The organism is Streptomyces sp. NPDC052910 (assembly GCF_055585605.1).
The window spans coordinates 397,669-453,209 of record NZ_JBVJJR010000005.1; the positions used below are offsets into that span (position 1 = coordinate 397,669).

Consider the following 55,541-nt stretch of genomic DNA (forward strand, 5'->3'; position numbering starts at 1 on the left):
ATCATGGAGCGACGGGACCAGGTCTTGATGACGTTCTTGGTACCGGCTTCGTTCTGGGCGTCCACCTTCTTGATGAGGTGTCCGTCGACGAAGGGTCCCTTCTTGAGACTACGCGGCATCTAAACCCGCTCCCTAGCGCTTCTTGTTCGTCTTGCGGCGGCGGACGATGTACTTGTTGCTCGCCTTCTTGGGAGAACGAGTACGACCCTCCTTCTGACCCCACGGGGAGACCGGGTGGCGACCACCGGAGGTCTTGCCCTCACCACCACCGTGCGGGTGGTCGACCGGGTTCATCGCGACACCGCGGACGGTCGGGCGGACGCCCTTCCAGCGCATGCGGCCGGCCTTGCCCCAGTTGATGTTCGACTGCTCGGCGTTGCCGACCTCGCCGACGGTGGCGCGGCAGCGCACGTCGACCAGGCGGATCTCACCGGACGGCATACGAAGGTGGGCCATCGTGCCCTCCTTCGCCAGGAGCTGCACGGAGGAACCGGCGGAGCGGGCGATCTTCGCGCCGCCACCGGGACGCAGCTCGATGGCGTGGATGGTCGTACCGACCGGGATGTTGCGCAGCGGCAGGTTGTTGCCCGGCTTGATGTCGGCCCCGGGGCCATTCTCAATGCGGTCACCCTGGCCGAGGCCACGCGGCGCGATGATGTAGCGCTTCTCGCCGTCCACGTAGTGGAGCAGCGCGATGCGCGCGGTGCGGTTGGGGTCGTACTCGATGTGAGCGACCTTGGCCGGCACGCCGTCCTTGTCGTGACGACGGAAGTCGATCACGCGGTAGGCGCGCTTGTGGCCACCGCCCTGGTGGCGGACGGTCACACGACCGGCGTTGTTACGGCCGCCCTTGCTGTGCAGCGGGCGGACCAGCGACTTCTCCGGCGTGGACCGCGTGATCTCGACAAAGTCGGCGACGCTGGAGCCACGACGGCCCGGGGTCGTCGGCTTGTACTTGCGGATACCCATTTCTCAGTCCTCGTCCGATTCCGGACGACTCGGACTCCGTTAGGAGACCGGGCCGCCGAAGATGTCGATACGGTCGCCCTCGGCGAGGGTCACGATGGCGCGCTTGGTGTTGGCGCGCTTGCCGAAACCGGTCTTGGTGCGCTTGCGCTTACCCTGACGGTTGATCGTGTTGACCCCGGTGACCTTGACCGAGAAGACCGCCTCGACGGCCTGCTTGATCTGGGTCTTGTTGGCGCGCGGGTCGACGATGAACGTGTACTTGTTCTCGTCCAGCAGCGCGTAGCTCTTCTCGGAGACGACCGGCTTGACCAGGAGGTCGCGCGGGTCCGAGAACGTCTTGCTGGTGACGACGGCCTCAGTCATCAGGCTTCGCTCCCTTCAGCGGCCTTGGGGCCAGACACGAAGGACTCGAAAGCGGCCTGGGTGAAGACCACGTCGTCGGAGACGAGCACGTCATACGTGTTGAGCTGGCCCGGCTCCAGGATGTGCACCTGGGGCAGGTTGCGCGCGGAGAGCCACGCGGCCTCGTCGGAGCGCTCGGCGACCAGGAGCACGTTCTTGCGCTCGGAGATCTTGCCGAACAGGCTCTTGGCGGCCTTGGTGGACACCGCGCCGTCGACCACGCCGGAGACGACGTGGATACGGCTGTGGCGTGCCCGGTCGGAGAGGGCGCCACGCAGAGCGGCGACCTTCATCTTCTTCGGGGTCCGCTGCGAGTAGTCACGCGGCACGGGACCGTGCACGACGCCACCACCGGCGAACTGCGGCGCGCGGGTCGAACCCTGACGGGCGCGACCGGTGCCCTTCTGGCGGTACGGCTTCTTGCCACCGCCGCGGACCTCGCCACGAGTCTTGGTCTTGTGCGTGCCCTGGCGGGCAGCGGCCAGCTGCGCGACGACGACCTGGTGGATCAGCGGAACGCTGACCTTCGCGTCGAAGATCTCCGTGGGGAGCTCGACGGTCCCGGCCTTGTCGCCTGCCGGCGAAAGGATGTCAATGGTGCTCATCGGTTACCTCAGGCCCCCTTGGCCGCGGTACGGACCAGGACGAGGCCGCCGTTCGGACCAGGAACCGCGCCCTTGATGAGGAGCAGGCCCTTCTCCGCGTCAACGGCGTGGACGGTCAGGTTCTGGGTGGTGACCCGCTCGTTGCCCATGCGGCCCGCCATGCGGAGGCCCTTGAACACACGGCCCGGGGTGGCGCAGCCACCGATCGAACCGGGGGAGCGGTGCTTGCGCTGGGTGCCGTGCCCGGCGCCGAGGCCACGGAAGTTGTGGCGCTTCATGACACCGGCGAAGCCCTTGCCCTTGCTCTTGCCCGTGACGTCGACCTTGACGCCGGCCTCGAACACGTCCGCGGTGATCTCCTGGCCGAGCGTGTACTCGGCGGCGTCGGAGGTGCGGATCTCCACCATGTGGCGGCGGGGGGTCACGTCGGCCTTGGCGAAGTGGCCCTTGAGGGGCTTGTTCACCTTGCGCGGGTCGATCTCGCCGAAGGCGATCTGGACCGACTCGTAGCCGTCGGCGTCGTTGGTGCGGACCTGCGTGACAACGCAGGGACCGGCCTTGACAACGGTGACCGGGACGACACGGTTGTTCTCGTCCCAGACCTGCGTCATGCCGAGCTTCTCGCCCAGGACGCCCTTGATCTGCTTAGCCATCTCGCGCGTCACCTCAGAGCTTGATCTCGATGTCGACGCCCGCCGGCAGGTCGAGGCGCATGAGCGAGTCAACCGTCTTCGGCGTGGGGTCGAGGATGTCGATGAGGCGCTTGTGCGTGCGCATCTCGAAGTGCTCGCGCGAGTCCTTGTACTTGTGCGGCGACTTGATGACGCAGTACACGTTCTTCTCAGTGGGCAGCGGCACCGGGCCCGCGACCGACGCACCAGTGCGGGTCACCGTCTCGACGATCTTCTTCGCCGAGGAGTCGATGACCTCGTGGTCGTAGGCCTTGAGCCGGATGCGGATCTTCTGTCCCGCCATGGCTACTTCGTAGTCCTGTCTCTCGTAACGCTCTGGGACTCGGCGAGCTGTGCGATCACCTGCGGCGCAAGCCCGCGGGAAGACACGGCCCCTCCCCGCTCCACCTCCGACCCACGCGGTCGGGCGTGTCGCGCCCCTTCCAGCAGATCTCCCAAAGGGAGATCCCTGCTCAAGGGGTTCGTGGGGGAAGGACACCCACCGAGTGCCTGGCTGGCACCCCGCTGACACTTCCCGGAAGATTCCCGTACTTCCGCCCCTCATAAGGGGCGACGAGTACTGCGGGACTCGCTTCCAGTCCTCCCGGCGGGAGGCGCGCAGCATCGATACTCAACCGAGCAACCTGAACAGTGTGCCATACGGGACGGAAGCCGCGCCAATCGCAGCCGAAGAAGGTACCCCGACCGGCGCAGATGTCAAACCGCCCTGCCGCCCGAACGCGGGCATTCGGGGCAGAACGACCATCGACCCTCATGGCGTGATGGCGCAAAGGTGTCGTGCACGCCACAGTGACCGAAAACCGACGGCTTTCGTGAAGGGGAAATCAGGCTTTGTAGCAAGTTGGGCAACCCGCCGGGCCACTTCCCCGTCCCTTTTCACGCTGGGGGGCGCTGGACAACGAAGCGGAGTCAGGTAGTTGAACATCTCACAGCGCAGAACCGTTCCGTTCTCGAACGCCCGTCCGGTCGGGCGTCGGTCTGTGCTCGCCGGGATCGCGGCCGTCACGGCCGCCGTGGCGACGGGATGCAGCGACAGCGGTTCAGAGAAGTCCGCCCCCTCCGTCTCCCCCGTCCGCGCCGTGGACCCCCGCACCACCCAGTCCTTCGGCGACCCGCGCGGCCCCCTGCTGCTCCAGGTGCTCGCCCACCCGGACGACGACCTGTTCTTCATGAACCCGGACGCCCTGCACATGGTGCACGCCGGGGTGCCGGTGGTCTCCGTCTACGTGACGGCCGGCGAGGCCATAGGACAGAACTGGGTGGAGGGCATGCCGCGCAAGGAGCGGGAGCACCACGACAAGGCGGCCTACTCCTCCGCCCGTCACCAGGGCCTCCGCCAGGCGTACGCCCGCATGCTCGGCAAGCACCCGTTCGCCCCCTGGCAGAAGTCCGTCCTGCGGCTGCCCGGCGGAGTGCGGGCCGAGATCGACGAGCTCGTGGCCGGGGACCGGCGGGCCCGGCTGATCTTCCTCAACATCGCCATGCTCTCCGACCGCAACATCCGGATGCCGCAGTTGTGGGACGAGCCCGGGGCGGTCGCGCAGTCCCTGGTGGCCAAGGGCTCGCCCTGTACCGAGGTGAGCACCTACCGGCACAGCACACTGGTGGACGCCCTCGCAACGATCATGGACCGTTTCCGGCCGACCGTTGTCCACACCATGGACCCGGACCCCGACTACCAGGTCCACGACGCCACGCACCCCAAGGACAACGACTACGGCGCGTGCTCGGACCACCGCGACCACACCCCCACCGCCCTCTTCACCTGGAAGGCGCTCTCCCAGTGGTCCGCGGACGCGACGCGCCGCGACAAGCACCCGCCCCGCTTCCTCACGACCTCCTACCGCGGCTACTACAACCAGCGCTGGCCGCACAACCTCCCCCACGAGATCGTGGCCCAGAAGCACGAGCTGGTGGAGGCGTACGGCGGCGCCCCGGACTGGCAGTGCCACAACGACGGCGGCTGCGGCGACTACGGCCAGGGCGGCGACCGCCCCCTGAAGAACCGCAAGGGCTGGATCCGCTCCACCCACTACCGCCACCCGGGCGCCACACCCGCCGTGGACAGCGACCGCTCCGGCCGCCTGGAGGCGTACGGCGTCCTCGGCCTGCACGCCGTGCGCTGGCGCGAGACGTCGGCGGGCAGCGGCCGCTGGGGGGCGCCGCAGAACCTCGGCGGCGGCCCCCTGGCCCCCGCCCTGTCCACCGTCAAGGACGCCGAGGGCCGCCGCCTGGTCTTCGCGCTCCGGTTCTCCGCCCTGGAGGGCGAGGGCCGCGCCGACACCCGCGAGATCGTCGTCCTGGGCCAGCGCACCCCCGACGGCCCCTTCACCGGCTGGGCCGGCCTCGGCAACCCCGAGCACGACTCCGACCGGGGCCGCCGGGTCGGCATCCCGGCGGCGGTCACCGACGCCGACGGACGGGTCCACCTGTTCGTCCGCAACGCCGGCAAGGGCGTCTCCACCCGGGTGCGCGAGCGCAACGGCAAGTGGGGCAAGTGGCGCAACCTCGGCGGCCAGGACATCCAGGAAGGCCTGACCGTCGCGCTGGACGGGGAGCGCCGCATCCACGTCCTCGGCGTCGGCCGCGACACCGTCCACCACTGGAGCCAGGACGGCCCCGGCAAGCCGATGCGCTTCCTGCCCCTGGACGACCTGCCCAAGCCCGCGGGCGACCCGGTGGCCGCCCACCCGGGCGACGACGGCAAGCTCGTGATCGTCTACCGGCAACCGGCCCAGGGCCGCCCCCAGGCGTACCGCCTCACCGGCGGCGCGGGCACGGAGGAGCTCAAGGACTCCGCGGTCCGCGATCTCACCGGCTACGGCCCGCTCGCCGCCCACGCCCTGCCGCTGCGCGGCCACCGGGACGCCCTGATGGTCCTCGGCAAGGACCTCGAAGGCCGCGCCCAGGTCATCGACGCCGCCTCCGACGACACCCGCCCCACCGTCGCCGACCACCAGCCGATCCCCGTGGCCACCCCGGCCCTCCACACGGACGGCGCCCACCGCCTGTGCGTGGTGGGCCTCTCCCCGGACGCGAGCCCCTGGATCTGGCGCCCGGAAACGGGCTAGCCCGCCCGCCCCGGCCCCCTCCAGCCCGTCCGGCGCTTGAGGGCAGCGTGTGAAGCGCGCACCCCACCCACCCCCGCCCCCCTCCAGCCCGTCCGGCGCTTGAGGACGCGCACCGCAGGTGCGCTCGGGGGGTGCGGGGGCGCAGCCCCTGCGAGAAACGGCGAAAGGGAGGGACAGGGGCGGACTACACCGCGCGCGGCGCGGTGAGGGGGGACGCGGGGGCACCCCACCGCAGGAAACGGCGAAAGGGCGGGACAGGGGCACACCCCCACCCACCTTGCTATCGTGCTGCCCCGCCGTACCGGAGGCCGCCTCACCCGGGGGAAGGGCGCACCCAATGCTCGTCGACCGCGAAGCCGAACTGGCCACCCTCTCCGCGGCCCTGGCGGAAAGCGCCCGCGGCACCGGCGCCTTCGCGGTCGTCCACGGCGCCACGGCCCTCGGCAAGACGGAGCTGCTGCACGCTCTCCGCGTCCGGGCGGCCGAACACGGCTTCGCGGTCCGCACGGCCCTCGGCAGCCCCGCCGAACAGCCCTTCCCCTACGCGCTGATGGACCAGCTCCTCCCGGAACTCGACCTGCTCACATCGGAGTTGAGCCCGCCAGGAGCGGACGACCCTCCACTCCCCGTCCCCCCGCCCCTCCTCCGCCGTGTCCACCAAGCGGCCCTGGACCTGACGGCCGAGCAGCCCCTCCTCCTCTGTGTGGACGACCTCCACTACACGGATCACGCGTCCCAGCAGTGCCTCCTCTACCTCGTCCGAAGGCTGCGCACGGCCCGCGCCGCCCTCGTCGTCACCGAGGCGCCGCACGGCACGGCGCACCGCACCCTGCTGGGCGAACTCCAGTACCAGCCTCGAACGCGCCACCTGCACCTCGCACCACTCGGTCCGCGCGCCGTGGCCCGGATCGCCGCCCACCGCCTGGGCGAACCGGCGGCAGTCCGCCTCACCGCGCACCTCCACCGCCTGACGGGCGGCAACCCGCTCCTCCTCCACGCCCTGCTGGACGACACGGCCGCGGCCCCCGCCGCCGGATCCGCGCTCCCGGCCCCCGGCCCGGCGTACCGGGCCGCCGTCCTGGCCTGCGCCCACCGCAGCGGTGCCGACGCGCTGGCCGTGGCCCGGGCCATGGCGATCCTCGGCCCGCAAGCCACCGCAGGCACCACAGACGCCGCAATCACCACACGAACCACAAGCACTACCAGCACTCACCACACGACCACGCCTGCCGTCACCGACGCCCCCGTCACCGACACCCCCGCCGCCGGCCCCACCACTGGCACCCCCGAGACCACCACCCTCCTCGCCGGCACCGCGGCCCTCACCCCCCGCGCCGTCCGCCCCGCTCTGGAGGCCCTCACCGCGTCGGCCCTCTACGACGCCGGCTCCGGCCGCCCCCGCCACCCCGCCGTCGACGAGGCCCTGCTCGCCGACCTCTCCCCGGCCGCCCACACCGCCCTGCGCGCCCGTGCCGCCCGTGCGCTGCACGCCCAGGGCGCCCCGGCCGTCGCGGTCGCCGCCCAACTGCTGGCCGGTGCCCCGCTCGGCGAGAGCTGGGAGGCGCCGCTGTTGCGCGCGGCGGCGGAGGAACACCTGGCGGCCGGCGACGCCGACCTGGCCGCCCGCCACCTGCGCTGTGCCGTGCTCCGCGCGGACGACTCGCCGCAGGGCCTCGCGGACCGGCTGGCCGTGGTGGGGGTCGCCTGGCGGCTCGATCCGCAGGGGGTCGTCGCCCAGCTCCGGGCGCTCGTCGGACACGCCCGCACCGGCCTGCTGCCGCCCCGCGCGACCCTCCACCTGATCCAGGCCCTGCTCTGGCACGGCCGCGAGGACGAGGCGATCACGGCCGCGGAGGTCCTGCCGGCGGAGGACGACGACCCGCGGTACGCCACCGAACTGGCCGTGACCCGACTGCGGCTGGCCGTCACCTACCCGGGCGCCCTCCCCTGGCTGCCCGCGGTCCTCCACCTCGGCCCCGAGACCGCCCCGGCCCCGGACCCGACCCCCGAAGCCGACCACGGATCCGCCCCGTACCCGGACCCGACCCCCGAAACCGACCCGGCCCCCGGCCCCGCCCTCATATCGGCCCCCGCCTTCACTCCGACCACCGCGAACCACCCCACCCCGAGGTCCGGCGATCACCCCGCCCCCGCGCCCGGGGCACGCCCCCACCCCCCGGAAGTGATCGCGGCCCGGACTCTGCGCACCGCCCTGACCGGCGGCACCCCCGACGCCGTGGCCGCCGCCGCGGAACGCGTCCTGCGCTCCCCCGGCGTCTTCGAGCACCGGCCGGACGCCGTGGTCGTCGCCGTCCAGGCGCTGACGTTCGTCGACCGTCTCGACCCCGCGGACGCCTGGAGCGCCCGCTTCCTCGCCGGCCGCCCGAGCGCCCTGACCCCCGTCCGGGCCGCCTTGCTGCACCAGACCAGGGCGTTCGTCCTGCTGCGCAGGGGCGAGCTGGCCGCCGCCCGCGAGCACGGCGTCCGGGCTCTGGAGCTGATGCCCGAGCCGGGCTGGGGGACGGCGCTCGCCTTCCCGCTGGCCGTCCTCGCCGAGACGTACACCGCCCTCGGGGACCACGACACGGCCACGTCGGTCCTGGAGCGGCCGCTCCCCGACCCGACGCACCGGACGGTCTTCACCGTCCCCCACCAGTACGCCCGGGGGCTGAACCAGCTCGCCCTGGGCCGCCCGCGCGAGGCGCTGGCCTGCTTCGTCTCCTGTGGCGAGACGCTGCGCGGCTGGGGCCTGGACACTCCCGCCCTGGCACCCTGGCGGGCCGGTGCCGCCGAGGCCTGGCTGGCCCTGGGCCGCCCCGAACGGGCCGTCCGGCTGCTGGACGACCGCCACGCCGACCCCGTCCACCGCCGCCCCCGGGCCCGCGCCGGCGCGCTGCGCGTCCTGGCCGTCGCCGGGCCGCCGGAGCACCGCCCGGCGACGCTGGCTCGCGCCCTGGAGCTGTACCGGACCTGCGGCGACCGCTACGGCACGGCCCGCGTGCTCGCGGAGCTGGGCCGCGCCCACCGGGACCTGGGCGACGAGGCCACGGCGCGCCCCCTGCTGGACCAGGCCCGCGAGGCCGCCCTCGCCTGCGGCATAGAGGAACCCCCGGCGCCGCCTCCGCCCCCGGCCCCGGCCCCGGGCGACCGTGTCGTCCTCACCGGAGCCGAGCGGCGCGTGGCCACGCTCGCGGCCCGGGGCCTGTCCAACCGGGAGGTGGCGGCCGAGCTGTCCATCGCGGTGAGCACGGTCGAGCAGCACCTCACCCGCGTCTACCGCAAGTACCGCATCAAGCACCGCCGCGACCTGCGCACCCGCCTGACCGCGGGGACCTGAAGGCCTCCGGGCACAAAAAAGCGGGCCCGCACATCCGAAGATGTGCGGGCCCGCTCAGACCCGAAAGGTCTCAGACCTGCAAGTAAGAGGACTTACTTGACGATCTTGGTGACCTGGCCGGCGCCGACGGTGCGGCCGCCCTCACGGATGGTGAAGCGCAGGCCCTCCTCCATCGCGACGGGCTGGATCAGGGAGACGGACATCTCGGCGTTGTCGCCGGGCATGACCATCTCCGTGCCCTCCTTGAGGGTCACAACACCGGTCACGTCAGTCGTACGGAAGTAGAACTGCGGACGGTAGTTGTTGAAAAACGGGGTGTGACGGCCACCCTCGTCCTTCGACAGGATGTAGGCCGTGGCCTCGAACTCGGTGTGCGGGGTGACCGAACCCGGCTTGATGATGCACTGGCCGCGCTCGACGTCCTCGCGCTTGATGCCACGGAGGAGCAGACCGACGTTCTCACCGGCCTGGCCCTCGTCGAGCAGCTTGCGGAACATCTCGATACCGGTGACCGTGGTGGTGGTCTTCTCGGTCTTGATGCCGATGATGTCGACGGTCTCGTTGACCTTCAGGACACCGCGCTCGATACGACCGGTGACGACGGTGCCACGACCGGTGATCGTGAAGACGTCCTCGATCGGCATCAGGAACGGCTTGTCGACGTCACGCTCGGGCTGCGGGATGTGCTCGTCGACGGCGTTCATGAGGTTCATGACCGACTGGCCCCACTCGGCGTCGCCCTCGAGCGCCTTCAGCGCCGAGACCTTGACGACCGGAGCGTCGTCGCCCGGGAACTCGTACTCGTTGAGGAGCTCACGGACCTCGAGCTCGACGAGCTCCAGGATCTCCTCGTCGTCCACCATGTCGGCCTTGTTCAGGGCGACGACGATGTACGGAACGCCGGACTGGCGGGCCAGGAGCACGTGCTCCTTGGTCTGCGGCATCGGACCGTCGGTCGCGGCGACCACGAGGATCGCGCCGTCCATCTGGGCGGCACCGGTGATCATGTTCTTGATGTAGTCCGCGTGACCCGGGCAGTCGACGTGGGCGTAGTGACGCGACTCGGTCTGGTACTCGACGTGCGCGATGGAGATGGTGATACCGCGCTGCCGCTCCTCAGGCGCCTTGTCGATCTGGTCGAACGGCGTGAAGGGGTTCAGCTCCGGGTGCGCGTCGTGCAGCACCTTGGTGATCGCCGCGGTAAGAGTGGTCTTACCGTGGTCGACGTGACCGATGGTGCCGATGTTGACGTGCGGCTTAGTCCGCTCGAACTTCGCCTTCGCCACTGGGGTCCTCCTGGGAGTGGTTCTGTACGCCTTACGTTACGGCGCCAGGGATCTTTGCTGGGGTGCCGTCCGGCGGGGCACCCGCCGCGCGCCGAGAGGTACCGGTAGGACCGGGTTCCTCACGATTCGCGGCGGTATGCCCCGACGTTCGGTGTCAAGCCTAAGGCGTCAGCCCCGTCTGTGGAGACGGGAGCCGGTTACTCGCCCTTGGCCTTCGCGATGATCTCCTCGGCGACGTTCCGGGGAACCTCGGCGTAGGAGTCGAACTGCATCGAGTAGCTTGCGCGACCCGACGTCTTGCTGCGGAGGTCTCCGACGTAGCCGAACATCTCCGACAGCGGAACCAGGCCCTTGACGAGCTTGGCGCCGTGACGGTCCTCCATGGCCTGGATCTGGCCACGGCGGGAGTTGATGTCACCGATCACGTCACCCATGTAGTCCTCGGGGGTGGTGACCTCGACCGACATCATCGGCTCGAGCAGAGCCGGCGACGCCTTGCGGGCACCCTCCTTGAACGCCATGGAACCGGCGATCTTGAAGGCGAGCTCGGAGGAGTCGACATCGTGGTAGGCACCGTCGAGCAGCGTCACCTTGACGCCGGTCAGCGGGTAGCCGGCCAGCACGCCGAACTCCATGGCCTCCTGGCAGCCCGCGTCCACCGACGGGATGTACTCCCGCGGGATGCGGCCACCGGTGACCTTGTTCTCGAACTCGTAGCCGTCACCCTCAAGAGGCTCGATCGCGATCTGGACCTTCGCGAACTGACCGGAACCACCGGTCTGCTTCTTGTGGGTGTAGTCGATGCGCTCGACGGCCTTGCGGATCGTCTCGCGGTACGCGACCTGCGGCTTGCCGACGTTGGCCTCGACCTTGAACTCACGCTTCATACGGTCGACCAGCACGTCGAGGTGCAGCTCGCCCATACCCGCGATGATGGTCTGGCCCGTCTCCTCGTCCGTGTGGACCTGGAAGGACGGGTCCTCCTCGGCCAGGCGCTGGATGGCGACACCCAGCTTCTCCTGGTCGCCCTTGGACTTCGGCTCGATGGCGACCTGGATCACCGGAGCCGGGAAGTCCATGGACTCGAGGATGACCGGCTTCGCGGCGTCGCAGAGGGTCTCGCCGGTGGTGGTCTGCTTCAGACCCATGACGGCGACGATGTCGCCGGCACCCACCGAGTCGATCTCCTCACGCTTGTTCGCGTGCATCCGGTAGATCTTGCCGATGCGCTCCTTCTTGCCCTTCACGGAGTTCTGCACCTGAGTGCCGGCCTCCATGCGGCCCGAGTAAACCCGGACGAAGGTGAGCTTGCCGAGGTGCGGGTCGCTCATGATCTTGAAGGCAAGACCGGAGAACGGCTCGTCGTCGGAAGGCTTGCGCTTGACGACCTCGTCGGGGTCGTTGACCGCGTGGCCCTCGATCGCCTCGATGTCGAGCGGCGACGGCAGGTAGCGGACGACGGCGTCGAGCAGGGGCTGAACGCCCTTGTTCTTGAACGCGGTACCGCAGAACACCGGGGTGACGGTGGTGCTGCCACCCTTGCCGGAGTTGATGGTGATGCGGCGGATGGCCGCGTAAAGCTGCTCTTCGGTGGGCTCGGTGCCCTCCAGGAACAGCTCCATCATCTCTTCGTCGTTCTCGGCGACGGCCTCGAGGAGCTTGCCGCGCCACTCGTCGGCGGCCTCCACGTGGGTGTCCGGGATGTCGACGACGTCGTACATCTCGCCCTTGGCGGCTTCCGCGGACCAGACCAGGGCCTTCATGCGGACCAGGTCGATGACGCCCTTGAAGTCGGCCTCGGCACCGATCGGGAGCTGCATGACGATCGGGGTCGCGCCGAGGCGGTCCACGATCATGTCGACGCAGCGGTGGAACTCGGCACCGGTCCGGTCGAGCTTGTTGACGAAGCAGATGCGCGGCACGCCGTAACGGTCGGCCTGACGCCACACCGTCTCGGACTGCGGCTCGACACCGGCCACGCCGTCGAACACCGTCACGGCACCGTCGAGCACGCGCAGCGAGCGCTCCACCTCGACGGTGAAGTCGACGTGGCCCGGGGTGTCGATGATGTTGATCGTGTGATCGACGTTCTCGAGCGGCCAGTGGCAGGTCGTCGCGGCGGACGTGATGGTGATGCCGCGCTCCTGCTCCTGCTCCATCCAGTCCATCGTGGCAGCGCCGTCGTGGACCTCACCGATCTTGTACGAGACACCGGTGTAGAACAGGATCCGCTCGGTGGTGGTCGTCTTGCCCGCGTCGATGTGGGCCATGATCCCGATGTTGCGGACCTTGGCCAGGTCAAGCGAAGTGGTGGCCATATGGCTCAGTCTTCTCTCGGTTCTCGATGGGGGTAGCGACTACCAGCGGTAGTGCGCGAAGGCCTTGTTGGACTCGGCCATCTTGTGCGTGTCCTCACGCTTCTTGACCGAGGCGCCGAGACCGTTCGAAGCGTCCAGCAGCTCGTTCATGAGGCGCTCGGTCATGGTCTTCTCGCGACGGGCGCGGGAGTAACCGACCAGCCAGCGCAGCGCCAGGGTGGAGGCGCGGCCCGGACGGACCTCGACCGGAACCTGGTAGGTCGCGCCACCGACACGGCGGGACTTGACCTCGAGGGCGGGCTTGACGTTCTCAAGCGCGCGCTTCAGCGTGATGACCGGGTCGTTGCCGGTCTTCTCGCGGAGACCCTCCATGGCGCCGTACACAATGCGCTCGGCGGTGGAGCGCTTGCCGTGCAGCAGGATCTTGTTGATCAGGGACGTGACAAGAGGAGAACCGTAGACCGGGTCGATGATGACCGGGCGCTTCGGGGCGGGGCCCTTACGAGGCATTCTTACTTCTCCTTCTTGGCGCCGTAGCGGCTGCGAGCCTGCTTGCGGTTCTTGACGCCCTGGGTGTCGAGCGAGCCACGGATGATCTTGTAGCGAACGCCCGGCAGGTCCTTCACACGGCCGCCGCGCACGAGCACGATGGAGTGCTCCTGCAGGTTGTGGCCCTCACCCGGAATGTAAGCGGTGACCTCGATGCCGCTGGTCAGACGCACACGCGCGACCTTACGCAGGGCCGAGTTCGGCTTCTTCGGGGTGGTCGTGAAAACACGCGTGCAGACGCCACGACGCTGGGGCGAACCCTCGAGTGCGGGCGTCTTGTTCTTCTCGACCTTGTCCTGCCGGCCCTTTCGGACCAGCTGCTGGATCGTAGGCACCGTTTCTCCGGTTTCTGTGTGCCGATCACGATAAAACTAACCTGGGACTACCCCCGACCCACGCGGTCGGGTGTGTCGAGGCTGCATACCCCCGCCGATGGCGGTTCGGCGCAGATTTCGATGTCTTTGAACCGTCCGGGACCACGGAGGACCGTCCGGACCCGGCCTCTTGTGCGGTTCGAAGGCACGCACAAGAGCCCAGGGACACCCCAGGCACAAGGTCAGAGCGTACCTACCGCATGGGCTGCGGTCAAAACAAATGCACACGCGGAGGACGTACCGATGTGCGGCGTATGTCCAGTATGAACGATGTCCCGGTCCACCACGACCGGCGGGTGGGGGGTGCTCGGCGGGCGGTCGCGGCGCGACTGACAGGCGATCGGCAGACGATCGACAGGCGGTCGGCGGGTGGTCGGCAGGCAGTCGAGAGCGGCACGGGGGCGGCCCGAAACGGCCCGAGACGACCAGAGGCGACCCGAGACGACCCGAGGGGGCGGCGACCGGCCGCGGCGGCCGAGGTGACCGGCGACACCCCCGGCGGCCCGCCATCCCGGTCGCCCGGGATCCCGGCCGACCGCGCATCGGCCGGACGCGTCCCGGCCGGACGCGTCTCAGCCGGAAGCGTCCCGGTCAGCCACGCCCGGACGCCCCGGTGCCGCGCCGCCGCTGATCGCCCTCGGCCGCTCCGCTGACCGTGAGGATCATCTCCGTCATCTCCACGAACTGCCGCCGGTGACTGCCGGGGATGCCGAGCAGCGCGGCTGCCTCCTCGGGCGTCACCCGCCCTCGCCCGCCGGCCGTCGGCTCCTCCGGCCCGGAGCCCGGTAGCGGCAGCTCCGACTCGGAGGCCCGGCCGGACCGGATCAGCATGTCGCGCAGTCCGACACCGAGCACCCGGGCCAGGCCGCGCATCGTCTCCAGGTCCGGCATGCTCTGCCGCTGCAACAGCCGGGTGACCGCGGCGCGGTGCACTCCGGCGTCCTCGGCCAGCCGCGTACGGCCGCCGCCACGTGGGCTGTCGATGTCGTAACCGCGTTCCCGCATCAGGTCCTCGACCCAGGACGCGAACCGTTCGATCTCTGTACCCCTGTTGGCCATTCCACACACTCCCTCCGCGCTTCCGACCCTACCGGTCGTTCGCGCACGCAAGGACAGGGTGCGTAAGACGTCTCAAACTTTGGCGAACAACATGCGCAGGCAGCGCGAAGAAGATGTGTGTTGCGCGCTCGCACGCACGGTCGCTACGGTGGCGGTACGCGGAACACCTCAGGGGTGCGCTACAGCCCCTGGGGACTCGCCTTGCTCTTCCGTCCCTCACATTTCCTCCACATCTCGCGCTTCCCCACTTCCCCACTTCCCCGTTTCCCCTTCCCCGCTTCCCCCTCCGCACCCCGCACCCGCACCCGCACCCGCACCCGCAGGAGCAGTCATGACCGACAGCCCCAGCCGCCCCCGCAGCGCCGCTGTATGGCTGGGCGTCCTCCGACGCCAGTTCCCCGAGCTGAGCAAGGAGCTCGCCCCGAGTCGCGGTACCGCTCTCTCCCCCACCGGCCGCCGTACGCGCTCGGCTCCCGGCACGGTCGTCCGCCTCTTCGTCTCCGACACCATCCGCGACATCACCGACGGCGTGATCGAGCTGGAGGAAGCGGTCTGTGAACGGCTGCGGCTGCCTCGCCCGCCGCGGGGCACGGTGGACCAGCGGCTGGTCCGGATCACCGGCCTGCTGGACCGGGCCGCCGCCGACCCCCTCCTCGACGAGCACATCCGGAGCGAGGCACGCCGGATGGCCGGCCGTTGCTCGGTCGCGCTGGGCGAGGCGGACCCGCCGGTCCGGGTCGAGGGCCGCTGCCGGCACTGCGGTTCGGTGTCCCTCCGCGTCTTCCCCCAGCGCGAGGCCGTCCTGTGCGTCAACCCGGGCTGCCGGTGCGCCGACCCGGCGTGCGCCTGCCGCACGGACGCCTCCCACCGGCACCAGTGGACGCGGGCGGAGTGGCAGCTCGCGGCGGCCGACGGGGCGGACGAGACCGGGGAGAACGCCTGATGCTCAAGCACATCCCGGCGCTCCCGGCCGCCGCCACGCTCATCACCACCGCCATGGCGGCGCGCGAAGCGGGGGTGAGCCAGGACGCGGTACGGAAGTGGGTCCAGCTCGGCCACCTGACGCCGGCGGGCCGGCAGGGCCGCGCCAACCTCTTCCGCCTGGAGGACGTCTTCGCCGCCGAACGGGCCACCCGCCGGGCCCACACGCTCCGCCCGCCGGTCTGACGCCGGACGCGACGCGCCACGGAAGCGCCCTGCCCCGACGGGCAGGGCGCTTCCGCGCGTGTGCCGGGCGCCGCGTATGTGCCGGGCGCCGCGCATGTGCCGGGCGCCGCGCATGTGCCGGGCGCCGCGCATGTGCCGGGCGCCGCGCGTGTGCCGAACGCCGATGCGGACGGCGGCCCTCACTCCCCGGCCCCGGCGGAACCCTCAGTCCTCGGCCTGATGGATGCGGAACACCCGGGCCGGAGCGGCCCCGTCCTCCGCTTCCATCGTCTGCACCGCCTCCTGCCACCCGCTGACGAATCCGCTCAGCTCCGCGTCGTCCGCGACCCGGGCGGCGACCTTGCCCACGACCGCGGTGAGCGCCTGCGCCACCTCGTCGGTGAACGAACCCGCGTGCCCGGACTCGGCCGCCACCTCGACGGTCGCCGCCACGACATCGGCGAGACGGTCGCTGTGCGCGCTCACCGGATGATTCCCCCACGCATCACGAACCGCTCGCTCATGCCACCCCCAGGTGCTGTCCGTCTCGTTATTGGCTCGGCCCCCCGATACACGCCCTCCGCCCGATCCCGCCGCTGCCGCGACGGGCCGTCAAACGGGCGTGCGATTCCCCATAACCTAACCCGAGAGACTGACAGACCGTCCCGACCGGCCAACGGTCTGCGACGGTGCCGTCACAGGCGCGCCGGTCGGGGGAGCGGCGGTCGCGTGACGGAGGACCGACGAGGGTGGGGAGACCGGACGTGTGGGGGCGGAAACGACGGCTGGCGGACGCGGAGCGGCGGCTCGCCGTCGCGATGGAGGCGGCAGCGGACGCGCACCGGCGCATGGCCGAGACGGCCGAGCGCATCGACGGCCTCCACCGTGCGCTCCTGGCGATCTGTGGCCACGGTGACGGCATGCCCACCAGCTCGACGCGGGAGGCGCTCGCCGAGGTCGCGGGCACGCTGGAGAGCTGCCGGCAGTTGTTCGCCGACTACACGCGGACATGTGACGAGTGGGCGAACCACGAGGTCTCCGACCCGGACCACATCGACCTCGCCGTCCACTACTTCGAGTCCTGGGCCGAACAGACCGAGGATCCCGCGAGCCGGCTCGAGGAGACGCTCGCCGCCCTGACGGAGGTCCGGACGAAGCTCCACGAACTCCGGGTCGCCCTCCCGCCGGTCCGCGCCCGCGCCCACGCGGCGGTGACGGCGGCACGCAACGACCTCCTCTGGGCTAGGAGCTCGTTCCCCGGGCGGTTCGCACTGGAGGCCCGCCTCAACGCCCTCACGGACCGGCTGCGCGAGCTGGACGCCGGCCGCGTCGAAATCAACGACGACGAGGACGACGTCACCGACTGGTACCGCGAGGTGGAGACGGGCGCGGCGGAGGTCCGCGACGCGCTGTCGCGACCGCTCAGCTTTTGAGATCGCTGAGGAAGGCGGTCCAGGCCGGGGCGGGCATGAGAAGGCCGGGGACAACAAGACCGTTGTCGGCGGCGGTGCCGACGACTACCAGGCAGTTGTTGCTGCCTCCAACCTTGCCGTCCGCCGCTTTGTGGCGACTCTTCCGCCACGCCATGGTTCCCGGTTCAGGCGCAGCACTCATGTGCGTACTCCTCTGCGACCGACGTGATCAGCGACAAGGACGCGGCTGGTGACAACGCGACGGCTGTAGCGAAATCGTAGGAGCGCTCGCACTCCTCGACCGCGGAGGGATCGTCCAGGAGGTTTCCACTCAGGTGCCCTTCGCTGTACGCCACCGGCGGCGCGTCCTCGAACGCCATGAGCGTGAGCGCACCGTCCAGCAAGGGACTTCCCGCATCGAACGGCAACACCTGCAGCCCGACCTGGCGCTGGCGCGCCAATGCGGTGAGGTGCGTGAGCTGCTCATGCATAGCGGCAGCGCTCCCGACCTTGCGACGGATGACGCTCTCGTCGAGGAGAGCCCACAACAAGGGCTTTGTCGGGCCGCGAAGGATGTGCGCCCGCGCCAAGCGGCTCGTCACCCGGGACTCGATGTCCTCCTCGCTCGCGAAAGGGCGTCCCCCCAGGAAGACGGCGCGCGCATAGGCGGCCGTCTGCAAAAGGCCCGGCACGAAAATCGGGGCGTACTCCCTGATGCCGGTGGCCCGCTCTTGGAGGTAGGCCACCTCCGCGAAGCAGAAGGCGTTCGACGGGGCGTCGATGAGCTCTTCACACATCCGCGTGAACAACCCGTCGGTCCCCAGCACCGCGTCGAGCCGCACAGCGATCTCCAGTTGGGGCTTGCGAATCGCCTTCTCGAACTGGCCGATGTACGAGCCGGAGCAGATGACCTTCGCGCCCAGTTCGTCCTGTGACAGCTTCGCGGCCTCGCGCCGGCGCTTCAGCTCCCTGCCGAAGAAGCGCCAGCCGAACTTCGGCTGGCAGTGCCGCGCCTCGCCACCGGCCTTGGCCGTAGGTTAACTCCCCTTGCGTACAACGTCGTTGTGCGGATCGAGCCCCTTCCCGAGGCTAGCGGCGGCGCCCCACGCTGGGAGCCGCATCGGAATCGCACGACTCGAAGGGAACCCCCCATGACGTACCGCGAAGGCACCTACGTGGTGGACACGCGGAGCGCGAAGCTCGCACAGGTCATGGCGCAGGCGGGCGGCAGCGTCTACGTCAGACCGCCGGGCGGCGGCCGGGAGTGGGAGGCGCCGGTGGAGGCGCTGCGACTGGCGACGCGGGACGAGCGGGCGGCCGCGGGCCTGGCGCGGGGGCCGCGATGAGCGCGGGCACCGTGCGGGCGACGACGGGCCGGCTCGTCCGGAACTGCGCGCACGGCGAGGGCTGGGCGGCCGGCGCGGGCGGGATCCGCCGGTGCGTCGCGTGCGGCGTGGAGCGGTACGGCGCGTACGGGCCGCTGCGGCTGCCGGAGGAGCCGGTGAAGACCGGTACCGAGCGCGCGGTCGCGGCGGCGACGGCGATCGCGGTGCTGGGCACGCGGTTCCTGGAGGAGCGCGGCCGCCTCCTCCGCCGCCGGGTGGCGGTGGCCGCGTGAACGCCGTCATCAGGAGCGTCACGTACGCGGATGTGACGACCGTCCGACCCGGCGCGATACTCGTCGCGCCCTGGCGGACGCCGTTCAGCGCGCAGGAGGCACTCGTCACGCTGGTCGTGTCGGCCGACGGCGAGAGGGCGGAGGGCCGCTTCACGCCGTCGGCGCGGCACCAGGGACCACCTCGCGCACAGCCACCCCCGGCCGCGGATCCACCCCCGCTCATCGACGTGACCACGCTCGGGGACGTCTCCTCGACCCGCCTCGGGGAAGCGGAGTTCGACGCCGCGACGTTCGCCCTGGGCATCAGACTGCACGACGTGCGCCAACAGGCCGACACCAGACGGCGCTACGGCAGGGCGGTCTGGCTCCAGGGACTCGGCGACGGGGACCCGTCCTGGGCCTGCGTCCTCTTCCGGTCCGAGCCGGACCTGACGACGCTCGTCTGGCAGGGCGGTCCGCGCCGCCTCTGGGACGAGGCGGAGGCGGCGTACCGCTGGTGGGCGGCGCGGGGCCGGCCGGGACCGGAACGCTTCGGCCTCACGGTGGACCGCACGGGCGGGCGGGTGTGGCTGGACGAGCCGGGGAACGTCGTCCGGGAGCCGGAGCGGAGCCCGTAACGCGCGAGCGCGAAAGTTGTTGTTGCGCGTTCGCGCGAAGTGGTTCACAATAGATGCAGCGGCGGAGCTGTGCCCGGACCCCGGGCCACGGCATCCGCCGCTTCGCGTTGGGCGGGCGGCCGGCGAACCGGTGATGCGGCCACCCTTCCTCCCTCCGCACGGCACGCGCACGACGGTGCCGTCCGTCCGCTCGACGCGCCCGCGCCGAAAGGAGCACCCATGTAATGGAAGCCCCGATCTCGTTCCCCGACGTGGAACGCCTCATCATCGACCACCTCAGGCTCCGTTCGGAGCTGGCCGGGGTGGCCGTGGACAACCGGCCGCCGACCCCGTTCGACGGCACACAGAAGGCGGTGCTGGTCTCACGGACCGGCGGCGCCTGGGTGGACGACCTCCATCTCGACCAGCCACTGGTGGAGTTGGAGGTGTACGGCCCGGACAAGACGGCGGCGCACACGCTGTCCCTGCTGGTCCGCACCGCGCTGCTGCAGTTGCGCGGGACGGCGTACGGGACGGCGGTGGTGACCGACGTCGTCGAGACGGAGGCGGTCCGCTGGTTCCCGGACTACAACCGGCCGGGCGCGAACCGCTACCGCACGACGGTGTGGCTCTCACTCCGCCCCGCCTGAAGCCCGGCCGTTCCCCCTCGCACGACGTTTCCTCTCACGAAGCCCCGCCGGTCCCGGCGGGGCTTTCCCTTTCTCACACCCTCACCTCTCACTCCACACTCAAGGAGAAACCCATGCCCGGTATGAACCCGAGCGAGATCCGCGTCGCCGGCACCGGCCGCGTCCTCATCGCCAAGGTCGGCACGGACGCGCCGGCCGACATCGCCACCGACTGGGGCCCGGCCTGGCACGACCTGGGCTACACCAGCACGGACGGCGTGAAGTTCGGCCGCAAGGGCAAGACCGCCAACATCGACACCTGGCAGTCGCTGACCCCGGCGCGCACCATCTACACCGAGCGCGAGCTGACCCTGAAGTTCGGCATGCTCCAGCTCAACGAGGACACCCTGCCGTTCTTCTTCGGCGGCGGCGCGGTCGGCGAGACCGCCCCGAACTCCGGCGTCTACAAGTACGACGTGGACGGCGACCAGGGCGAGGACGAGCGCGCCCTGGCCCTGGAGTTCACCGACGGCAGCGAGATCCGCTACCGGTTCGTCGTGCCGCGCGGCCTGGTGACCACCAGCGACGACTTCGACCTCAACCGCAAGGGTGCGGTGAAGCTCGGCGTGACCTTCACGGCGCTGTCCACGAAGCCGGGGGCGCCGCTAGCGACCTGGCTGATGAAGGACAAGGCGTACGCGGCGGCCCCGGCGAAGTGACCCGCGGCCCCTCCGGGGCCCCGGCTTGAACGCGGGCGCCGCCGGCCACCGGCGGCGCCCGCCCCCTCTCTACCTCTCAAGGAGCGACCCCATGCCCTCGTTCGACGTCAACGCCGCCCGCGCCCAGCGCCTGGAGGCCCACGGCCGAGCCTGGTCCTTCACCCTCGACGGCGACACCTTCGAACTCCCCACGGAGATCAACCACCGCACGGCACGCGCACTGCGCGACCTCGACGACAACGACGTGGACGGCCTGCTGGCCCTGCTCATGGGCGAGAAGCAGTACGCCCGCTTCGCCGAGCACGACGTGACGATGCAGGACATCGCCGCGATCCTGGAGTCCTACGGCAAGGAGACCGGGCTCGGCCTGGGGGAAGACTGAGCCTCGACGCGTTCGTAGACGAACACGCCGAGGCTCTCGAAGCGGACCTGCTGCGGCACTACGGCGTGGACCTGCTCGACTGGCACCGCGGACGGCTCTCCTCCCGCCGCCTCACGGTGCTGGTCAAGCACCTCCCACGCGACAGCGCCGTCAACCGCGACCTCCATGGCGAAGCCATGGACTGGGGGCCGGCGGAACACTTGCTCGCGGCCGTAGTGGACCACCTAGCCGTCGCCAACTGGATGACCGGCACCCTCCACACCGACGAGGACGCGGATCCCCTGGACTACCCGGAACCGGTCCCGCGCCCGGGCGCCGACCACTCCATAACGGAGGAAGTTCCTCCGGAATCCGACCTCGACGCGTCCGGCGATCTGGACCGAAAAATGGCCGCATTTTTCGCATGACGCGGTTTCGGCTGCACGAGTCGGCCCATCACATCCCGGACGTCACAGCCAGACGGCCAAGAAGAAAGCGTTTATCAGCACGGCCAGGATGATCCCTCCCCACAGCGGAAAACCTGCCGGGGATTTCGTCGAGAGCTCCCGCACGGTGCGCGCCCTGCGATGCGGCGCCCTGGGGTCGTATACCAGATCCACGATCTCCCCGGTCTCGGATATCCGATGGCCGCGAAGGGGTGTGCGGTAGGACACTTGCCTGCCGCTCGCAACAGTGAAGACGAAACGCTCCGACACCCTGCTTTCCGACCAGTAATAGTCCACACATTCAGCCTTGGCAGCTACCCCTGATTTCCTCAGCACACGATCCACAAGCAGGGGCCTGATACCGAACGGCCAAATCAGGGCGCCGAACAAGATGGACATGATGAGCAGGTAAACGATCCACCCGATGTTCGCTCCGAACCAGCCCACGCAGACCTCCTTCTGAACCTCGAAGAAGCAGGAAGCCTCTCCGGCGGAAGCCTACACAATCCGTAGGGAGCCGCACAGACCCGATTTTGCACACGAAGTAGACAATAAAGGCAGGTGAGAGCGCGCCATGGGCACCAGCGAGTACACCGACAAGAACAACAGCGACCTTCTCCCCAACCAGCTGTGGTTCAAAGCCGACTACGACCATCTCAAGAAGAAGGTCAACGACATCTCGGTCACCGTCAACGGCTTCAGTGCCGGATGGGACACCGCAAAGGTGAGCGGGGGAATCTGGGGAGGCGGCGCGACCGCCGTCAAAACGGATTTCACCGGCCTCAAGGTGGACGAGAAAGGGGTGTCGTTCCTCGGGAACCAGCTGACCACCTGGCCGTGGGCTCGGGACGACAAGCTCAACTCCGCCCTGACGGAACGAAGGATCGAAAGGGTCGAAAGGCGCATCGAAGCCCTGTACGCCCCAGCGAGGGACGCCAAAAGCACCGCATTCAGGACGCGAGGCGACAAGAAGGCGGAGAAAATAGCCGCCACAAAGCTGTCCGACCTCAAAGAGGCCCAGGACCGGCTCATCAAGCTGTATGCAAAGCTCGAAAAGTTCGAGAACAACATCAAGAGCAAGAGTGATGCAACGAAAACCAACTTGAAGGATTCCGGCACCAAACTCAAGGAACTGGACACGCGAATCAAGGGGTTGGAGACTCCGATCCAAAAGGTGAGCAGTGCAATCGGGCAATAACAGGCCCACCTCCGAAGACAGGCACCCGGCCGAATGAGCTGAATCATGACACTGGTTCAATCTTTTCAAAGCGGCACACGAAATGCCCAGAATTTTAAGTCCGCCCTGGACGGAACCGGCAAATCCGCCCAAAAACTCAAGACCGAAGCCGGCGTTCTCAACACCGGCATGGGCAAGGTCAAGACCTCCACCCAGCAAGCCGGCCGTGAAGTCAAGAACATCAAGGGCGGCGCCGAGGCCACCGCCAAGGCGATGGGCAAGATCGGCAAGGAGTCCGGGAAGGCCGCGCCCGGGCTGGACAAGGCCGGGCGGAGTCTGAAGAAGACCGCGAAGAACACCGACGGTCTCAACCGGTCGATGAAGAAGAACTTCCTCGCCCAACTCGTCAGCCTCTTCCAGCCGTTGATCGAGAAGGTCGTCGAGATGGCGTCCAAGTCGACGACCATGCGGCGCATCATGAAGAAGGCGTTCGATGTCATCGGCAAGGCCGTCGACCAGGCATCGAAGATCATCGGCCCGCTGATGAGGGGGCTCGGCAGCCTGATGTCGCTCGTGTGGGGCGGGATCAAGAAGGCAGTGGCGCCCATCGCGCTGTGGTTCATGACCGACCTGCCCGAGGTGTTCAAGGCCGTGAAGACGGCACTGCACGCCGCCTGGGACGCGCTTCCCGAGTCCGTCAAGAGCATCTTCCGGGCGATCGGCTCGGCGGTGAAGGACCCGATCAATGGCCTTATCGGGATGATCAACTCCCTCATCACCTCGCTCAACGGCATCCACGTCACCGTCCCGAGCTGGATCCCGCACTTCGGCGGCAAGGGCTTCACCATCGACGTCTCGCCGATCCCGAAGCTCGCCGAGGGCGGCATCGTCACCCCGCGCAGCGGTGGTGTGCCGGCCATCGTCGCCGAGGCGGGCGAGGCCGAGGCCGTGCTGCCGCTGTCGAAGCTCGACCGGCTGCTGACCCGTACGGCCGTGGCGTCCCGCCTGTCGGCGGCCGGTGCCGGATCGGGCGGCGGCGGGTTCCACATCGAGAACTACTACGCGCGGGCCGACGACCCCCGGGACACCGCCATGGCGCTGATGTTCCTCGCCAAGGCCCGCGGATGAGGAGGCCCGCATGGCGGCAGCAGCACTCACCGGCCCGGCCGGCCCGGTCCGTAACCCGCTCGCCGGCACGGCCGGGCCGCTCGCCGGTTTCACGTCCGGCCTGACCCGCCTCACCGGCGCGGTACGCGGCACGCTCACCGGCGTCCGGGCGGCCACCCGGTTCCTCACCCGGCTGGCCGCCACCATGGGCCGGTCCGGAGCCGAGTCCAAGCGGTTCGGAGCCGCCGCGTCCGCCGCGGCCCCGGCCCTGGCGAAGGCCGGCAAGGAGGCGGCCGGCGCCGCGAAGGGCCTGGACCGGCAGCGGGACGCCCGCCGCCGGGTGGACCGCCAACTGTCGTCCATACCGGGCAAGTTGCGCGGCCTCGGCGGCGTCCTCGGCGGTTTCGGCGGCGCCGCGTCGAAAGCCGGCGGCGTCATCGACAAGGCGGGGACCTCGTTCGGGATCCTGGACAAGGTCATCCAGGCGGTCAACCTGGTGATGAAGGGCAATCCTTGGACCCTGTTGGCCGCCCTGCTCCTGCCGATCGCCACCGAACTGATCAACACCGCCCTGGAGTCGGAGACCGGGCAACGGATCATGGAGGAGGTGTTCTCCCACGCGGGAGAGGCGTTCGTGGCCGCCACGGCGGCGATCATCCCTCCGGTGCGCGAATACCTGACCGCCATCCAGAAGATCTGGAACGGGCTCAAGATGTTCGTCGAGCCGGTCCGCAAGTTCCTCAAGGGCGACTTCTCCGGCGGCTTCCGCAGCCTCGGCAAGGCCCTGCTGGCCACCCTCGGCGGCTTCGCCGATCTCATCCGGGCCGGTTTCCACCTGGTCGCCGGCGTGGTCGCGGCTCCGATCAACGCGTTGACCAGCTTCGTCAACATGATCATCGACGTACTCAACAAGATCCCCTTCGTCGACCTGCCGCACATCCCCCAGCTCGCCCGGGGCGGCATCGTCGCCCCGCGCAGCGGCGGTGTCCCCGTCGTCCTCGCGGAGGCCGGGGAGGCGGAGGCCGTCCTGCCGCTCTCGAAGCTCGAACGGCTGCTGGACGCGACCGCGCGGGCGGCCCGCGCCGGGGCCGACGGGGGTGCGGGTGCCGGTACCGGCCGGCGCACCGGCGGACCGGACCTCCGCGAGTACCACGAACCCGCGCACCGCACCGCGCACGGCATCGCCGAGGACCTGCTGTTCCTCGCCGGGACGCGCACCGCGACGCGGTGAGGTCCCAGGATCCGAGGACGTCCCAGGATCCGAGGACGCCCGGGATCTGAGGACGTCCTGGATCCGAGGGCGCCCCCGGGATCCGAAGACGCCCCGGAACTCAGGACGCCCCGGGATCCGGGGACGCCCCGGGTCCGGAGTGCCTTTCCGGTGCCCCACCAATCACCCCGGTCACATCCGGCACCCACCCAACCCATACGGAAGGTGAAGGCCGACCTCCATGCCCCCGACACTCACACCACCGACACCGACGTCCCCGGACACCACCGACCCCTCCCCCGGCTCACTGATCACCCTCGACGGGCAGATCCAGTGGGCCGGACTGCTGATGGGCCCCGGGACCGACTACCAGATCGCCGACTCCGGGCTCACCGGCTGGGCCGACCTCCCCGGTCTGGACAGCGGCGACGTCCTCCGCCCCGACCAGCACGGCGCCTGGCCCGGCGCCCAGTGGTCCCAGGCGCGTACGGTCACCGCGCCCGTCTGGCTGCTCCCGGACCAGACCGAACGCGCCGCGGCGGTCACCCGGGCGTTCAACGCCGCGACCGGCGTGCACAGCGGCGAGCAGTGGCTGGCCGTACGCCTCCACGGCGAGACGCTCGCCTGCCGGGCCCGGGTGACCCAGCGCGTCCTCCCGCACGACCGGATGTACGTCACCCGCGGCGCCGCCAAGGCGACCGTGCAGTGGATCTGCGCCGACCCGCGCCGGTACTCCGTCGACGAGCGGACCGCCGTCACCGGCCTCCCCACCCCCGACGGCGGCCTGTCCTGGGGACAGGACGGCAGCCGGACCGCCGGACAGGGACTCGCCTGGCCCCTCGACTGGGGCAAGCCCGGCGCCACCGGCCTGCTGACCCTGGTCAACGAGGGCGACGCGCCGACCAGCCCGGTCATCGAGTTCCGCGGGCAGGTGAGCCGGCCGTCCCTGACGCGGCTGAGCGACGGGCTGCGGCTCGAGTACGACATCACCCTCGCGCCGTCCGACGTCCTGACGGTCGACACCTTCGCGGGAACGGTCCTGCTGAACGGCAGCTCGTCCCGCGTGCACACGGCCACGCTGTCCTCCGACCCGGAGCAGCTCTTCCAACTGCCGCCCGGCGAGAGCACGTTCGCCTTCCGGGCCGACCCCGACATGCCGGGCGCGGGCGCCACCGCCACCGTCACCTGGCGCGGCGCCCACTGGTGAACCAGCGCCTCCCCCGCCTCTTCCACCACCACCCCAGGAGAACCCCATGAACCTCGGCAGCGCGTGGCTGCTCAACTCCACCAACGGCGAGGGCGGTCAGTCCCGCCTCGACACCCGGCTCGCCCCGCTGGGCGCGATGGCCCCGGCCGGCCCGCTGGCCTCCCGGCCCGGCGTGCTGCCCGGCTCGGCCGACGGCCGCGAGGTCATCACCGGGCTCGCCGTCTCCCCCGACGGCACCGGCATGAGCACCCGCGTCCTTCCCGGCCGCGCGGTCGTCCAGGGCGCCGCCGCCGCGGGCGCCTACCCGGTCTACCTCCCCGAGCCCACCAGCATCACCTTCAACGACGGTGACCCCGGCAACCCGCGCGTCGACCTCGTCGTCGTCCGGATCTACGACGACCAGCAGGACGCTTCCGGCAAGACCGGCGCGTTCATCGAGGTCCTGTCCGGCATCCCGGCGGCGAAGCCCGTCGCGCCCCCGGTCCCGCCGGCCTGCCTGGCCCTGGCCGAGGTGACGGTGAAGGCCGGTGCCTCGGCCGGTACCGGCGGCATCGACTGGCGGGGCGGCTCGGTGCGAGACCGCCGGCAGGCGACCGTCGCGGCCGGCGGCATCATCCCCGCCGACCGGGGCGCGGGCTTCGACGGCACGTACCCCGGCCAGTACCGCGACAACGGCACCGGCCTCCAGCGCTGGAACGGCAAGGACTGGCAGGACCTGCGGCCGACCTGGCAGTCGTACGCGCCCAAGTGGGGCGCGGAGATCGGCGATCAGCCCTCCATCGGCAACGGGCAGGTGACCGGCCGGTACCTCAAGGACGGGCCGCAGGTCCAGTTCTACGCCTCCCTCACCATCGACACCACGTCCAAGTTCGCCTCCGCGAACAGCAACTGGTACCTGACGCTGCCCTTCCCCCCGTCCCTCGCCATGCCCGGCAGCTTCCGCGCCCGCACCGGCTCGGGCCCCGGCGCCTACTACTTCGGCGGTTGTTACATCTTCAAGTCCACGCCCAAGGAGATGATCCGGGGGCTGCCCGCCGGCTCGGGTGTGGCCCGCGGCTGGACCTGCCCCGCTCCGGACGGCAAGGCCACCAGCGACTGGGTGGACGCCACCCACCCGGCCGTCCCCCAGCCCGGCTCCTGGTACGAGGTCTGGGGCACCTACGAGGTCGACGCATGACGGGCACGACACCCCAGGCGGACACCACCTACCGCGCCCTCTTCTGCGACCTCCTCACCGATCGCGTCATCGACGCGCTGCCGCTCACGGACGTCGAGTTCGACGACTTCATCGGCAAGTCGGGGCAGCTCCGCGCTACCGTCCCGCTGCCCGACGAGGCCCTCGCCCACCGGGCGCGCGCCGCGCTCCGGACCGGCCGCACCGCGGTCTGGCTGGAGCGCGGCTCCGAGATCTGGTGGGGCGGCATCCTGTGGACCTGCACGGCGGAGGGCGACGAGCGCGGCCGGCTCCGCGTGCAGATCCAGGCGGGCACCTTCGACTCGTACTTCGAGCACCGCATCCTGGCCTCCAGCTACGTCTTCAAGAAGCGCGACCAGTTCCGCATCGTCCGCGAGATCCTCCAGCACGCCCAGGCGCAGCCCGGCGGCGACATCGGGCTCACCTTCGACGACGAACCGTCCAAGGTGGTGCTGGACGAACGCGTCTTCGCCTACACCGACCTGGCGCGGATCCGGGAGATCATCGACGGGCTCGCCGCGCTGGAGAACGGCTTCGAGTGGCGCATCCAGTGCTACCGCCACCCGGAGAACGGTGAGCGCGTCAAACGGCTGCAACTGGGCCAGCCGAAGATCCTCACCGGTGCCGCCGACATCGTCCTCGACCGGCCCGGCCAGTTGCTCACCTACAGCCTGCCGGTCGACTCGACCGTCCAGGCCAACGTGTGGGTGGCCCGCGGCGAGTCCGCCAACCGCGACCAGGCCTCGGACTCCCTCCCCGAGGTGTCCGACCCCCAGGTCGCCGAGGAGCTCGCCGCCGGCTGGCCCCGGCTCGAAGGCACCTCGGACCACAGTGGCGTCTCCGACCGGAAGCTCCTCACCAGTGCGGCCGTCGCAGAGCTGAACCGGGCCCGGCAGCCGCAGGCCATCCCCGAGGCCACCTTCCGGCTGGACGGACGGATCACCCCCGCCCTGATCGGCGGCACGGTCCGGCTGCGCATCCGCGACGGCTGGCACGCGGAGACCCCCGACGAGCGGTACCGCGTCGTCGGGCTGACGGTGACGCCCCCGGACCGCGGCAAGGCCGAGACGGCCAAGCTCTACCTGGAGGCGATGTAAGTGGCAGCGATCCCCCTCGACCTGCTCGACCGCATCCGTTCCCTGGAACGCCAGGTGCGCGCCCTCATGGGCAGCGCCAACACCCGCCCGGCCATGGACCGCGTCAAGGGCGGCAACGTCGTGATCAGCGACGGCGGGCAACTGGCGGTCCGGGACAGCGAGGGCGAGAAGGGCGCCGAACTGCTCTACATCGGCAAAAGCCCCGAGGTGTTCCCCAACCGGCCCGACGGCACCGGCCAGAGCGGCTTCATGCTCCGCCGCGACGACGGCTCGGTGGCGATGGCGGTGCGCACCGACGCGCCCGACATCGAGCCGCGCCAGTCGGTGAAGATCTTCGACGGCCGGAGCAACGCCATCGTCGCGGACGACACCGCCGGCGAGGGCCTTGCCCGGCCCTACCTGGCCTACCCGCTGCCGATGCCGGTGAACACCGGGCGGTGGGAGACCACCGCGTCGACGGAGTGGACGACGCTGCACAGCAGCACCGGCATCGTCCAGCACCCCGCGCTGCGCTGCCTGATCCTCACCACGGAGGGCGGCGAGGCCCGACTGCTCGCGAACGGCGTCCCGGTGGGCCCCGCCGGCACGGGGCTGCTGGAGTTCACGGCGCCCATCGGGTTGCCCTTCGACACCCGCGTCACCTTCGAGGTCCAGGCCCGCGTCACCACGCCCGGCGCGACGGTCGGCTGCTCCCCCCGCGCCCTGTACGGCGTCAAGTCCTAACCCCTTCAGGAGGCACTCCCGTGTTGCCCAACGGCATCCCCACGGTGACCGTCACCGCCCGCTACCTCACCCCGGACGGCCAGCCGCTGAGCGGCACCCTCACCTTCCGGGCCCCGACCCTGCTCACCCACACGGGCAGCGACACCATCCTCGCCGGCCCGATCGTGGCCACCCTGGACGCGGACGGCCGCGCCAAGGCCGTCCTGCCCGCCACCGACACCCCCGGCATGAACCCGGCCAAGTGGACGTACACCGTCGTCGAGCAACTGGCCGGGATACCAGTCAACCGCACCTACGACATCGTCCTCCCGGCCGCGCAGAAGACCGTGGACCTCGCCGACCTCGCGCCCGTCGACCCGGAGGCGCCGCACTACGTCACCGTCCCGGGGCCGCCCGGTCCGGCCGGCGCCCCCGGACCCGCGGGTCCGGCCGGCGCGCCCGGCCTGATCCAGTCCGTCAACGGCAAGACCGCCGCGGCCGTCACCCTGAGCGCGGCCGACGTGCAGGCCGTACCCGCCGCGACGGTCGGGCAGGCGGGCGGGGTCGCCGCCCTGGACGCCTCCGGCAAGGTCCCCACCGCCCAACTGCCGCCGGGCGCGGTCGCGCCCGTCTCCTCGGTCAACGGCAAGAAGGGTCAGGTCGCCCTCGTCGCCTCCGACGTCGGCGCCCTCGACCAGGCGGCGGCGGACCTGCGGTACGTCCAGCAGTCGTCGGCGGTGCTGTCGGTGAACGGCCGGACGGGCGCGGTCAGCCTGGACGCGACGATGCTGGGCGCGGCGGCGGCCGGCGCGGTGGTCGCCCTCACCGGCGACCAGACGGTCTCCGGCACGAAGACGTTCACCAACGTGCCCATGGTGAAGGCGGACCCGACGTCCGCCGATCACCTGGTGCGCAAGAGCTACGTCGATGCTCTTGGGACGCCGGGGACGTGGGGGCCGACGGACCTCGGCTTCAAGGCGTGGACGTTCGACCCGGCGACGGCGTCAATGTCGACGACGATCCCCGCCGACAAGAACCTCGCCGGACCCCAGTACTGCCCGCCGGGCCAGGTGTACCTGATGGGCCTGGTGCTCCGCGCCACCACGGAGATCAACAACATCGCGTTCTACATCCACGGCTACGCCGGCAACACGCTCGGCGCCGCCTCGTACGCGGGCCTCTACGACGCGACGGGCAAGCGGGTGGCGGTGACCCCGTCGCTGAAGGACATCTTCCCGAGGGTCATGGAAGGCACCACCGTCCCGCTCCCGTTGACCGCGCCGTATGTCGCGCAGCCCGGCTGCTACTGGGTGGCATTCGTCCTGAACGGGCCCGACAAGGCGAACAGCGGCCCCGGCTTCGCCGTCGCGGCGAACTACGGCCTCCGCCCCTCCAGCGGCGCCCGCATGCCCGGCGCCTTCGTCCGCCACGCCCGTCTGCCGGTCACAGGCCAGACGTCACTGCCCACGTCGTTCAACCCGTCCACCGTCATCGACGACGCCAACGCCATCTGGGCCGCGGTCGCGTGACCCAGGTTCCCGGCAGACAGGAATCCCCATGACCACCCGTTCCCTTTTCATCGGTGCCATCAAGTCCATTGAGAGCGTCACACGGAACTTCACGTTCACGGCGATGGAGCACCCGCGGAAGTACGAGGTCGCCGTTCCCGAGGGCGGGCTGATCCTCAGCGGCTGGGCCCAGCTGGGAGCCACCGGCCCGGAGGGACAGACCGATCCGAAAGGGCCGGTGACTTCCTTTCTTTCCGCCTCCGGCAACGCGTGGCGATGCGAGATCAACGAAGCCTGGCACCCTGACTTCCCCGGTTTCGACTGGACCGCCGAAGTCACCATCACCGTCACCTACACCGTCCCCGCCTGACCCGCCCCACCCCCAACGCCCGCGCCCCGCACCGCTCTCCGCGGTGCGGGGCGCGGCCGTCCCCGAAGGAGCCCGACCCATGGCAACCCCCCTCACCGCGGACGATCTCCTCTCCGCCCTCCGCGCCGAAGGCGTGACCGTCGCCGAGGAACGCGACTGGCGCACCCACAACCGCAACCACAAAGGCGCCTGGGGCCCGGTCAACGGCATCGTCATCCACCACACCGCGTCCAGCGGCACCCGTGACTCCGTCGACCTCTGCTACGACGGCTACGACGAGCTGCCCGGCCCGCTCTGTCACGGTGTGATCGACAAGGAGGGCACCGTCCACCTCGTCGGCAACGGCCGTACCAACCACGCCGGCCTCGGCGACGGCAGGGTGCTGGACGCCGTCGTCCGGGAGTCCGCGCTGCCCCGCCCGACGGCGATGGACACCGACGGGAACGCCCGCTTCTACGGCTTCGAGTGCGTCAACGAAGGCGACGGCGCGGACCCGTGGCCGGCCGCCCAACTGGACGCCATAGAGCGGGCGGCGGCGGCACTCTGCCGGGCCCACGGCTGGACGGCCGCCTCGGTCATCGGCCACAAGGAGTGGACGAACCAGAAGATCGACCCGCTCGGCTTCACCATGGACGACCTCCGCGCCCGCATCGCGCGACGGCTCGCCGACACGTCCCGGGAGCCGGACCGGCTCGCCCCGTTCCCCGGCACGGACTTCTTCCGCGCGAACCCCGACTCCCCCCTCGTCACGGCCATGGGCCGCCGGCTCGCCGAGGAAGGCTGCTCGGCGTACACCGAGGGCCCCGGCCCCCGCTGGAGCGAGGCCGACCGCCGCTCGTACGCCCGCTGGCAGCGCAAGCTCGGCTACGCCGGCGAGGACGCCGACGGCCTGCCCGGCCCCGCGAGCTGGGCCGCCCTCCGGGTCCCCGCCGTCTGACCCTGCCCACCCCCGTCGAAGGAACGACCATGAGCAGCATCAAGGGCATCGACATCTCGTCCTACCAGTCGTCCGCCTACTCCACCTCCGACCTCGACTTCGTCCTGATCAAGGCCACCGAGGGCCGCTCGTACGTCAACCCGCGCATGCGCGACCAGGCGGCCCGCGCCCGTCGCGCCGGGCTCGTCGTCGGCTTCTACCACTTCCTCCGCCCGGGCGACCTGGACGAGCAGGCCGCGCACTTCGTCGAGGCCTGCGACTCCGTCGAGGGCGACATCCTCGCCGTCGACTGGGAGACGACGGACGGCGGCGTCGCGACCTGCGCCGAGAAGGACGCCTTCCTCCGCAAGGTGAAGGCGCTGCGCCCCGGCCACCGCGTGATCCTCTACTGCAACCGCGACTTCTGGCTGAACCGCGACACCAGCGGGTACGCCGGGGACGGGCTGTGGATCGCCGCCTACGGGACGGCGGCCGGGTCGCCCGGCATCCGGGCGGACTGGCTGATCCACCAGTACACCGACGATCCGGTGGACACGAACGTGGCCCGCTTCGCCTCACGCGACGCGATGCGGGCGTGGGCGGCGGGCGGCGGCACACCCCCGCCCCCGGACCGGCGGCCGGACCGGCAGCCGGCCTACGAACCGTTCCCCGGCGCGGACTTCTTCCGCTCCGGCCCCGACTCCCCCGTCGTCACCGCCATGGGCCGCCGCCTCGTCGCCGAGGGCTGCTCGGCATACGCCGAGGGCCCCGGCCCCCGCTGGAGCGAGGCCGACCGCCGCTCGTACGCCCGCTGGCAGCGCAAGCTCGGCTACGCCGGTGACGACGCGGACGGCTGGCCGGGCAAGGCGAGCTGGGACGCGCTGAAGGTGCCGCGCTCATGACCGACTCCACGAAGCGCACCCTGCGCACCATCCTCCAGACGGCGGTGGCCTTCGCCGTCGCACTCCCCGCGATCGTCGACGCGTCCGGGGTCCCGTCCACCCTCCCCTGGGTCGCCGGCGCACTCGCCGTGGCCGGCGGCCTGGCCCGGGTCATGGCCCTCCCCGCCGTCCAGGCCCTCCTCCCGCGCTGGCTGCGCACGGACGACCGGGGCGGCTCGTGAACCCACCCGCACCACACGCCGACATCGCCCTGGAGCTCGAACGCCTCCGCGGCACCATGGAGGCCGGCTTCGCCCGCGTCGACGGAGCCCTCGCATTGCTCGTCCAGCGCAGCGACCAGACGGACCGGCAGCTCGCCGACCACGAGACGCGGCTCGACGCCCTGGAGAGAAGCCGTTGGCCGCTCACCAGCGTCGCGGTGCTGACGGCGGTCGCCGGGGTGGCCGTCTCCCTCGCGCAGCTCCACTAATCGACAGTGTCGCCGAATCCAGGACGCGAACTGCGGATCTGTCTGACAATCAGTTCGAGATCAGGCGTCCCCCCACACCCACGCGCCGCACCGATCGCATGAAAGGAATCATCATGTTCCGAAGCCAGGGGAGACCCCGCCTGCCGAGCCGCGCCGCGATAGGCACGGCCATGGCACTCGTCACCACCGCCGCCCTCGCCTGCTCTGCGACAGCCGCCGAGAACGACCCCACCGCGGCACCCGTCAACGTCCAGGCCACCTCGTACAACGGCCGGGTATTCCTCTACTGGGACCAGCCGGCGGCCCCCAACCCGGCCGACCACTGGATGGTGTACCGATCCACGAGTGCCGCCCCTCTGGAGCACCCGGGCAGCGAAGCCACACTCGTCCATGAGACCGGTGGCCGGTACTCCGGTGACCTCCCCCCGGAAGCCTCCACCCCCTACTACTACTCGATCTGCACGGTCGCCCTCCGGCACTCCTCCGGCGCCACCTGCTCCGCACCCCTCACGCCCACCGAGGTCAAGCGCAAGCCCGCACAGCCCGACATCCCGTACAACTTCTGGTGCGACGTCGTGGAGGAAGGGATCACCCTGCGCTGGGAGAAGCCTGAGAACGACGACGTGCCCCTCGCCGGCTACGTCGTCTACCGCTGGGACACGGACTCCGCAGCGCACGGCGGCAAGGAGTCCGCGACGCGGCTCAACAGCACGCCGCAAACCGGCCTGGAGTTCACCGACCGCACCGTCTCCAGCACCAAGCCCTACACCTACGCCGTGGCAGCGGTCAGCAAGGACGGCGTCGAGTCGGAGCTGCTGGATTTCGCCCGCACCTGGGCCTGGTAGTACCCGCTGAACGCCGCGAGGCGGCCACCCAAAGGGTGACCGCCTCGCGCGAACCGCAAACCGCTTACTGGTTGTACGGCCCGTAGTCGTAGTCCTCCAGCGGAACCGCCTGACCCGACCCCGTCCCGAAGGGCGAGTAGTCGATGTCGTCGTACCCGACGGCCGAGTACATGGCGGCCTTCGCCTCCTCGGTCGGCTCGACCCGGATGTTCCGGTAGCGGGACAGACCCGTACCGGCCGGGATGAGCTTACCGATGATCACGTTCTCCTTGAGGCCGATGAGCGAGTCGGACTTGGCGTTGATCGCCGCGTCCGTCAGCACTCGGGTCGTCTCCTGGAAGGAGGCGGCCGACAGCCAGGACTCCGTGGCCAGCGAGGCCTTGGTGATACCCATGAGCTGCGGACGGCCGGAGGCCGGGTGGCCGCCTTCCTGGACCACGCGACGGTTCTCCGCCTCGAAGCGCGAGCGCTCCACGAGCTCGCCCGGCAGCAGCTCCGCGTCGCCGGACTCGATGATCGTCACGCGGCGCAGCATCTGCCGGATGATGATCTCGATGTGCTTGTCGTGGATCGACACACCCTGCGAGTTGTAGACCTTCTGGACCTCGCCGACCAGGTGGACCTGGACGGCACGCTGACCCAGAATGCGCAGCACGTCGTGCGGGTTGGTGGCACCCACGGTGAGCTTCTGGCCCACCTCGACGTGGTCGCCCTCGCCGACCAGCAGACGGGCACGCTTCGAGATCGCGTACGCCGTCTCGTCGCTGCCGTCGTCCGGGGTGACGACGATCTTCTTGGTCTTCTCGGTCTCCTCGATCCGCACGCGGCCGGCGGCCTCGGAGATCGGGGCGACACCCTTCGGCGTACGGGCTTCGAAGAGCTCGACGACTCGGGGCAGACCCTGGGTGATGTCGTCACCGGCCACACCACCGGTGTGGAAGGTACGCATCGTCAACTGGGTACCGGGCTCACCGATCGACTGGGCGGCGATGATGCCCGCCGCCTCGCCGATGTCCACCAGCTTGCCGGTCGCCAGCGAGCGGCCGTAGCAGTAGGCACAGGTGCCGACCGCGGACTCACAGGTGAGGACCGAGCGGGTCTTGACCGTCTCGACGCCGTGGGCGACGAGCTGGTCGATGAGCACGTCACCGAGGTCGACGTTGGCCGGCGCGATGACCTTGCCGTCGACGACGACGTCCTCGGCCAGCATGCGGGCGTACACCGAGGTCTCGACGTCGTCGGCCTTGCGCAGCACGCCGTTGGCGTCCTTGGTCGCGATCGTCAGCTTGAGGCCGCGGTCGGTGCCACAGTCCTCCTCGCGGATGATCACGTCCTGGGAGACGTCCACGAGACGACGGGTCAGGTAACCCGAGTCGGCGGTACGGAGGGCGGTGTCCGCGAGACCCTTACGGGCACCGTGGGTGGAGATGAAGTACTCCAGAACCGACAGACCCTCGCGGAAGGACGCCTTGATCGGACGCGGGATGGTCTCGTTCTTCGCGTTCGACACCAGACCACGCATACCGGCGATCTGCCGCATCTGCATCATGTTTCCTCGGGCACCCGAGTCAACCATCATGAAGATGGGGTTCGTCTTGGGGAAGTTCGCGTTCATCGCCTCGGCGACCTCGTTGGTCGCCTTGGTCCAGATCGCGATGAGCTCCTGCGTGCGCTCGTCCTTGGTGATCAGACCGCGCTCGTACTGCTTCTGAACCTTCTCGTCCTGGGCCTCGTAGCCCGCGACGATCTCCTTCTTGGCCTCGGGGACCACGACGTCGGAGATGGCCACGGTGACGCCGGAACGGGTCGCCCAGTGGAAGCCGGCCGCCTTCAGGTTGTCGAGCGTCGCCGCCACGATGACCTTGGGGTAGCGCTCGGCCAGGTCGTTGACGATCTCGGAGAGCTGCTTCTTGCCCACCGAGTAGTCGACGAACGGGTAGTCCTCGGGCAGCAGCTCGTTGAAGAGCGCGCGGCCCAGGGTGGTGCGCAGACGGAACGAGTCCCCCTGCTGCCACTCCGGCTCGCCCTCTTCCGCCACCGGCGGGGTCCAGCCACGCGGCGGGACGGTGCCGATCGGGAAGCGGATGTCGACCTTCGCCTGGAGCGAGAGCTCCCGGGCGTCGAACGCCATGATCGCCTCGGCGACGGACGCGAACGAGCGGCCCTCACCCTTGACCTCGCGCTCCTCTTCGTCCGTGGTGAGGAAGAAGAGGCCGAGCACCATGTCCTGGGTGGGCATGGTGACCGGACGGCCGTCGGCCGGCTTGAGGATGTTGTTCGAGGACAGCATCAGGATGCGGGCCTCGGCCTGCGCCTCCGCGGAGAGCGGCAGGTGGACGGCCATCTGGTCACCGTCGAAGTCCGCGTTGAACGCGGTGCAGACGAGCGGGTGGATCTGGATGGCCTTGCCCTCGACCAACTGCGGCTCGAAGGCCTGGATGCCGAGGCGGTGCAGGGTGGGCGCACGGTTCAGCAGAACCGGGTGCTCGGCGATGACCTCTTCGAGGACGTCGTACACGACCGTGCGGCCGCGCTCGACCATGCGCTTGGCGCTCTTGATGTTCTGCGCGTGGTTCAGGTCGACCAGGCGCTTCATCACGAACGGCTTGAAGAGCTCCAGCGCCATGGCCTTGGGCAGACCACACTGGTGCAGCTTGAGCTGCGGGCCGACGACGATGACGGAACGCGCCGAGTAGTCGACTCGCTTGCCGAGCAGGTTCTGACGGAAGCGACCCTGCTTGCCCTTGAGCATGTCGGACAGCGACTTCAGCGGACGGTTGCCCGGGCCCGTGACCGGGCGACCACGACGGCCGTTGTCGAAGAGCGCGTCGACGGCCTCCTGAAGCATGCGCTTCTCGTTGTTCACGATGATCTCGGGAGCACCGAGGTCAAGGAGTCGCTTGAGGCGGTTGTTGCGGTTGATGACGCGGCGGTACAGGTCGTTCAGGTCGGAGGTCGCGAAGCGGCCACCGTCGAGCTGCACCATCGGACGCAGGTCCGGCGGGATCACCGGGATGCAGTCCAGCACCATGCCGCTGGGGCTGTTGCGGGTCTGCAGGAAGGCGGAGACGACCTTGAGGCGCTTGAGCGCACGGGTCTTCTTCTGGCCCTTGCCGGTACGGATGATCTCGCGGAGGCGCTCGGCCTCCTCGTCCAGGTCGAAGGACTCCAGGCGCTTCTGCAGCGCCGCGGCGCCCATCGCACCCGAGAAGTAGGTGCCGAAGCGGTCGCGCAGCTCGCGGTAGAGCAGCTCGTCGCCCTCGAGGTCCTGGACCTTGAGGTTCTTGAAGCGGTTCCAGACCTCGTCGAGACGGTCGATCTCGCGCTGCGCACGGTCGCGCAACTGCTTCATCTCACGCTCGGCACCCTCGCGCACCTTGCGGCGCACGTCGGCCTTGGCACCCTCGGCCTCGAGCTCGGCCAGGTCGGACTCGAGCTTCTTGGCGCGGGCCTCCAGGTCGGCGTCGCGGCGCTGCTCGATCTGCTGACGCTCGACGGAGACGTGGGCCTCCAGCGAGGGCAGGTCGCGCGTCCGGCGCTCCTCGTCCACCCACGTGATCATGTAGGCGGCGAAGTAGATGACCTTCTCGAGGTCCTTCGGGGCGAGGTCGAGCAGGTAGCCCAGCCGCGACGGAACGCCCTTGAAGTACCAGATGTGGGTGACGGGGGCGGCGAGCTCGATGTGGCCCATCCGCTCACGGCGCACCTTGGCGCGGGTGACCTCGACGCCACAGCGCTCACAGATGATGCCCTTGAAGCGGACACGCTTGTACTTGCCGCAGTAGCACTCCCAGTCCCGGGTGGGGCCGAAGATCTTCTCGCAGAAGAGCCCGTCCTTTTCCGGCTTCAGGGTGCGGTAGTTGATGGTCTCCGGCTTCTTGACCTCGCCGTGGGACCAGGTTCGGATGTCGTCCGCGGTCGCCAGGCCGATCCGCAGCTCGTCGAAGAAGTTGACGTCGAGCACTTTGTCGTCAATCCCTCTTTCAGGGTTCGTGCCCTCTCGCACTAGCGAGGTGTGGGCTCTACATCAGTGGTCTGGGGGTCCAGGGACGACCGGGGCCTCACAGGGAGGCCCCGGTCAGACCCGTCAGACCTCTTCGACGCTGCTCGGCTCGCGCCGGGACAGGTCGATACCGAGCTCCTCCGCCGCGCGGAAGACGTCCTCGTCGGTGTCCCGCATCTCGATGGACATGCCGTCCGAGGACAGCACCTCCACGTTGAGGCAGAGGGACTGCATCTCCTTGATGAGCACCTTGAAGGACTCGGGGATGCCGGGCTCGGGGATGTTCTCGCCCTTGACGATCGCCTCGTAGACCTTCACGCGGCCGGTGACGTCGTCGGACTTGATGGTCAGCAGCTCCTGGAGGGCGTACGCGGCGCCGTATGCCTCCAGCGCCCACACCTCCATCTCACCGAAGCGCTGGCCACCGAACTGAGCCTTACCACCCAGCGGCTGCTGGGTGATCATGGAGTACGGACCGGTCGAACGGGCGTGCAGCTTGTCGTCGACCAGGTGGTGGAGCTTGAGGATGTACATGTACCCGACCGAGATCGGGTCCGGGAACGGCTCGCCGGAGCGGCCGTCGAACAGCCGGGCCTTGCCGGACGGGAGCACCATGCGCTCGCCGTCGCGGTTGGGCACGGTGTGCTCGAACAGGCCGGCCAGCTCGTCCTCGCGGGCACCGTCGAAGACCGGGGTCGCGACGTTGGTGCCCGGAGCGACCTCGTCGGCGCCGATGGCCTTGAGGCGCTCCATCCACTCCTCGCTGCCCTCGACGTTCCAGCCCTGGCTGGCGAGCCAGCCGAGGTGGATCTCGAGGACCTGTCCCGGGTTCATTCGGGACGGGACACCCAGCGGGTTGAGGATGATGTCGACCGGGGTGCCGTCCTCCATGAACGGCATGTCCTCGACCGGCAGGATCTTGGAGATGACGCCCTTGTTGCCGTGACGGCCGGCGAGCTTGTCACCGTCGGTGATCTTGCGCTTCTGGGCGACGTAGACGCGGACCAACTGGTTCACGCCCGGCGGGAGCTCGTCGCCCTCCTCGCGGTCGAAGACGCGGACGCCGATGACCTTGCCGATCTCGCCGTGCGGGACCTTCAGCGAGGTGTCACGGACCTCACGCGCCTTCTCACCGAAGATCGCGCGGAGCAGACGCTCCTCGGGGGTCAGCTCGGTCTCACCCTTCGGGGTGACCTTGCCGACGAGGATGTCGCCGCCGATGACCTCGGCACCGATACGGATGATGCCGCGCTCGTCGAGGTCCGAGAGGACCTCCTCGGAGACGTTCGGGATGTCCCGGGTGATCTCCTCCGGGCCGAGCTTGGTGTCACGGGCGTCGACCTCGTGCTCCTCGATGTGGATCGAGGAGAGGACGTCGTCCTGCACGAGGCGCTGCGACAGGATGATCGCGTCCTCGTAGTTGTGACCCTCCCACGGCATGAACGCCACGAGCAGGTTCTTGCCGAGCGCCATCTCACCGTTCTCGGTGGACGGACCGTCGGCGAGCACCTGGCCGGCGACGACGCGGGCGCCCTCGTCGACGACGACCTTCTGGTTGAAGGACGTGCCCTGGTTCGAGCGGGAGAACTTGGCGACGCGGTACGTGTTGTACGTGCCGTCGTCGTTGGCGACCGTGACGTAGTCCGCGGAGATCTCCTGGACCACGCCGTCCTTCTCGGCCTTGATGACGTCGCCGGCGTCGACCGCGCAGCGGTACTCCATGCCGGTGCCGACCAGCGGCGCCTCCGCCTTGATCAGCGGAACGGCCTGGCGCATCATGTTCGATCCCATGAGCGCGCGGTTGGCGTCGTCGTGCTCGAGGAACGGGATCATCGCGGTCGCGACCGACACCATCTGGCGCGGGGAGACGTCCATGTAGTCGACGTCGTCGCCGGCGATGTAGTCGATCTCGCCGCCACGGCGGCGGACCAGGACTCGGGCCTCGGCGTAGCGCATGTCCTCGGTGAGGGGCGCGTTCGCCTGGGCGATGACGAAGCGGTCCTCTTCGTCGGCGGTCAGGTAGTCGACCTCGTCGGTGACGACACCGTTGACGACCTTGCGGTACGGGGTCTCGACGAAACCGAACGCGTTGACGCGGCCGTAGGACGCGAGCGAGCCGATCAGACCGATGTTCGGGCCTTCGGGCGTCTCGATCGGGCACATGCGGCCGTAGTGCGACGGGTGGACGTCTCGGACCTCGAAGCCGGCCCGCTCACGGGAGAGACCGCCCGGACCCAGCGCCGACAGACGGCGCTTGTGGGTCAGACCCGACAGCGGGTTGGTCTGGTCCATGAACTGCGACAACTGGCTGGTGCCGAAGAACTCCTTGATGGAGGCGACGACCGGCCGGATGTTGATCAGGGTCTGCGGCGTGATCGCCTCGACGTCCTGGGTGGTCATCCGCTCGCGGACGACGCGCTCCATACGAGCCAGGCCGGTACGCACCTGGTTCTGGATGAGCTCGCCGACGTTGCGCAGACGACGGTTGCCGAAGTGGTCGATGTCGTCGGTCTCGACGACGATCGAGGTGCCGTTCTCACCGACGGTCTCGGTCTCACCGGCGTGCAGCTTGACCAGGTACTTGATCGTCGCGATGACGTCGTCGACAGTCAGCACACCAGCGTCGAGCGGGGCGTCGGCGCCCAGCTTCTTGTTGACCTTGTAGCGGCCGACCTTGGCCAGGTCGTAGCGCTTCGGGTTGAAGTAGAGGTTCTCGAGCAGCGTCTGCGCGGCCTCACGCGTGGGCGGCTCGCCCGGGCGCAGCTTGCGGTAGATGTCGAGCAGCGCGTCGTCCTGGCCCTGGGTGTGGTCCTTCTCCAGGGTGGCGCGCATGGACTCGTACTCGCCGAACTCCTCGAGGATCTGCTCGGTGGTCCAGCCGAGAGCCTTGAGCAGCACGGTGACGGACTGCTTGCGCTTGCGGTCGATGCGGACGCCGACCATGTCGCGCTTGTCGACCTCCATCTCCAGCCAGGCACCCCGGGACGGGATGATCTTGGCGGTGAAGATGTCCTTGTCGGACGTCTTGTCGATGGAGGAGTCGAAGTAGACACCGGGGGAACGGACCAACTGCGAGACGACGACACGCTCGGTGCCGTTGATGCAGAAGGTGCCCTTGGGCGTCATGAGCGGGAAGTCGCCCATGAAGACCGTCTGGGACTTGATCTCGCCGGTCTCGTTGTTGGTGAACTCGGCCGTGACGAAGAGCGGGGCCGCGTACGTGAAGTCGCGCTCCTTGCACTCGTCGATCGAGTTCTTCGGGGGCTCGAAACGGTGGTCACGGAACGTCAGCGACATCGACCCGGAGAAGTCCTCGATCGGGGAGATCTCCTCGAAGATCTCCTCCAGACCGGACTTCGTGGGGACGTCCTGACCAGACTCCAGCGCAGCCTCGACGCGAGCCTTCCAGGCGGCGTTGCCGAGCAGCCAGTCGAAGCTCTCGGTCTGCAGCGCAAGGAGGTTCGGAACCTCGAGAGGCTCCTTGATCTTCGCAAATGAGATGCGCAGCGGGGCAGTGCTGGCGCCGTTGTTCGTATTGGCGGTCGAGGCGTTGCGCGAGGCGGCCAAGAGGGGGTCCTTCCGAGGGCTCGGACTCACTACGCGCGTACCGGTCCCACCGCGTGCTTCGCCAGAAAATCCCAGGTCAGAGGGATCTATCGAGGATGCTCGGCAGTGGGCATGCCCCTGGTGACGGGCAGGGAGCAGCTAACAGGCAGCGCAAAGGGTCAGTGTAGCCACTTGGCCCACTGATGTCCAGAGCGGATGTCGCGAGACCGGTGCGATACCAATCTCTCCCTCCGGGATCCTGTTGTCCTCGCCTGCCTGAACCCATCCGGGCCCATGGTGCCTGTCAGAGCCTGCCGAGCCCTTCCGGGCCCGTGGGCCCGCCTGAGCCCGTGCCCGACGCGCCCGGTGCGCCGGGGGCTCCGCCCGCCGGCCGCGCCCGGAAGCGCAGGACGATACTTCCCTGTCCGCCGGCGTTCCATGCCTCGGACGGTGCCTCGAATGGAACTTCGGTCCGAACCGGCCCCCGACCAGCGGCGAACCGGCGGGGTCCGAAAGTCACCGCGTCCCGAGAATTGCGCGCGGCGTCCCGTTCGTCAAGGCCCTTCGGCTCCCGGGCGGTCCCGAACGGCCCCTGAACGGCCGGGAACAGCCACCGCCGAGCCGCTCCCGCGGGGGCAACAAAGATCACCATACTCGCCTCCGGGACGCGGTGTCGCAGCCCTCCCGGGTACGCCGAAGGGCGACCACCCGCATGGGTGATCGCCCTTGGCGTCGAGAGGTACGTCAGACGTACGTCAGAACGGAGTCCAGAGGACCCCGTGAGGTCACTTGACCTCGACGGAGGCGCCGGCGCCCTTGAGGGACTCGGCGGCCTTCTCGGCGGTCTCCTTGTTGACCTTCTCCAGGACCGGCTTCGGGGTGCCGTCGACCAGGTCCTTGGCCTCCTTCAGGCCGAGGGAGGTCAGCTCGCGCACGACCTTGATGACCTGGATCTTCTTGTCGCCGGCACCGGTGAGGATGACGTCGAACTCGTCCTTCTCCTCGACGGCCTCGGCGGCACCGCCGGCGGCACCGCCGGCAACGACGACCGGCGCGGCGGCGGCGGCGGTGACGTCGAACTTCTCCTCGAAGGCGGAGACGAACTCGGCCAGCTCGATGAGGGTCATCTCCTCGAACTGCGCGAGCAGCTCGTCCTTGGTCAGCTTCGCCATGATGGCGGGTCCTTCCACTAAATCGGCAGGTGCCGGATGTACATGTCGGCGGGCGTACGGCCCGCTACGACCGGAGCCGGGTGGCTCCGGTCAATGCGCGAGCCGAATTACTCGGCACCGCCCTGCTCGGCCTGCTTGGCGCGCAGCGCGTCCACGGTGCGGACGAGCTTCGTCGGCAGCGCCTGGAAGAGCGAGGCAGCCTGCGACTGCTTGCCCTTCATGGCACCGGCCAGCTTGCTGAGCAGAACCTCGCGGGACTCGAGGTCCGCAAGCTTCTTGATCTCATCGGCGGTCATCGCCTTGCCATCAAGGACACCGCCCTTGATGATGAGATTCGGGTTTTCCTTGGCGAAGTCACGAAGACCCTTCGCCGACTCCACCGGGTCACCGGTGACGAAGGCGACAGCCGTCGGACCAGCGAAAAGCTCGTCCGCAAGCGTGATCCCGGCCTCTCCAGCCGCGATCTTGGTCAGCGTGTTCTTCACCACGGCGTACTGCGCGTTCTCACCGAGCGAACGGCGCAGCGTCTTGAGCTGCGCCACGGTGAGACCGCGGTACTCGGTCAGCACGGCGGCGTTGGAGCTGCGGAACTTGTCCGTCAGCTCGGCAACCGCGGCGGACTTGTCGGGCCTCGCCATGAGCCTCGGCCTCCTTCCGGGTGAATAGGACCGCATAGGCGCGAGAAGGGACCTGGGCAAAACGAAACGCCCCGGCGCGGGCGCACGGGGCGTGACTCGACCATTCGGACGGAAAGTCCTCGTGGGAGTTCAACCACAGTCACCTGCGCAGGTCGCCCGCAGCTAGCGGATCCTTCGGCCACCACACCTCCGGATGGAGGCGCAGCAACGACCAGCGGTCTTTGGCTTCTGGCCGAGAGTACGTGACCGGGCCACCGTCAAGCAAATCGCGCCAGCGGCGGCCCGGAATCCGGGCCGTGGGGTTCAGGCCCCGGAACCCTTCCCGGCCTCCGCCATCGGGTCCATGACCTCACCGGCCGGCGGCGCCTTGATCTCGACCGGCTTGTTGTAGTCGAGGAACGTGAGGGTCAGGTCCATCGGCCCCTTCCGCGTGGCGGACCGCATCCGGAACTGCTTGGTGTGGTCCTGGCCGTCGATCCACATGTCCATGGCGAACTTGTCGACGCCCAGCTTCTCGAAGCCCTTGAGCTTGGCTTCGCGGCGCTCCTTGGCCTTCGGGTCCTTTTCCTTGGCCAGGGCCTCACGCATCTGGGCCAGAGTGACGGTGCCCTTGTAGTGGGTCGCCCTGACCCCGTCTACGGTCTCCTCGCCGACCTTCTCCAGGTCCTTCGCCGCGCTCAGGGAGGCGGAGTCGTCCATGGGGTTCTGGTTCGCCTGGCCGCTGATGCCGAACGGGTTGTCCGCCCCGCCGGGAGCCTTTCCGGAGAGGCCCGCGGGGAACTTGATCCAGCTCTTGCCGTCCATTTCCGCGGCGGCCTTCGCGCCCCCGTTGAGGTACATCGCGTCGTCGACGAGGCGGAGTTCCATTTCCCCGCTCTCGCCCGGGGCGGCGCTCTTGGCCTTCATCTTCATCTGCATGGCCACCGGCTTCATGCTCATCGAGGCGGTGGCCTCGACGTGCCCGCTCTCGGGCATGTCGCCGCTCATGGTGTAACGCAGCGACGTGATGTCCTCGCCCTTCTTCGCCGCGCGGTCCACCGCCGCCGCGAAGGACGCGTCCACCGGCTTCTGCGCGGACTTTCCGGCCGCCTTGGAGCTGCTCTTGTCAGCATCCTTGGAATCCGAGTCACAGGCGGCCGTACCGCACAGCAGGGCGCCGGCGAGCAGGACGCCGGCGGCCTTCCGGTGCATGGAGTTCATGATCATTTCCTCAATGGGTATCGCGATTTTTTCGCGAAACTTTGCAAACAGCGGTGACACTACAGTCGGCCACCCGGAAAGAAAACGAAAATATGGCCCCCACCCCCTTCGAACGGGGGATGAGGGCCAATTCGTGATCTACGGAGGGCCGTCGGGCCTTACGCTCCGGCGCCACCGGCGCTCGCACCCGAGCGGTCCTTCAGACCCTTCATCATCTCCATGAGGTCGAGGGTCTCGCCGGCGGGCGGCGCCTGGACGTCGGCCTTGGCGCCGTAGTCCTTGTAGTCCGAGGTGATCTTCATCTTGCCCTGCGGGGTCTCCATGCCCACGAGCATCTTGACCGGCAGGTCCTCGTTGTTGAGCCAGAACTCCATGTCGTAGTTCTTGATGCCGGTCTTCTTGATGCTCTCCAGCATCCGCTCACGGTCCTTGGGGTCCATGAGCTTGGTGGACTCGTTGCCCTTCATCACCTCGTCGACGGTGAGGGTGCCCTTGTAGTGCTGGGCCTCGACACCGTTGACCTGCTCCGAACCCAGGTGCTTGAGGTTGGGCGAGTCGAGCAGGACGGCCATCTGCTTGGCCGGGTCCTGGTTCATGTTGTCGCCCATGCTGCCCGCGAGCTGCTTCTGCATGGCCGGGTTGCCCGACTCCTTGGCGGCCGCGGCGATGTCGATCTTCATCCACTTCTTGCCGCGCATTTCGGCGGGAGCGGATTCCATGGCCTTGGCCGGCATCTGCATGTACATCACGTTGTCCAGCATGATCATGCGGGTCGCGCCGGGGCCGTCCTTGCCCTGCATGGGGCCGCCGCTGACCGTCATGTCCATCAAGGCGGGGTTCCAGCCCTGCACGCCGTCCATCACCATGGGCCCGGACGGGGTGTCCGCGCCCTTCATCGCCGCGGTCGGCATTTCCATGGTCATGTGGACCTTGGCCGACTTCGCCGCGCTGGTCTTCTTGAAGGCCGCCTGAAGGGCCTGGACGGGGCTCCGGCCGTCGTTCTTCGCGGCGCTCTTCGACGAGCTCTGCGACGCGCTCTTGTCGTCCTTCTTGTCGTCCGAGTCACACGCGACGGCCCCGACGAGAATCGCCGCGGCGGAAAGCGAGATACCGACACGACGGACCGTGGAATTGGACATATCCCCCACCTTTTTTTGGAGACCTCTTGCACGTTCGTTCGCACGACGATAACGCAGCGGTCCGACAAGAGGACAACAGGAAAGAGGCCGGCCCCCGCACCCGGAACGGATGCGGGGGCCGGCCCCTGGAACACACGCGGTCACACGCGGTGCGAGAACGTCTCTCAGACGGTCTCGTCCTCGGCGAGGAGGTTGCGGGTGCGGTTCGGGTCCAGCGGGATGCCGGGGCCCATCGTGGTGGCCAGGGTCGCCTTCTTGACGTAGCGGCCCTTGGCGGCGGACGGCTTCAGACGGAGGATCTCCTCCAGCGCCGCGCTGTAGTTCTCGATCAGCGCCTTCTCGTCGAACGAGACCTTGCCGATGATGAAGTGCAGGTTCGAGTGCTTGTCGACGCGGAACTCGATCTTGCCGCCCTTGATGTCGGTCACGGCCTTGGCCGTGTCCGGGGTGACCGTGCCGGTCTTCGGGTTCGGCATCAGACCACGGGGACCGAGCACGCGGCCGAGGCGGCCGACCTTGCCCATGAGGTCCGGGGTGGCGACGACGGCGTCGAAGTCCAGACGGCCCTTGGCGACCTCGTCGATGAGCTCGTCGGCGCCGACGATGTCGGCGCCCGCGGCACGCGCGGCCTCGGCACGGTCGCCGGTCGCGAAGACCAGGACCCGGGCGGTCTTACCGGTGCCGTGCGGAAGGTTCACGGTGCCACGGACCATCTGGTCCGCCTTGCGCGGGTCGACGCCCAGACGCAGGGCGACCTCGACGGTGCCGTCGAACTTGGTGCCGGAGGTGGCCTTCGCCAGGCGGACGGCCTCGAGCGGGGCGTACAGACGCTCCCGGTCGATCTTCGCGTCCGCGTTGCGAAGAGTCTTGCTGCGCTTCACTGAAACTCCTCAGTGGTGATTGGAGTCGTGGTACGGGCCAGCGCTGGCCCTTCCACGGGTGCCTGAAGGGGCGGGACGATCAGCCCTCGACCGTGATGCCCATGGAACGGGCGGTGCCGGCGATGATCTTCTCGGCGGCGTCCAGGTCATTGGCGTTCAGGTCGGGCATCTTGGTGGTGGCGATGTCACGGACCTGGTCGCGCGTGATCTTGGCGACCTTGGTCTTGTGCGGCTCGCCGGAGCCCTTGTCCACGCCCGCGGCCTTGAGGATCAGCTTCGCGGCCGGCGGAGTCTTGGTCACGAAGGTGAAGGAACGGTCCTCGTAGACCGTGATCTCCACCGGCACGACCATGCCACGCTGCGACTCGGTCGCGGCGTTGTAGGCCTTGCAGAACTCCATGATGTTGACGCCGTGCTGACCCAGCGCCGGGCCGACCGGCGGAGCCGGGTTGGCGGCACCGGCCTGGATCTGGAGCTTGATAAGCCCCGTGACCTTCTTCTTCTTGGGAGGCATTGCTCTCTCCGGGTCCTAGTGAGAGTTTTCTGCCCACGACACACTGCGCGCAGGCATACCGCACCACGATAACGGGTAACGTGGCCGGCCCAAAAACCGAGAGGTCAGGACACCCCTCGCGGGGCGTCCCGACCTGTTCGGAAGCGTACGGTCAGAAGATCAGTTCTTCTGGATCTGGTCGAAGCTCAGCTCGACCGGGGTCTCGCGGCCGAAGATCTCGACGAGGCCCTTGACCTTCTTCGAGTCGGCGTTGATCTCGTTGATCGTCGCCTGGAGCGTCGCGAACGGACCGTCGGTGACGGTGACCGAGTCGCCGACCTCGAAGTCCAGCACCTGGACCTCGACCTTGCGGGACGGCGCCGGACGGCCCTCGGCCTCGGCGGCCTCCTTGGCTGCCTTCTCCTCGGCCTCGGGGGCGAGCATCTTGACGATCTCGTCCAGGGTCAGCGGGTACGGGTCGTAGGCGTTGCCCACGAAGCCGGTGACGCCCGGGGTGTTGCGGACGACGCCCCACGACTCGTTCGTCAGGTCCATGCGCACCAGCACGTAGCCGGGGAGCTTGTTCTGACGGACGGTGCGGCGGTCGCCGTTCTTGATCTGGACGACCTCTTCCTGCGGCACCTCGGCCTGGAAGATGTAGTCCTCGACGTTGAGCGAGACGGCGCGCTGCTCGAGGTTGGTCTTCACGCGGTTCTCGTAGCCCGCGTAGGTGTGGATGACGTACCACTCGCCGGGCAGCCCGCGCAGCTCCTCGCGGAGCGCGGTGACCGGGTCCACCGGAGCGGCCTCCTCGGCCTCCTCCGCCTCGACGTCGGCCTCGGCCTCGGTGGCCTCCGGCTCGGCGGCCTCCGGCTCCTCGGCCTCGGCGGACGCCGCGGCCTCCTCGGCGCCCTCGGCGTCCGCGGCGAGCTCGCGCCCGGTGTCGTCAGCGGTCGCCGCGTCACCCTCGACCTCGGCCGAGACAGCCGCGTCCACGTCGGCCTCTGCCGCCTCGACGGGCTCGGCGGCGTCGTTCAGGTTCGGGTCAGACACGTGGCTGCTTCTTCCTGGCTACAAGGGGTGGAACGTGCGAAAAGGCGGCTCTCCGGAACCCTCCCGGAGGCGACCGCCTTGGCGCGCGGGCGGGCTCAGCCGAAGACGTACTTGACGGCGTTGCTGAACCCATAGTCAATCACGGTCACGAGACCAATGACGATGACGACGAAGACGATCACCACGGAGGTGTACGTCGAAAGCTGGCCACGCGTGGGCCAGACGACCTTGCGGAGCTCCGCGACGACCTGGCGGTAGAACAGCGCCATGCGCCCGAGCGGGCCCTTCTTGCCGCGCTTGCCGCCGCGGCGCTTCTTGACGGCGACCTCGTCCTCGGGACGACCGCTCTCAGGCGTCGCGGTGGAGCCAAGGGCTTCCGTCACTACGTCCTCACCTGAATCCGGGTCGTGGCCGTGCCGCGCCCGGTGGAGCCGCACGGCGGTGCATCAGTGCGTACGCACGCACCTCGGTGACGATGCGTGTAGCAGGGCCGAAGGGACTTGAACCCCCAACCGCTGGTTTTGGAGACCAGTGCTCTACCAATTGAGCTACGACCCTTTGTGGTTCCCCCAACGTACAGCATCCGCTCGACCGCACGATGTGTCCGGTACGGATTCGCCTGTGAGGGGCCAACGACGCATGAGTGTACGTGGTTCGGGGCTCGCCGTCGAACAGATACCGCCGTGGTCTCCGGAAAAGTCCCCGGAATGCCTGATTCCATGGGGGGTCGCGGAGGGGATCGCACAGAGGACCACGCCGGGTTCCGGCCGGTTCGCGGACGGCCCGTACCGGTCCGTGGAACCTGCGCGCCCCACCCGTGCCGGTTCTGCGACGATGCCTGTATGACCGATGCCACCGCTCCCTTCCCCGCCGCTCAGGCACCCACCGACCGCCGGGTCTCCACCCGCATCGGATCGATCTCCGAGTCCGCGACGCTCGCCGTGGACGCCAAGGCCAAGGCCCTCAAGGCGGCCGGGCGCCCGGTGATCGGCTTCGGCGCGGGCGAGCCGGACTTCCCGACCCCGGACTACATCGTCGACGCCGCCGTCGAGGCGTGCCGCGACCCGAAGAACCACCGCTACACGCCGGCCGGCGGGCTCCCCGAGCTGAAGGCCGCCATCGCCGCCAAGACGCTGCGCGACTCGGGCTACGAGGTCGAGGCGTCCCAGGTGCTCGTCACCAACGGCGGCAAGCAGGCCATCTACGAGGCGTTCGCCGCGATCCTCGACCCGGGTGACGAGGTCATCGTCCCGGCGCCGTACTGGACCACCTACCCGGAGTCCATCCGCCTCGCGGGCGGCGTCCCGGTGCCGGTCGTGGCCGACGAGACGACCGGCTACCGGGTCTCGGTGGAGCAACTGGAGGCGGCCCGCACCGAGCACACCAAGGTGCTGCTGTTCGTCTCCCCGTCCAACCCGACCGGCGCGGTCTACTCGCGCGCCCAGGTCGAGGAGATCGGCCGCTGGGCGGCGGAGCACGGCCTGTGGGTCCTGACGGACGAGATCTACGAGCACCTCGTCTACGGCGACGCCGAGTTCTGCTCCCTGCCGGTGGTGGTGCCGGAGCTGCGCGACAAGTGCGTCGTCGTCAACGGCGTGGCCAAGACGTACGCCATGACGGGCTGGCGCGTGGGGTGGGTCATCGGCCCGCAGGACGTGGTCAAGGCCGCGACCAACCTCCACTCGCACGCCACCTCCAACGTGAGCAACGTCGCGCAGCGCGCCGCGCTGGCCGCCGTCGCCGGTGACCTGAAGGCCGTCGAGGAGATGCGGACCGCCTTCGACCGCCGCCGCCGGACGATGGTGCGGATGCTCAACGAGATCGACGGCGTCGTCTGCCCGGAGCCGGAGGGCGCGTTCTACGCCTACCCGTCGGTGAAGGCGCTGCTCGGCAAGGAGATCCGCGGCAAGCGGCCCGCCACCTCGGTGGAGCTCGCGGCGCTGATCCTGGAGGAGGCCGAGGTCGCGGTCGTCCCGGGCGAGGCCTTCGGCACGCCGGGCTACCTGCGGCTCTCGTACGCGCTGGGCGACGAGGACCTGGCGGAGGGCGTCTCCCGGATCCAGAAGCTGCTGGCCGAGGCGCGCGACTGACGCGACCACGCGAAGGGGGCCGCGCCGTGACGTTCCGGCGCGGCCCCTCCTCGTTCTCCCTTTCGGACGCTTCCCCGATCAGGGACGATCGGCGAAACGCCTTCCGGTTGCCGGGGTCGATGCGGCAGGATCCCGGAATGGAGAACGTTCGTGATGTCCGTCTGCTGCCGAAGGCCCACCTGCACCTGCACTTCACCGGTTCCATGCGCCCCTCGACGCTGCTGGAGCTGGCGGACAAGTACGGGGTGCACCTGCCGGAGGCCCTGAGCGGCGGCGCGCCCCCGAGCCTGCGGGCCACGGACGAGCGCGGCTGGTTCCGCTTCCAGCGGCTCTACGACATGGCGCGCTCCTGCCTGCGCTCCCCCGACGACATCCGGCGGCTGGTCCACGAGGCCGCCGAGGAGGACGTCAGGGACGGCTCGGGGTGGCTGGAGATCCAGGTCGACCCCACCTCGTACGCGCCCCGGCTGGGCGGGCTGATCCCCGCGATGGAGATCATCCTGGACGCGGTGGAGACGGCGTCCCGGGACACCGGCCTGGGGATACGGGTCCTGGTGGCCGCGAACCGGATGAAGCACCCCCTGGACGCCCGCACCCTGGCCCGGCTGGCGGTGCGGTACGCAGACAAGGGCGTGGTCGGCTTCGGCCTCTCCAACGACGAGCGGCGCGGCTTCGCGCGGGACTTCGACCGGGCCTTCCAGATCGCCCGGGAGGGCGGTCTGCTGGCCGCGCCGCACGGCGGCGAGCTGTCGGGCCCCGCGAGCGTCCGCGACTGTCTGGACGACCTGCACGCGGGCCGGGTGGGCCACGGCGTGCGGGCGGCCGAGGACCCGCGGCTGCTGCGCAAGCTGGCCGAACGAGGGGTGACGTGCGAGGTCTGCCCGTCGTCCAACGTCGCCCTCGGCGTCTACGAGAAGCCGGCGGACGTCCCGCTCCGCACCCTCTTCGACGCCGGCGTCCCCATGGCCCTGGGCGCCGACGACCCCCTCCTCTTCGGCTCCCGCCTCGCCGCCCAGTACCAGCTCGCCCGGGAACACCACGGCTTCACGGACGAGGAACTGGCGGAACTGGCCCGCCAGTCGATCCGCGGCTCGGTGGCGCCGGGGGATGTGAAGGGGCGGTTGCTGGCGGGTGTGGAGGCGTGGCTGACCAGCCCGTCCGGCGTTTGAGGACAACCGCGCGGAGCGCGGTTTGGGGGGTGCGGGGGCTAGCCCCCGCAAGAAACGGCGAATGGGGGTGCCCCCTCTGGGGGAGGGACAGGGGCACCCCCTCCCGCCCCCACGGGGCTAAAGGCTGACGCCGACCGTCACCGGCTCGTTCACCAGCGTCACCCCGAAAGCCTCCCGGACCCCGTCCCGCACCTCCCGGGCGAGCGCCAGCAGGTCCTCGGTGGTGGCCGACCCCCGGTTCGTCAGGGCCAGCGTGTGCTTGGTCGAGATCCGCGCGGGCCCGTCCCCGTAGCCCTTGGTGAAGCCCGCCTTGTCGATCAGCCAGGCGGCGGACGTCTTCATCAGCCCGTCCCCCGCCGGGTAGGCGGGCGGCGCGGTGTCCGGCCCGAGCCGCTCCGCCACCCGCGCCAGGAAGGCCGCGTGCTGTTCGGCCGTGAGCACGGGGTTGGTGAAGAACGACCCGGCGGACCAGGTGTCGTGGTCCTCGGGGTCGAGCACCATGCCCTTGCCGGCGCGCAGCCGCAGCACGGTCTCGCGGGCGACGGCGGCGGGGACGCGGTCCCCGGCCTCGACGCCGAGGGCGCGGGCGGTCTCGGGGTACTTGACGGGGGCGGAGAGGCCGCCCGCGTCCTCCAGGACGAAGCGGACGCGCAGCACGACGTAGCGGGAGGGGTCCTCCTTGAACCGGCTGTGCCGGTAGGAGAAGCCGCATGCGGCGTTCGGCAGGACGACGGTCTCACCGGCCCGGCGGTCGTAGGCGACGACCTCGGTGATGACGGAGGAGACGTCCTGGCCGTAGGCGCCCACGTTCTGGATGGGCGTGGCGCCGGCCGAGCCGGGGATGCCCGCCATGCACTCGACGCCGGCGAGCCCGGCCTCGACGGTGCGGGCGACGGCGTCCGACCAGTTCTCGCCGGCGGCGAGCTCCAGGTCGGTGCCCCGCAGCGTGAATCCGGCGGTGGCGATGCGCAGGGCGACGCCGTCGAAGCCCTTGTCGGAGATCACGAGGTTGCTGCCGCCGCCGATGATCAGCAGCGGTGTGCCGGAGGCGTCCGCCTCGCGCACGGTCGTGATCACTTCCTCGTCGGTGACGGCCGTGACCAGGCGGGTCGCGGGGCCGCCGAGACGGAAGGTGGTCAGGGGGGCGAGGGGGGTGTCGTGGAGTTCCTGCACGGCGACAAGGGTACGGGGCACGGGCCCGAGCCCGGTTGCGGCGGGCGTCCGGGCGTTCGTACCCCCTGCGCCGCATCACCTGCGGGACGGTCCCGGCCGGGCACCGGGGGGGTCCCCTAGGGGCGTTCGGGCAGGGGCGATCCCGTACGGACGATCCCGTAGGGAGGGCCCCGAGCCCGGTCCCTCAAGGGGCCGGGCTCGCCTGCCCCCTTCCCAGGAGGCGCTAGCGGCCGGTGCCCGCACCGGCGTGGGCGCCGGCGCCGCCGGGTGCCGCCGCGCGCCCGGTGGCCTCGGCGGCCACGCCCGGTCCGTCCGCCGTCTCCGCCGCCTTCAACGTGGCCGCCCCGACCGTCCCGGCCGCCACCGCCACCGCGCCCGCGTCCGCGGGACGCCGGTGCCGCGGGATGAGAGCGGCGGCGACCGCCGCGAGGGCGACGCCCGTGGCGCCGATCCACAGGGCGGGCGTGGTGCCGTCCACGATCGCCTGGGGCGACCCGAAGCCGCCGTTGGCGGAGAAGACGGACCCGAGGACGGCGACCCCGAACGCTCCGCCGACCTCGCGCAGCGCGCTGTTCGTCCCGGAGACGATGCCCTGTTCGGCGGGGCCGACCGAGGACATGGCGAGCGCCGAGGCCGGGGCGAAGAAGAGGGCCATGCCGGCGCCGTTGAGGACCAGGGCGGGCAGTTGGACCGCGTAGGAGAGGTCGGCGGCGAGGACCAGGGCGTAGTAGGCGAGTCCGGCCGCCTGGAGGGACAGGCCCCAGATGACCACGACGCGGCCGCCGACCCGGTCGGTGAGCCGGCCCGCGAACGGGGCGACGATCAGCGGCATCCCGGTCCAGGGCAGCATGCGCAGCCCCGCCTCGGTGGGCGAGTGGCCGCCGCCTTGCAGGAACTGGCTGAGCAGGAAGATCGAGCCGAACATGCCGAAGAACATCAGCAGCCCGGCCGCGTTGACCCCGGCGAAGGCGCGGTTGCGGAAGAGGCGCATGGGCAGCATGGGCTTCGGGTGGGTGATGCCGTGCCGGACGAAGGCGGCCAGCAGCACGGCTCCCAGGACGAGCCCGGTGAGCACCCGGCCGCCGGTCCAGCCGTACGTGTTGACGTTCACGACGGCGAAGACGACACCGAAGAGACCGCCGCTGACCAGGATCGTGCCCGGTATGTCGAGCCGGGCGTCCGGTGTGCGGGACTCGGCGACGCGGTAGCGGACGAGCGGGAGGAGGAGCAGCCCGATCGGGACGTTGAGCCAGAAGATCCAGTGCCAGGAGATGTGCTCGGTGAGCCCGCCGCCGATGAGCGGGCCGGTGGCGACAGCGAGGCCGTTGACCGCGCCCCAGATGCCGAACGCCGTGCCGCGCCGCTCGGGCGGGGTCGCCGCGGTGAGCAGGGTGAGGCTCAGCGGCGTCATGATCGCGGCACCGACGCCCTGGACGGCCCGGAAGGCGATCAGCGCGTCGATGCCGGACGACAGCGCGGCGCAGGCGGAGGCCGCGGTGAACAGCGCGATGCCGATGCCGAAGAACCTGCGGCGGCCGAACCGGTCGCCGAGTGCGGCGCCGAACATCAGCAGGACGGCGTAGGTGAGCGTGTAGGCGCTGACGGTCCATTCGAGGTCTTCGAGCGAGCCGCCGAGGTCCCGGCGGAGGGTCGGCAGCGCGGTGGTGACGACGAGGTTGTCCAGCGCGGCCATGAAGCCGGCGGCGCCCGAGACCGCGAGGGCCCAGGCGGCACGCCGTCGATCTTTCTGTTCCATTTCTCCCCCTACTTATTTATCGGTCACTAACTTTCGGCCGCAAAAGAAAACCGGCCCGGCGGGCCGGCGCCGGCCGGTGCGGTACGGCACACGGCACGTGATCGCGGGCGGCGCGGCGCCCGCCGCGCGCGGGTCAGTCGCACTCGCGCTCGGAGGGCAGCCCGTCCCAGACCCGGTGCTCGGGCGGGAAGCCGAGCGACACCAGGGAATTGATGAGCATCCCGTGCGCCATGAAGCGGGCGCCCCGCTCCGGGTCACCCCCGAGCGAGAGTCGCACCTGGTCGTTGAGCCGCTCCCAGCCCGCCCGGATCGGACGGCCGAACTCACTGTCCCCCGCGGCCTCGGCGGACGCCACGGCGACGCACATCTGCATGAGCATCAGCAGCGTCTCCTTGTCGCGGGCGATGAGGCGCTCGTACGCCAGGCCCATCGCCCGCACCACCCCCTCCGGCGGCACGCCGTCGGCGGCTTCCTCGAAGGTGCGGATGATCTTCTCCTGGCATGCCTCGACGGCCGCCAGGAAGATCGCCTGCTTGCCCGGGAAAAGACGGAAGAGGTACGGCTGGGACACGCCCACCCGACGGGCGATCACCTCCGTCGAGGTGCCGTGGTAACCACCCCGGGCGAACTCGGCGACCGCCGCGCGGACGACGCTCTCGCGCCGCTCCTCTGCGCTCATCCTGACCATGGGCGAGAGATTAGTGGTCACTAACTAACTTCGCAAGTCCCTGCCCGGGGCCCCCGCAAACCCTTGAGGCCCCCAGGGGTCCCTACGGGCAGGGCGCGTAGGGACCCCGGGGGCCCTGGCCGTCTCGGAAGCCCCGGCGCCCCTGGCGCCCCTGGCGCTTCAGGCGCTTCAGGGGCCGAGCGGACCCGCGATCCGAGCCCGCGGCAGAGCCGGGGGCCGCCGCTCAGGCCAGCCGTACGACGGCTC

Annotated in this window: 57 protein-coding genes and 1 tRNA gene (2 of these 58 only partly in view); 28 read left to right on the forward strand and 30 right to left on the reverse strand. The window is 69.8% G+C overall.

Features of this window, described 5'->3' with window-relative positions; genetic code table 11:
• The 6 genes in view from rpsS to rpsJ are tightly spaced (at most 39 nt apart) and all read right to left on the reverse strand, a layout consistent with a single transcriptional unit that may run on beyond the window.
• On the reverse strand, positions 1 to 119 hold the 5' end (the start) of the coding sequence (gene rpsS / locus ACZ6X9_RS20915) for a 30S ribosomal protein S19 (RefSeq protein ID WP_004950443.1). The gene continues 163 nt to the left of window position 1, outside the view; only the first 119 of its 282 coding nucleotides appear in the window; it begins with the start codon at positions 117 to 119; the stop codon falls past the left edge of the window.
• A 13-nt stretch (positions 120 to 132) separates the two neighbouring features.
• On the reverse strand, positions 133 to 969 hold the full coding sequence (rplB, locus tag ACZ6X9_RS20920) for a 50S ribosomal protein L2 (RefSeq protein ID WP_004950440.1): 837 nt from the start codon (positions 967 to 969) through the stop codon (positions 133 to 135).
• Positions 970 to 1,008: 39 nt separating this feature from the next.
• The gene (rplW, locus tag ACZ6X9_RS20925) at positions 1,009 to 1,332 is read right to left on the reverse strand and encodes a 50S ribosomal protein L23 (protein ID WP_058046827.1); all 324 of its coding nucleotides are present in this window, start codon (positions 1,330 to 1,332) and stop codon (positions 1,009 to 1,011) included.
• Positions 1,332 to 1,976 carry a 50S ribosomal protein L4 gene (gene rplD / locus ACZ6X9_RS20930; protein ID WP_469779474.1) on the reverse strand — a complete coding sequence of 215 codons (645 nt, stop codon included), beginning with the start codon at positions 1,974 to 1,976 and terminating at the stop codon, positions 1,332 to 1,334. The genes rplW and rplD overlap by 1 nt, the downstream gene beginning before the upstream one ends.
• Positions 1,977 to 1,984: 8 nt before the next feature.
• Entirely contained in the window at positions 1,985 to 2,629 is a 645-nt protein-coding gene (gene rplC / locus ACZ6X9_RS20935) for a 50S ribosomal protein L3 (protein WP_185943962.1), read from the reverse strand.
• Positions 2,630 to 2,642: 13 nt separating this feature from the next.
• Positions 2,643 to 2,951 carry a 30S ribosomal protein S10 gene (gene rpsJ, locus ACZ6X9_RS20940; protein WP_003948644.1) on the reverse strand — a complete coding sequence of 103 codons (309 nt, stop codon included), beginning with the start codon at positions 2,949 to 2,951 and terminating at the stop codon, positions 2,643 to 2,645.
• A gap of 697 nt (positions 2,952 to 3,648) precedes the next feature.
• Between rpsJ and ACZ6X9_RS20945 the strand changes: the two genes are divergently transcribed.
• Both ACZ6X9_RS20945 and ACZ6X9_RS20950 read left to right on the forward strand, forming a co-directional pair.
• The gene (locus ACZ6X9_RS20945; protein ID WP_469779475.1) at positions 3,649 to 5,739 is read left to right on the forward strand and encodes a PIG-L family deacetylase; all 2,091 of its coding nucleotides are present in this window, start codon (positions 3,649 to 3,651) and stop codon (positions 5,737 to 5,739) included.
• A gap of 337 nt (positions 5,740 to 6,076) precedes the next feature.
• Positions 6,077 to 9,076, forward strand: a complete 3,000-nt coding sequence (locus tag ACZ6X9_RS20950; protein ID WP_469779476.1) for a helix-turn-helix transcriptional regulator — start codon at positions 6,077 to 6,079, stop codon at positions 9,074 to 9,076.
• Between the two features lie 92 nt (positions 9,077 to 9,168).
• Here the strand turns inward: ACZ6X9_RS20950 and tuf are convergent, their stop codons facing one another.
• The 5 genes from tuf to ACZ6X9_RS20975 all read right to left on the reverse strand — a co-directional run bounded on the left by tuf (position 9,169) and on the right by ACZ6X9_RS20975 (position 14,662).
• Entirely contained in the window at positions 9,169 to 10,362 is a 1,194-nt protein-coding gene (gene tuf / locus ACZ6X9_RS20955; RefSeq protein ID WP_469779477.1) for an elongation factor Tu, read from the reverse strand.
• 197 nt (positions 10,363 to 10,559) lie between these two features.
• Complete coding sequence (fusA, locus tag ACZ6X9_RS20960; protein ID WP_436783959.1) at positions 10,560 to 12,680, reverse strand: elongation factor G; 2,121 nt, start codon at positions 12,678 to 12,680, stop codon at positions 10,560 to 10,562.
• 39 nt (positions 12,681 to 12,719) lie between these two features.
• Positions 12,720 to 13,190 carry a 30S ribosomal protein S7 gene (gene rpsG, locus ACZ6X9_RS20965; RefSeq protein WP_004950419.1) on the reverse strand — a complete coding sequence of 157 codons (471 nt, stop codon included), beginning with the start codon at positions 13,188 to 13,190 and terminating at the stop codon, positions 12,720 to 12,722.
• Positions 13,191 to 13,192: 2 nt separating this feature from the next.
• Positions 13,193 to 13,564 (reverse strand): 30S ribosomal protein S12, encoded by a 372-nt coding sequence (rpsL, locus tag ACZ6X9_RS20970; protein WP_003948652.1) that lies wholly within the window; start codon positions 13,562 to 13,564, stop codon positions 13,193 to 13,195.
• Between the two features lie 630 nt (positions 13,565 to 14,194).
• Positions 14,195 to 14,662 carry a helix-turn-helix domain-containing protein gene (locus ACZ6X9_RS20975; RefSeq protein WP_469779478.1) on the reverse strand — a complete coding sequence of 156 codons (468 nt, stop codon included), beginning with the start codon at positions 14,660 to 14,662 and terminating at the stop codon, positions 14,195 to 14,197.
• A 331-nt stretch (positions 14,663 to 14,993) separates the two neighbouring features.
• Between ACZ6X9_RS20975 and ACZ6X9_RS20980 the strand changes: the two genes are divergently transcribed.
• Both ACZ6X9_RS20980 and ACZ6X9_RS20985 read left to right on the forward strand, forming a co-directional pair.
• Complete coding sequence (locus tag ACZ6X9_RS20980) at positions 14,994 to 15,605, forward strand: hypothetical protein (RefSeq protein ID WP_469779479.1); 612 nt, start codon at positions 14,994 to 14,996, stop codon at positions 15,603 to 15,605.
• On the forward strand, positions 15,605 to 15,829 hold the full coding sequence (locus ACZ6X9_RS20985) for a hypothetical protein (RefSeq protein ID WP_469779480.1): 225 nt from the start codon (positions 15,605 to 15,607) through the stop codon (positions 15,827 to 15,829). Before ACZ6X9_RS20980 ends, ACZ6X9_RS20985 begins: the two co-directional genes overlap by 1 nt.
• A gap of 204 nt (positions 15,830 to 16,033) precedes the next feature.
• On the opposite strand, the gene ACZ6X9_RS20990 is transcribed toward ACZ6X9_RS20985, so the two are convergent.
• Positions 16,034 to 16,294: a hypothetical protein gene (locus ACZ6X9_RS20990; protein ID WP_469779481.1), complete on the reverse strand. Its 261-nt coding sequence runs from the start codon at positions 16,292 to 16,294 to the stop codon at positions 16,034 to 16,036.
• A 263-nt stretch (positions 16,295 to 16,557) separates the two neighbouring features.
• On the opposite strand from ACZ6X9_RS20990, the gene ACZ6X9_RS20995 reads away from it, so the two are divergent.
• Positions 16,558 to 17,241 (forward strand): hypothetical protein, encoded by a 684-nt coding sequence (locus tag ACZ6X9_RS20995; protein WP_469779482.1) that lies wholly within the window; start codon positions 16,558 to 16,560, stop codon positions 17,239 to 17,241.
• Here ACZ6X9_RS20995 and ACZ6X9_RS21000 read toward each other — a convergent pair.
• Together ACZ6X9_RS21000 and ACZ6X9_RS21005 are read right to left on the reverse strand one after the other, a co-directional pair.
• Positions 17,231 to 17,422, reverse strand: a complete 192-nt coding sequence (locus ACZ6X9_RS21000) for a DUF397 domain-containing protein (protein ID WP_469779483.1) — start codon at positions 17,420 to 17,422, stop codon at positions 17,231 to 17,233. The two genes, ACZ6X9_RS20995 and ACZ6X9_RS21000, sit on opposite strands and share 11 nt — an antisense overlap.
• Positions 17,406 to 18,185 (reverse strand): helix-turn-helix domain-containing protein, encoded by a 780-nt coding sequence (locus ACZ6X9_RS21005; RefSeq protein WP_469779637.1) that lies wholly within the window; start codon positions 18,183 to 18,185, stop codon positions 17,406 to 17,408. Before ACZ6X9_RS21005 ends, ACZ6X9_RS21000 begins: the two co-directional genes overlap by 17 nt.
• Positions 18,186 to 18,371: 186 nt before the next feature.
• Here ACZ6X9_RS21005 and ACZ6X9_RS21010 point away from each other — a divergent pair, with 186 nt between their 5' ends.
• From ACZ6X9_RS21010 to ACZ6X9_RS21040, 7 genes are all read left to right on the forward strand, one after another.
• The gene (locus ACZ6X9_RS21010; RefSeq protein ID WP_469779484.1) at positions 18,372 to 18,566 is read left to right on the forward strand and encodes a hypothetical protein; all 195 of its coding nucleotides are present in this window, start codon (positions 18,372 to 18,374) and stop codon (positions 18,564 to 18,566) included.
• Positions 18,563 to 18,838, forward strand: a complete 276-nt coding sequence (locus tag ACZ6X9_RS21015) for a DUF6255 family natural product biosynthesis protein (RefSeq protein WP_469779485.1) — start codon at positions 18,563 to 18,565, stop codon at positions 18,836 to 18,838. Before ACZ6X9_RS21010 ends, ACZ6X9_RS21015 begins: the two co-directional genes overlap by 4 nt.
• Positions 18,835 to 19,455 carry a methyltransferase domain-containing protein gene (locus ACZ6X9_RS21020; protein WP_469779486.1) on the forward strand — a complete coding sequence of 207 codons (621 nt, stop codon included), beginning with the start codon at positions 18,835 to 18,837 and terminating at the stop codon, positions 19,453 to 19,455. Before ACZ6X9_RS21015 ends, ACZ6X9_RS21020 begins: the two co-directional genes overlap by 4 nt.
• A 224-nt stretch (positions 19,456 to 19,679) precedes the next feature.
• On the forward strand, positions 19,680 to 20,084 hold the full coding sequence (locus ACZ6X9_RS21025; RefSeq protein ID WP_469779487.1) for a hypothetical protein: 405 nt from the start codon (positions 19,680 to 19,682) through the stop codon (positions 20,082 to 20,084).
• 113 nt (positions 20,085 to 20,197) lie between these two features.
• Positions 20,198 to 20,782 carry a phage tail tube protein gene (locus ACZ6X9_RS21030; RefSeq protein ID WP_469779488.1) on the forward strand — a complete coding sequence of 195 codons (585 nt, stop codon included), beginning with the start codon at positions 20,198 to 20,200 and terminating at the stop codon, positions 20,780 to 20,782.
• Between the two features lie 91 nt (positions 20,783 to 20,873).
• Complete coding sequence (locus ACZ6X9_RS21035; RefSeq protein ID WP_469779489.1) at positions 20,874 to 21,164, forward strand: hypothetical protein; 291 nt, start codon at positions 20,874 to 20,876, stop codon at positions 21,162 to 21,164.
• Between the two features lie 65 nt (positions 21,165 to 21,229).
• Entirely contained in the window at positions 21,230 to 21,571 is a 342-nt protein-coding gene (locus ACZ6X9_RS21040) for a hypothetical protein (RefSeq protein ID WP_469779490.1), read from the forward strand.
• A gap of 42 nt (positions 21,572 to 21,613) precedes the next feature.
• Here ACZ6X9_RS21040 and ACZ6X9_RS21045 read toward each other — a convergent pair whose 3' ends face one another.
• Entirely contained in the window at positions 21,614 to 22,036 is a 423-nt protein-coding gene (locus ACZ6X9_RS21045) for a hypothetical protein (protein ID WP_469779491.1), read from the reverse strand.
• Positions 22,037 to 22,163: 127 nt separating this feature from the next.
• Between ACZ6X9_RS21045 and ACZ6X9_RS21050 the strand changes: the two genes are divergently transcribed.
• From ACZ6X9_RS21050 to ACZ6X9_RS21115, 14 genes are all read left to right on the forward strand, one after another.
• Positions 22,164 to 22,787: a hypothetical protein gene (locus ACZ6X9_RS21050; RefSeq protein ID WP_469779492.1), complete on the forward strand. Its 624-nt coding sequence runs from the start codon at positions 22,164 to 22,166 to the stop codon at positions 22,785 to 22,787.
• A gap of 45 nt (positions 22,788 to 22,832) precedes the next feature.
• Entirely contained in the window at positions 22,833 to 23,894 is a 1,062-nt protein-coding gene (locus ACZ6X9_RS21055; protein WP_469779493.1) for a phage tail protein, read from the forward strand.
• Between the two features lie 10 nt (positions 23,895 to 23,904).
• On the forward strand, positions 23,905 to 25,104 hold the full coding sequence (locus ACZ6X9_RS21060) for a hypothetical protein (RefSeq protein ID WP_469779494.1): 1,200 nt from the start codon (positions 23,905 to 23,907) through the stop codon (positions 25,102 to 25,104).
• Between the two features lie 220 nt (positions 25,105 to 25,324).
• A complete protein-coding gene (locus ACZ6X9_RS21065; protein WP_469779495.1) occupies positions 25,325 to 26,290 on the forward strand; it encodes a phage distal tail protein in 966 nt (321 codons plus the stop codon).
• Positions 26,291 to 26,336: 46 nt separating this feature from the next.
• Entirely contained in the window at positions 26,337 to 27,467 is a 1,131-nt protein-coding gene (locus tag ACZ6X9_RS21070) for a hypothetical protein (RefSeq protein WP_469779496.1), read from the forward strand.
• Positions 27,464 to 28,582 carry a hypothetical protein gene (locus tag ACZ6X9_RS21075; RefSeq protein WP_469779497.1) on the forward strand — a complete coding sequence of 373 codons (1,119 nt, stop codon included), beginning with the start codon at positions 27,464 to 27,466 and terminating at the stop codon, positions 28,580 to 28,582. The genes ACZ6X9_RS21070 and ACZ6X9_RS21075 overlap by 4 nt, the downstream gene beginning before the upstream one ends.
• Positions 28,583 to 29,305, forward strand: a complete 723-nt coding sequence (locus ACZ6X9_RS21080; RefSeq protein ID WP_469779498.1) for a hypothetical protein — start codon at positions 28,583 to 28,585, stop codon at positions 29,303 to 29,305.
• Between the two features lie 20 nt (positions 29,306 to 29,325).
• Positions 29,326 to 30,813: a phage tail protein gene (locus ACZ6X9_RS21085; RefSeq protein WP_469779499.1), complete on the forward strand. Its 1,488-nt coding sequence runs from the start codon at positions 29,326 to 29,328 to the stop codon at positions 30,811 to 30,813.
• Between the two features lie 28 nt (positions 30,814 to 30,841).
• On the forward strand, positions 30,842 to 31,162 hold the full coding sequence (locus tag ACZ6X9_RS21090; RefSeq protein WP_469779500.1) for a hypothetical protein: 321 nt from the start codon (positions 30,842 to 30,844) through the stop codon (positions 31,160 to 31,162).
• Between the two features lie 79 nt (positions 31,163 to 31,241).
• Positions 31,242 to 32,099: a peptidoglycan-binding protein gene (locus ACZ6X9_RS21095; RefSeq protein WP_469779501.1), complete on the forward strand. Its 858-nt coding sequence runs from the start codon at positions 31,242 to 31,244 to the stop codon at positions 32,097 to 32,099.
• 29 nt (positions 32,100 to 32,128) lie between these two features.
• On the forward strand, positions 32,129 to 32,980 hold the full coding sequence (locus tag ACZ6X9_RS21100; protein ID WP_469779502.1) for a peptidoglycan-binding protein: 852 nt from the start codon (positions 32,129 to 32,131) through the stop codon (positions 32,978 to 32,980).
• The gene (locus ACZ6X9_RS21105; protein ID WP_469779503.1) at positions 32,977 to 33,201 is read left to right on the forward strand and encodes a hypothetical protein; all 225 of its coding nucleotides are present in this window, start codon (positions 32,977 to 32,979) and stop codon (positions 33,199 to 33,201) included. The genes ACZ6X9_RS21100 and ACZ6X9_RS21105 overlap by 4 nt, the downstream gene beginning before the upstream one ends.
• A gap of 56 nt (positions 33,202 to 33,257) precedes the next feature.
• Positions 33,258 to 33,449 (forward strand): hypothetical protein, encoded by a 192-nt coding sequence (locus tag ACZ6X9_RS21110; RefSeq protein ID WP_469779638.1) that lies wholly within the window; start codon positions 33,258 to 33,260, stop codon positions 33,447 to 33,449.
• A gap of 113 nt (positions 33,450 to 33,562) precedes the next feature.
• Complete coding sequence (locus ACZ6X9_RS21115; protein WP_469779504.1) at positions 33,563 to 34,294, forward strand: hypothetical protein; 732 nt, start codon at positions 33,563 to 33,565, stop codon at positions 34,292 to 34,294.
• A 64-nt stretch (positions 34,295 to 34,358) separates the two neighbouring features.
• Here ACZ6X9_RS21115 and ACZ6X9_RS21120 read toward each other — a convergent pair whose 3' ends face one another.
• The 11 genes from ACZ6X9_RS21120 to ACZ6X9_RS21170 all read right to left on the reverse strand — a co-directional run bounded on the left by ACZ6X9_RS21120 (position 34,359) and on the right by ACZ6X9_RS21170 (position 48,977).
• The gene (locus ACZ6X9_RS21120; RefSeq protein ID WP_469779505.1) at positions 34,359 to 38,258 is read right to left on the reverse strand and encodes a DNA-directed RNA polymerase subunit beta'; all 3,900 of its coding nucleotides are present in this window, start codon (positions 38,256 to 38,258) and stop codon (positions 34,359 to 34,361) included.
• Positions 38,259 to 38,381: 123 nt separating this feature from the next.
• A complete protein-coding gene (gene rpoB, locus ACZ6X9_RS21125; RefSeq protein ID WP_469779506.1) occupies positions 38,382 to 41,864 on the reverse strand; it encodes a DNA-directed RNA polymerase subunit beta in 3,483 nt (1,160 codons plus the stop codon).
• A 764-nt stretch (positions 41,865 to 42,628) separates the two neighbouring features.
• The gene (gene rplL, locus ACZ6X9_RS21130) at positions 42,629 to 43,015 is read right to left on the reverse strand and encodes a 50S ribosomal protein L7/L12 (protein WP_469779507.1); all 387 of its coding nucleotides are present in this window, start codon (positions 43,013 to 43,015) and stop codon (positions 42,629 to 42,631) included.
• 107 nt (positions 43,016 to 43,122) lie between these two features.
• Positions 43,123 to 43,653, reverse strand: a complete 531-nt coding sequence (rplJ, locus tag ACZ6X9_RS21135; RefSeq protein ID WP_049718634.1) for a 50S ribosomal protein L10 — start codon at positions 43,651 to 43,653, stop codon at positions 43,123 to 43,125.
• Between the two features lie 303 nt (positions 43,654 to 43,956).
• Positions 43,957 to 44,853 (reverse strand): SCO4651 family lipoprotein, encoded by an 897-nt coding sequence (locus ACZ6X9_RS21140; protein ID WP_469779508.1) that lies wholly within the window; start codon positions 44,851 to 44,853, stop codon positions 43,957 to 43,959.
• A 158-nt stretch (positions 44,854 to 45,011) separates the two neighbouring features.
• Entirely contained in the window at positions 45,012 to 45,992 is a 981-nt protein-coding gene (locus ACZ6X9_RS21145) for an SCO4651 family lipoprotein (RefSeq protein WP_469779509.1), read from the reverse strand.
• A 164-nt stretch (positions 45,993 to 46,156) separates the two neighbouring features.
• Positions 46,157 to 46,873 (reverse strand): 50S ribosomal protein L1, encoded by a 717-nt coding sequence (rplA, locus tag ACZ6X9_RS21150; protein ID WP_469779510.1) that lies wholly within the window; start codon positions 46,871 to 46,873, stop codon positions 46,157 to 46,159.
• A 79-nt stretch (positions 46,874 to 46,952) separates the two neighbouring features.
• On the reverse strand, positions 46,953 to 47,387 hold the full coding sequence (rplK, locus tag ACZ6X9_RS21155; protein ID WP_004941595.1) for a 50S ribosomal protein L11: 435 nt from the start codon (positions 47,385 to 47,387) through the stop codon (positions 46,953 to 46,955).
• A 159-nt stretch (positions 47,388 to 47,546) separates the two neighbouring features.
• Positions 47,547 to 48,419 (reverse strand): transcription termination/antitermination protein NusG, encoded by an 873-nt coding sequence (gene nusG, locus ACZ6X9_RS21160; RefSeq protein ID WP_469779511.1) that lies wholly within the window; start codon positions 48,417 to 48,419, stop codon positions 47,547 to 47,549.
• A 95-nt stretch (positions 48,420 to 48,514) separates the two neighbouring features.
• Positions 48,515 to 48,802, reverse strand: a complete 288-nt coding sequence (gene secE, locus ACZ6X9_RS21165) for a preprotein translocase subunit SecE (RefSeq protein WP_004941601.1) — start codon at positions 48,800 to 48,802, stop codon at positions 48,515 to 48,517.
• A gap of 102 nt (positions 48,803 to 48,904) precedes the next feature.
• Positions 48,905 to 48,977 (reverse strand) — tRNA-Trp (locus ACZ6X9_RS21170).
• 284 nt (positions 48,978 to 49,261) lie between these two features.
• Between ACZ6X9_RS21170 and ACZ6X9_RS21175 the strand changes: the two genes are divergently transcribed.
• Positions 49,262 to 50,509, forward strand: coding sequence for a pyridoxal phosphate-dependent aminotransferase (locus ACZ6X9_RS21175; protein WP_469779512.1), 1,248 nt, complete (start codon positions 49,262 to 49,264; stop codon positions 50,507 to 50,509).
• Positions 50,510 to 50,646: 137 nt separating this feature from the next.
• Positions 50,647 to 51,678 carry an adenosine deaminase gene (locus ACZ6X9_RS21180; protein ID WP_469779513.1) on the forward strand — a complete coding sequence of 344 codons (1,032 nt, stop codon included), beginning with the start codon at positions 50,647 to 50,649 and terminating at the stop codon, positions 51,676 to 51,678.
• Positions 51,679 to 51,795: 117 nt separating this feature from the next.
• Here ACZ6X9_RS21180 and ACZ6X9_RS21185 read toward each other — a convergent pair whose 3' ends face one another.
• From ACZ6X9_RS21185 to ACZ6X9_RS21200, 4 genes are all read right to left on the reverse strand, one after another.
• Positions 51,796 to 52,851, reverse strand: a complete 1,056-nt coding sequence (locus ACZ6X9_RS21185) for a UDP-N-acetylmuramate dehydrogenase (RefSeq protein WP_469779514.1) — start codon at positions 52,849 to 52,851, stop codon at positions 51,796 to 51,798.
• A 223-nt stretch (positions 52,852 to 53,074) separates the two neighbouring features.
• On the reverse strand, positions 53,075 to 54,607 hold the full coding sequence (locus ACZ6X9_RS21190) for an MFS transporter (RefSeq protein WP_469779515.1): 1,533 nt from the start codon (positions 54,605 to 54,607) through the stop codon (positions 53,075 to 53,077).
• A 133-nt stretch (positions 54,608 to 54,740) separates the two neighbouring features.
• Positions 54,741 to 55,295 carry a TetR/AcrR family transcriptional regulator gene (locus ACZ6X9_RS21195; RefSeq protein ID WP_469779516.1) on the reverse strand — a complete coding sequence of 185 codons (555 nt, stop codon included), beginning with the start codon at positions 55,293 to 55,295 and terminating at the stop codon, positions 54,741 to 54,743.
• 223 nt (positions 55,296 to 55,518) lie between these two features.
• Positions 55,519 to 55,541, reverse strand: the end of a protein-coding gene (locus ACZ6X9_RS21200) for a MaoC family dehydratase (RefSeq protein WP_469779517.1). 412 nt of this gene lie beyond the right edge of the window; 23 of the gene's 435 nt are visible here — the last part of the coding sequence; the start codon falls outside the window, past its right edge; the stop codon is at positions 55,519 to 55,521.

What these genes read in the sequence shown, in the direction of transcription:
- rplB (WP_004950440.1), bottom strand. Translation starts at nt 969, where the DNA reads ATGGGTATCCGCAAGTACAAGCCGACGACCCCGGGCCGTCGTGGCTCC.
- rplW (WP_058046827.1), bottom strand. Translation starts at nt 1,332, where the DNA reads ATGACTGAGGCCGTCGTCACCAGCAAGACGTTCTCGGACCCGCGCGAC.
- rplD (WP_469779474.1), bottom strand. Translation starts at nt 1,976, where the DNA reads ATGAGCACCATTGACATCCTTTCGCCGGCAGGCGACAAGGCCGGGACC.
- rplC (WP_185943962.1), bottom strand. Translation starts at nt 2,629, where the DNA reads ATGGCTAAGCAGATCAAGGGCGTCCTGGGCGAGAAGCTCGGCATGACG.
- rpsJ (WP_003948644.1), bottom strand. Translation starts at nt 2,951, where the DNA reads ATGGCGGGACAGAAGATCCGCATCCGGCTCAAGGCCTACGACCACGAG.
- ACZ6X9_RS20950 (WP_469779476.1), top strand. Translation starts at nt 6,077, where the DNA reads ATGCTCGTCGACCGCGAAGCCGAACTGGCCACCCTCTCCGCGGCCCTG.
- fusA (WP_436783959.1), bottom strand. Translation starts at nt 12,680, where the DNA reads ATGGCCACCACTTCGCTTGACCTGGCCAAGGTCCGCAACATCGGGATC.
- rpsG (WP_004950419.1), bottom strand. Translation starts at nt 13,190, where the DNA reads ATGCCTCGTAAGGGCCCCGCCCCGAAGCGCCCGGTCATCATCGACCCG.
- ACZ6X9_RS20975 (WP_469779478.1), bottom strand. Translation starts at nt 14,662, where the DNA reads ATGGCCAACAGGGGTACAGAGATCGAACGGTTCGCGTCCTGGGTCGAG.
- ACZ6X9_RS20980 (WP_469779479.1), top strand. Translation starts at nt 14,994, where the DNA reads ATGACCGACAGCCCCAGCCGCCCCCGCAGCGCCGCTGTATGGCTGGGC.
- ACZ6X9_RS20985 (WP_469779480.1), top strand. Translation starts at nt 15,605, where the DNA reads ATGCTCAAGCACATCCCGGCGCTCCCGGCCGCCGCCACGCTCATCACC.
- ACZ6X9_RS21000 (WP_469779483.1), bottom strand. Translation starts at nt 17,422, where the DNA reads ATGAGTGCTGCGCCTGAACCGGGAACCATGGCGTGGCGGAAGAGTCGC.
- ACZ6X9_RS21010 (WP_469779484.1), top strand. Translation starts at nt 18,372, where the DNA reads ATGACGTACCGCGAAGGCACCTACGTGGTGGACACGCGGAGCGCGAAG.
- ACZ6X9_RS21015 (WP_469779485.1), top strand. Translation starts at nt 18,563, where the DNA reads ATGAGCGCGGGCACCGTGCGGGCGACGACGGGCCGGCTCGTCCGGAAC.
- ACZ6X9_RS21025 (WP_469779487.1), top strand. Translation starts at nt 19,680, where the DNA reads ATGGAAGCCCCGATCTCGTTCCCCGACGTGGAACGCCTCATCATCGAC.
- ACZ6X9_RS21030 (WP_469779488.1), top strand. Translation starts at nt 20,198, where the DNA reads ATGCCCGGTATGAACCCGAGCGAGATCCGCGTCGCCGGCACCGGCCGC.
- ACZ6X9_RS21035 (WP_469779489.1), top strand. Translation starts at nt 20,874, where the DNA reads ATGCCCTCGTTCGACGTCAACGCCGCCCGCGCCCAGCGCCTGGAGGCC.
- ACZ6X9_RS21050 (WP_469779492.1), top strand. Translation starts at nt 22,164, where the DNA reads ATGGGCACCAGCGAGTACACCGACAAGAACAACAGCGACCTTCTCCCC.
- ACZ6X9_RS21055 (WP_469779493.1), top strand. Translation starts at nt 22,833, where the DNA reads ATGACACTGGTTCAATCTTTTCAAAGCGGCACACGAAATGCCCAGAAT.
- ACZ6X9_RS21060 (WP_469779494.1), top strand. Translation starts at nt 23,905, where the DNA reads ATGGCGGCAGCAGCACTCACCGGCCCGGCCGGCCCGGTCCGTAACCCG.
- ACZ6X9_RS21065 (WP_469779495.1), top strand. Translation starts at nt 25,325, where the DNA reads ATGCCCCCGACACTCACACCACCGACACCGACGTCCCCGGACACCACC.
- ACZ6X9_RS21070 (WP_469779496.1), top strand. Translation starts at nt 26,337, where the DNA reads ATGAACCTCGGCAGCGCGTGGCTGCTCAACTCCACCAACGGCGAGGGC.
- ACZ6X9_RS21075 (WP_469779497.1), top strand. Translation starts at nt 27,464, where the DNA reads ATGACGGGCACGACACCCCAGGCGGACACCACCTACCGCGCCCTCTTC.
- ACZ6X9_RS21090 (WP_469779500.1), top strand. Translation starts at nt 30,842, where the DNA reads ATGACCACCCGTTCCCTTTTCATCGGTGCCATCAAGTCCATTGAGAGC.
- ACZ6X9_RS21095 (WP_469779501.1), top strand. Translation starts at nt 31,242, where the DNA reads ATGGCAACCCCCCTCACCGCGGACGATCTCCTCTCCGCCCTCCGCGCC.
- ACZ6X9_RS21100 (WP_469779502.1), top strand. Translation starts at nt 32,129, where the DNA reads ATGAGCAGCATCAAGGGCATCGACATCTCGTCCTACCAGTCGTCCGCC.
- ACZ6X9_RS21105 (WP_469779503.1), top strand. Translation starts at nt 32,977, where the DNA reads ATGACCGACTCCACGAAGCGCACCCTGCGCACCATCCTCCAGACGGCG.
- ACZ6X9_RS21110 (WP_469779638.1), top strand. Translation starts at nt 33,258, where the DNA reads ATGGAGGCCGGCTTCGCCCGCGTCGACGGAGCCCTCGCATTGCTCGTC.
- ACZ6X9_RS21115 (WP_469779504.1), top strand. Translation starts at nt 33,563, where the DNA reads ATGTTCCGAAGCCAGGGGAGACCCCGCCTGCCGAGCCGCGCCGCGATA.
- rplL (WP_469779507.1), bottom strand. Translation starts at nt 43,015, where the DNA reads ATGGCGAAGCTGACCAAGGACGAGCTGCTCGCGCAGTTCGAGGAGATG.
- rplJ (WP_049718634.1), bottom strand. Translation starts at nt 43,653, where the DNA reads ATGGCGAGGCCCGACAAGTCCGCCGCGGTTGCCGAGCTGACGGACAAG.
- ACZ6X9_RS21140 (WP_469779508.1), bottom strand. Translation starts at nt 44,853, where the DNA reads ATGAACTCCATGCACCGGAAGGCCGCCGGCGTCCTGCTCGCCGGCGCC.
- ACZ6X9_RS21145 (WP_469779509.1), bottom strand. Translation starts at nt 45,992, where the DNA reads ATGTCCAATTCCACGGTCCGTCGTGTCGGTATCTCGCTTTCCGCCGCG.
- rplK (WP_004941595.1), bottom strand. Translation starts at nt 47,387, where the DNA reads ATGCCTCCCAAGAAGAAGAAGGTCACGGGGCTTATCAAGCTCCAGATC.
- ACZ6X9_RS21175 (WP_469779512.1), top strand. Translation starts at nt 49,262, where the DNA reads ATGACCGATGCCACCGCTCCCTTCCCCGCCGCTCAGGCACCCACCGAC.
- ACZ6X9_RS21180 (WP_469779513.1), top strand. Translation starts at nt 50,647, where the DNA reads ATGGAGAACGTTCGTGATGTCCGTCTGCTGCCGAAGGCCCACCTGCAC.
- ACZ6X9_RS21190 (WP_469779515.1), bottom strand. Translation starts at nt 54,607, where the DNA reads ATGGAACAGAAAGATCGACGGCGTGCCGCCTGGGCCCTCGCGGTCTCG.
- ACZ6X9_RS21195 (WP_469779516.1), bottom strand. Translation starts at nt 55,295, where the DNA reads ATGGTCAGGATGAGCGCAGAGGAGCGGCGCGAGAGCGTCGTCCGCGCG.